This window comes from Gemmatimonadota bacterium, assembly GCA_040388625.1.
Taxonomy (GTDB): Bacteria; Gemmatimonadota; Gemmatimonadetes; order Gemmatimonadales; family Gemmatimonadaceae; genus Fen-1247.
Genome location: JAZKBK010000006.1, coordinates 172,702 through 230,372 on the forward strand (window position 1 = coordinate 172,702; position 57,671 = coordinate 230,372).

At 61.7% G+C, this 57,671-nt stretch carries 44 protein-coding genes (1 of these 44 running past the window's edge); 19 read left to right on the plus strand and 25 right to left on the minus strand.

What is annotated here, in order from left to right; translation table 11 throughout:
• Positions 1 to 103 precede the first annotated feature (103 nt).
• The 5 genes from V4529_14325 to sprA form a co-directional block, all read right to left on the minus strand.
• Positions 104 to 1,300: a type II secretion system F family protein gene (locus tag V4529_14325; GenBank protein MES2359506.1), complete on the minus strand. Its 1,197-nt coding sequence runs from the start codon at positions 1,298 to 1,300 to the stop codon at positions 104 to 106.
• Between the two features lie 3 nt (positions 1,301 to 1,303).
• Positions 1,304 to 2,575, minus strand: a complete 1,272-nt coding sequence (locus V4529_14330) for a type IV pilus twitching motility protein PilT (protein MES2359507.1) — start codon at positions 2,573 to 2,575, stop codon at positions 1,304 to 1,306.
• 79 nt (positions 2,576 to 2,654) lie between these two features.
• The gene (locus V4529_14335) at positions 2,655 to 4,499 is read right to left on the minus strand and encodes an ATPase, T2SS/T4P/T4SS family (GenBank protein MES2359508.1); all 1,845 of its coding nucleotides are present in this window, start codon (positions 4,497 to 4,499) and stop codon (positions 2,655 to 2,657) included.
• Positions 4,500 to 5,279: 780 nt separating this feature from the next.
• On the minus strand, positions 5,280 to 6,197 hold the full coding sequence (locus V4529_14340) for a M28 family peptidase (protein ID MES2359509.1): 918 nt from the start codon (positions 6,195 to 6,197) through the stop codon (positions 5,280 to 5,282).
• Between the two features lie 70 nt (positions 6,198 to 6,267).
• Complete coding sequence (gene sprA / locus V4529_14345) at positions 6,268 to 12,498, minus strand: cell surface protein SprA (protein MES2359510.1); 6,231 nt, start codon at positions 12,496 to 12,498, stop codon at positions 6,268 to 6,270.
• Between the two features lie 102 nt (positions 12,499 to 12,600).
• On the opposite strand from sprA, the gene V4529_14350 reads away from it, so the two are divergent.
• Genes V4529_14350 through V4529_14365 form a run of 4 tightly spaced genes read left to right on the plus strand, consistent with a single transcriptional unit; the run spans position 12,601 to position 16,998 of the window.
• Positions 12,601 to 14,247, plus strand: coding sequence for an LptF/LptG family permease (locus V4529_14350; GenBank protein MES2359511.1), 1,647 nt, complete (start codon positions 12,601 to 12,603; stop codon positions 14,245 to 14,247).
• Complete coding sequence (locus tag V4529_14355; GenBank protein ID MES2359512.1) at positions 14,244 to 15,332, plus strand: LptF/LptG family permease; 1,089 nt, start codon at positions 14,244 to 14,246, stop codon at positions 15,330 to 15,332. Before V4529_14350 ends, V4529_14355 begins: the two co-directional genes overlap by 4 nt.
• Complete coding sequence (locus V4529_14360) at positions 15,333 to 16,103, plus strand: ABC transporter permease (protein MES2359513.1); 771 nt, start codon at positions 15,333 to 15,335, stop codon at positions 16,101 to 16,103. It begins immediately after the preceding gene.
• Positions 16,104 to 16,116: 13 nt separating this feature from the next.
• Positions 16,117 to 16,998: an MlaD family protein gene (locus V4529_14365; GenBank protein ID MES2359514.1), complete on the plus strand. Its 882-nt coding sequence runs from the start codon at positions 16,117 to 16,119 to the stop codon at positions 16,996 to 16,998.
• 124 nt (positions 16,999 to 17,122) lie between these two features.
• Here the strand turns inward: V4529_14365 and V4529_14370 are convergent, their stop codons facing one another.
• Complete coding sequence (locus V4529_14370; GenBank protein MES2359515.1) at positions 17,123 to 20,398, minus strand: carboxypeptidase regulatory-like domain-containing protein; 3,276 nt, start codon at positions 20,396 to 20,398, stop codon at positions 17,123 to 17,125.
• A gap of 86 nt (positions 20,399 to 20,484) precedes the next feature.
• Entirely contained in the window at positions 20,485 to 21,819 is a 1,335-nt protein-coding gene (locus V4529_14375) for an amino acid permease (protein ID MES2359516.1), read from the minus strand.
• A gap of 52 nt (positions 21,820 to 21,871) precedes the next feature.
• On the opposite strand from V4529_14375, the gene V4529_14380 reads away from it, so the two are divergent.
• From V4529_14380 to V4529_14400, 5 genes are all read left to right on the plus strand, one after another.
• A complete protein-coding gene (locus tag V4529_14380; GenBank protein ID MES2359517.1) occupies positions 21,872 to 22,081 on the plus strand; it encodes a hypothetical protein in 210 nt (69 codons plus the stop codon).
• Entirely contained in the window at positions 22,078 to 23,199 is a 1,122-nt protein-coding gene (locus V4529_14385; GenBank protein ID MES2359518.1) for a COX15/CtaA family protein, read from the plus strand. The genes V4529_14380 and V4529_14385 overlap by 4 nt, the downstream gene beginning before the upstream one ends.
• Complete coding sequence (locus tag V4529_14390; GenBank protein MES2359519.1) at positions 23,196 to 24,125, plus strand: heme o synthase; 930 nt, start codon at positions 23,196 to 23,198, stop codon at positions 24,123 to 24,125. The genes V4529_14385 and V4529_14390 overlap by 4 nt, the downstream gene beginning before the upstream one ends.
• A complete protein-coding gene (locus tag V4529_14395) occupies positions 24,125 to 25,960 on the plus strand; it encodes an ABC transporter transmembrane domain-containing protein (GenBank protein ID MES2359520.1) in 1,836 nt (611 codons plus the stop codon). Before V4529_14390 ends, V4529_14395 begins: the two co-directional genes overlap by 1 nt.
• A 71-nt stretch (positions 25,961 to 26,031) precedes the next feature.
• Positions 26,032 to 28,020 carry a S9 family peptidase gene (locus tag V4529_14400; protein MES2359521.1) on the plus strand — a complete coding sequence of 663 codons (1,989 nt, stop codon included), beginning with the start codon at positions 26,032 to 26,034 and terminating at the stop codon, positions 28,018 to 28,020.
• Between the two features lie 9 nt (positions 28,021 to 28,029).
• Here V4529_14400 and V4529_14405 read toward each other — a convergent pair whose 3' ends face one another.
• Positions 28,030 to 28,830: a carboxypeptidase regulatory-like domain-containing protein gene (locus V4529_14405; protein ID MES2359522.1), complete on the minus strand. Its 801-nt coding sequence runs from the start codon at positions 28,828 to 28,830 to the stop codon at positions 28,030 to 28,032.
• Positions 28,831 to 28,879: 49 nt separating this feature from the next.
• On the opposite strand from V4529_14405, the gene V4529_14410 reads away from it, so the two are divergent.
• Positions 28,880 to 29,905, plus strand: coding sequence for a hypothetical protein (locus tag V4529_14410; protein ID MES2359523.1), 1,026 nt, complete (start codon positions 28,880 to 28,882; stop codon positions 29,903 to 29,905).
• A 39-nt stretch (positions 29,906 to 29,944) separates the two neighbouring features.
• On the opposite strand, the gene V4529_14415 is transcribed toward V4529_14410, so the two are convergent.
• Together V4529_14415 and V4529_14420 are read right to left on the minus strand one after the other, a co-directional pair.
• Positions 29,945 to 31,123: a Xaa-Pro peptidase family protein gene (locus V4529_14415; protein MES2359524.1), complete on the minus strand. Its 1,179-nt coding sequence runs from the start codon at positions 31,121 to 31,123 to the stop codon at positions 29,945 to 29,947.
• A 16-nt stretch (positions 31,124 to 31,139) separates the two neighbouring features.
• The gene (locus V4529_14420; GenBank protein ID MES2359525.1) at positions 31,140 to 31,655 is read right to left on the minus strand and encodes a hypothetical protein; all 516 of its coding nucleotides are present in this window, start codon (positions 31,653 to 31,655) and stop codon (positions 31,140 to 31,142) included.
• A 63-nt stretch (positions 31,656 to 31,718) separates the two neighbouring features.
• Here V4529_14420 and V4529_14425 point away from each other — a divergent pair, with 63 nt between their 5' ends.
• The 7 genes from V4529_14425 to V4529_14455 all read left to right on the plus strand — a co-directional run bounded on the left by V4529_14425 (position 31,719) and on the right by V4529_14455 (position 37,513).
• Positions 31,719 to 32,579 carry a DUF92 domain-containing protein gene (locus V4529_14425; GenBank protein ID MES2359526.1) on the plus strand — a complete coding sequence of 287 codons (861 nt, stop codon included), beginning with the start codon at positions 31,719 to 31,721 and terminating at the stop codon, positions 32,577 to 32,579.
• Between the two features lie 13 nt (positions 32,580 to 32,592).
• The gene (locus V4529_14430; GenBank protein ID MES2359527.1) at positions 32,593 to 33,819 is read left to right on the plus strand and encodes an NAD(P)/FAD-dependent oxidoreductase; all 1,227 of its coding nucleotides are present in this window, start codon (positions 32,593 to 32,595) and stop codon (positions 33,817 to 33,819) included.
• Complete coding sequence (locus V4529_14435) at positions 33,816 to 34,292, plus strand: flavin reductase family protein (GenBank protein ID MES2359528.1); 477 nt, start codon at positions 33,816 to 33,818, stop codon at positions 34,290 to 34,292. Before V4529_14430 ends, V4529_14435 begins: the two co-directional genes overlap by 4 nt.
• A 9-nt stretch (positions 34,293 to 34,301) precedes the next feature.
• Positions 34,302 to 35,015, plus strand: coding sequence for a methyltransferase domain-containing protein (locus V4529_14440; GenBank protein ID MES2359529.1), 714 nt, complete (start codon positions 34,302 to 34,304; stop codon positions 35,013 to 35,015).
• A complete protein-coding gene (locus tag V4529_14445; protein MES2359530.1) occupies positions 35,012 to 35,506 on the plus strand; it encodes an SRPBCC family protein in 495 nt (164 codons plus the stop codon). The genes V4529_14440 and V4529_14445 overlap by 4 nt, the downstream gene beginning before the upstream one ends.
• Positions 35,506 to 36,747 (plus strand): beta-ketoacyl-ACP synthase II, encoded by a 1,242-nt coding sequence (gene fabF / locus V4529_14450; protein MES2359531.1) that lies wholly within the window; start codon positions 35,506 to 35,508, stop codon positions 36,745 to 36,747. Before V4529_14445 ends, fabF begins: the two co-directional genes overlap by 1 nt.
• A 61-nt stretch (positions 36,748 to 36,808) precedes the next feature.
• A complete protein-coding gene (locus V4529_14455) occupies positions 36,809 to 37,513 on the plus strand; it encodes an aquaporin (protein MES2359532.1) in 705 nt (234 codons plus the stop codon).
• Between the two features lie 118 nt (positions 37,514 to 37,631).
• On the opposite strand, the gene V4529_14460 is transcribed toward V4529_14455, so the two are convergent.
• Positions 37,632 to 38,378, minus strand: a complete 747-nt coding sequence (locus V4529_14460; GenBank protein ID MES2359533.1) for a YIP1 family protein — start codon at positions 38,376 to 38,378, stop codon at positions 37,632 to 37,634.
• Positions 38,379 to 38,499: 121 nt separating this feature from the next.
• On the opposite strand from V4529_14460, the gene V4529_14465 reads away from it, so the two are divergent.
• Both V4529_14465 and V4529_14470 read left to right on the plus strand, forming a co-directional pair.
• The gene (locus V4529_14465; GenBank protein MES2359534.1) at positions 38,500 to 39,279 is read left to right on the plus strand and encodes a sigma-70 family RNA polymerase sigma factor; all 780 of its coding nucleotides are present in this window, start codon (positions 38,500 to 38,502) and stop codon (positions 39,277 to 39,279) included.
• Positions 39,279 to 41,396, plus strand: a complete 2,118-nt coding sequence (locus V4529_14470; GenBank protein MES2359535.1) for a DUF2723 domain-containing protein — start codon at positions 39,279 to 39,281, stop codon at positions 41,394 to 41,396. The genes V4529_14465 and V4529_14470 overlap by 1 nt, the downstream gene beginning before the upstream one ends.
• On the opposite strand, the gene V4529_14475 is transcribed toward V4529_14470, so the two are convergent.
• From V4529_14475 to V4529_14540, 14 genes are all read right to left on the minus strand, one after another.
• Positions 41,393 to 41,932: an inorganic diphosphatase gene (locus V4529_14475; protein ID MES2359536.1), complete on the minus strand. Its 540-nt coding sequence runs from the start codon at positions 41,930 to 41,932 to the stop codon at positions 41,393 to 41,395. The two genes, V4529_14470 and V4529_14475, sit on opposite strands and share 4 nt — an antisense overlap.
• Positions 41,933 to 42,119: 187 nt before the next feature.
• Complete coding sequence (locus tag V4529_14480) at positions 42,120 to 42,809, minus strand: hypothetical protein (GenBank protein ID MES2359537.1); 690 nt, start codon at positions 42,807 to 42,809, stop codon at positions 42,120 to 42,122.
• 1,317 nt (positions 42,810 to 44,126) lie between these two features.
• Positions 44,127 to 47,246, minus strand: coding sequence for an efflux RND transporter permease subunit (locus V4529_14485; GenBank protein MES2359538.1), 3,120 nt, complete (start codon positions 47,244 to 47,246; stop codon positions 44,127 to 44,129).
• A 6-nt stretch (positions 47,247 to 47,252) separates the two neighbouring features.
• The gene (locus V4529_14490; protein MES2359539.1) at positions 47,253 to 48,299 is read right to left on the minus strand and encodes an efflux RND transporter periplasmic adaptor subunit; all 1,047 of its coding nucleotides are present in this window, start codon (positions 48,297 to 48,299) and stop codon (positions 47,253 to 47,255) included.
• Positions 48,296 to 49,546, minus strand: coding sequence for a TolC family protein (locus V4529_14495; protein MES2359540.1), 1,251 nt, complete (start codon positions 49,544 to 49,546; stop codon positions 48,296 to 48,298). Before V4529_14495 ends, V4529_14490 begins: the two co-directional genes overlap by 4 nt.
• Before the next feature lie 61 nt (positions 49,547 to 49,607).
• Complete coding sequence (locus tag V4529_14500) at positions 49,608 to 52,070, minus strand: bifunctional YncE family protein/alkaline phosphatase family protein (GenBank protein MES2359541.1); 2,463 nt, start codon at positions 52,068 to 52,070, stop codon at positions 49,608 to 49,610.
• 86 nt (positions 52,071 to 52,156) lie between these two features.
• Positions 52,157 to 53,689: a uroporphyrinogen-III synthase gene (locus V4529_14505; protein ID MES2359542.1), complete on the minus strand. Its 1,533-nt coding sequence runs from the start codon at positions 53,687 to 53,689 to the stop codon at positions 52,157 to 52,159.
• 97 nt (positions 53,690 to 53,786) lie between these two features.
• Positions 53,787 to 54,449, minus strand: a complete 663-nt coding sequence (ccsA, locus tag V4529_14510) for a cytochrome c biogenesis protein CcsA (protein MES2359543.1) — start codon at positions 54,447 to 54,449, stop codon at positions 53,787 to 53,789.
• The gene (locus V4529_14515) at positions 54,446 to 55,165 is read right to left on the minus strand and encodes a heme exporter protein CcmB (GenBank protein ID MES2359544.1); all 720 of its coding nucleotides are present in this window, start codon (positions 55,163 to 55,165) and stop codon (positions 54,446 to 54,448) included. Before V4529_14515 ends, ccsA begins: the two co-directional genes overlap by 4 nt.
• Positions 55,155 to 55,868 (minus strand): heme ABC exporter ATP-binding protein CcmA, encoded by a 714-nt coding sequence (gene ccmA, locus V4529_14520; protein ID MES2359545.1) that lies wholly within the window; start codon positions 55,866 to 55,868, stop codon positions 55,155 to 55,157. Before ccmA ends, V4529_14515 begins: the two co-directional genes overlap by 11 nt.
• Positions 55,869 to 55,955: 87 nt before the next feature.
• The gene (locus V4529_14525; protein MES2359546.1) at positions 55,956 to 56,108 is read right to left on the minus strand and encodes a hypothetical protein; all 153 of its coding nucleotides are present in this window, start codon (positions 56,106 to 56,108) and stop codon (positions 55,956 to 55,958) included.
• Between the two features lie 5 nt (positions 56,109 to 56,113).
• Positions 56,114 to 56,593 carry a peptidylprolyl isomerase gene (locus tag V4529_14530; protein ID MES2359547.1) on the minus strand — a complete coding sequence of 160 codons (480 nt, stop codon included), beginning with the start codon at positions 56,591 to 56,593 and terminating at the stop codon, positions 56,114 to 56,116.
• Positions 56,590 to 57,231: an endonuclease III gene (nth, locus tag V4529_14535; GenBank protein ID MES2359548.1), complete on the minus strand. Its 642-nt coding sequence runs from the start codon at positions 57,229 to 57,231 to the stop codon at positions 56,590 to 56,592. Before nth ends, V4529_14530 begins: the two co-directional genes overlap by 4 nt.
• Positions 57,232 to 57,404: 173 nt before the next feature.
• A protein-coding gene (locus V4529_14540; GenBank protein MES2359549.1) for a hypothetical protein crosses the window boundary here: on the minus strand, positions 57,405 to 57,671 show its 3' portion. It continues 189 nt past the right edge of the window; only the last 267 of its 456 coding nucleotides appear in the window; the start codon falls outside the window, past its right edge — the gene reads right to left on this strand; the stop codon is at positions 57,405 to 57,407.

Below are 57,671 nucleotides of genomic sequence, written 5' to 3' on the forward strand. Positions count from 1 at the left end.
CAATCGCCACTGTCGCCATCACTGGCGCGAAACGGCAAGTGAGTTTTCCGGCAAATCAGTAAATCGGTTTTCAGGTGCAACAAAACCTCCGCATGTACAATCCCTACTGCACAGCGTTGATCATGTCGAAGATCGGCAAGTACATGGCGACGACCATGCCACCAACCACCACGCCGAGAAACACTATCATCAACGGCTCCAACGCCGCCAGCAATCCCGTCACCGCCGCATCCACTTCTTCATCATAGAAGTCGGCGATCTTGGACAGCATCTCGTCCAACCCGCCTGTCTGCTCACCGACCGAGATCATCGAGATGACCATCGGTGGGAATACCTTGCTCTTGGCGAGTGGCTGCGCGATCGTGTCACCGCCGGCGATGCTTGCGCGACTGGCCATGATGGCATCCTGAATCACGCGGTTGCCGGCGGTCTTCGCCGTTATCTCGAGGCCGTCGAGAATACTCACGCCTGAGCTGATCAGCGTACCGAGCGTGCGGGTGAAGCGAGAGACCGCGCTCTTTCGGAGCACGTCGCCCAGGATCGGAACTCTCAGCAGCATGCGATCGATCCGCAGCTTGCCGTCAGGCGTGCGGTAGTATCTGGCGAGAAACATCACGACGCCTGCGCCCACTCCGCCCATCAGCCACCAGTAGCTCTTGAGCAGGTTCGATGCCCCGATCACTATGCGCGTCGGCATCGGCAGTGCGAGACCCACAGATCCGAACATCTTCTGGAAGACAGGAATGACAAAGAGCAACAGCGTCGTCACCGCGATGAACGCGACGGACATAATGACGCCTGGATAGATCATCGCGCCCTTCACCTTGCGAATGAGGGCGTCGTTCTTCTCCATGAACGTCGCGAGACGCATGAGGATCGTATCGAGAATACCGCCGGCCTCACCCGCGGCGACCATGTTGACGTACAGCTCGGTGAACGCCTTGGGATGCTTGCGCAATGCGTCGGCAAGTGTGTGACCGCTCTCCACGTCGAACACCACCTCACGTGTCACCGAGGCCAGCGCCTTGTTGTCGGTCTGCTTGGACAGAATGTCGAGCGCCTGCACCAGCGGGAGGCCGGAGTTGATCATCGTCGAGAACTGGCGCGTGAATATGACGATATCACGCGTTTTTACTCGTCCGAGACGCTTGGACTTCTTCTTTGATTCATCCTCGATCTTGACGAGTGTCAAACGCTGACGCCGTAACTGAGCTATGACGTCATCCTTGGACGCTGCGTCGATGGTCGCTGACTTGAGCTCGCCGGCTGCTGAACGGGCGGTGTATGCGAAACTTGGCATCTGTTACCTCCTGCCTCCACTTGTGGAATACGGCGTCTGTGCCGTGCCCCTTACCGGTCCATCCTTGCTCGGCTCACCGTCGGCGTTCACACCGGTCATGCGCATGAATTCCGCAGGGTCACCACTGACGCGAAGACACTCCTCGGCGGATACTTCACGCGCCATGTAGAGTGCGTACAGCGAATCGTTGAGTGTCTGCATTCCGTACTTCTTTCCCGACTGCATGGTCGAGTATATCTGGTGGATCTTGTCGTCGCGGATGAGCGCACGGACGGCCTGGTTCATCACCAGAACCTCGGCGGCCATCGCGCGAGCCTTGCCACCTACTGTCTGCACAAGGGTCTGGCTGACGATTCCCTCGAGCACGAATGCGAGCTGCGCGCGCACCTGCGGCTGCTGGTGGCTCGGGAAGACGTCGATGATGCGGTTGATCGCTTCCGCGGCTGAATTCGTGTGCAGCGTTGCGAAGGCGAGGTGGCCCGTCTCGGCGATCGTGAGTGCGGCCTGAATCGTCTCCAGATCGCGCATCTCGCCGATGAGGATCACGTCGGGATCTTCGCGCAAGGCATACTTGAGAGCGGTGGCGAATGACTTCGTGTCGGTACCAACCTCACGCTGGTTGACGATGCAACCCTGGTGACGGTGGATGAACTCGATCGGATCTTCGACTGTTATGATGTGCCCGCGCCGCTCGCGATTGATCCGGTCGATCATGGCGGCGAGCGTCGTCGATTTTCCGGAGCCGGTGGGACCCGTGACGAGCACAAGGCCGCGCGGACGCTCGGCCATCTTGGATACCGCTGCGGGAAGCTTCAGCTCTTCGAACGTACGGACAGTGAACGGAATCTGCCGGAAGACAATTGATACCGAGCCGCGCTGCTTGAATACGTTCCCGCGGAATCGAGCCAGGTTCGCAAGACCGAACGAGAAGTCGAGCTCGTCCTCGACCTCGAAACGCTTCTTCTGTTGATCGGTAAGAACGGAGTACGCGAGCTGAAGCGTCTCCTTCGGCGTGAGAGCCAATGGAAAGCGCGAATCCGTGATGTCACCGTTGATGCGCAACTTGGGACGGGTGTTGCATACGACGTGCAGATCCGACGCGCCTCGCTCGATCATCTCCTCGAGCAGGCCGCGGAGGCTGAGCTCCGGCGCGCGCGGCGAATTGGGCTGCGGCGTACCCGGGCCTGCCAGAGGCTGCTCCATCGACCGCGCGGCGTGTGGACCGCCGGGCGGTTCGGAAGGTTGTGGTCTGAATGACGAGGCTGGTGCAGTCATGTGCTCTTGCGTTTGAGTGCGCGACCCCTGACGGAGCCGAAAATGTGCTTCGTAAACGACTGCAAAGACCGATGCGGGGTCACGCAGCGGTCTCGCGTATTACCTGATCAAGTGTCGTGATTCCCTTCAGGACCTTGAGCCATCCGTCCATTCTCAGGGTCAACATTCCCTGGCCGATAGCTGCGTCCTTGATGTCGTCGGCGTCGCCATTCTTCATGATGATCTTGCGCAGCTCCGAGGTCACAAACATGACTTCGTAGAGACCCTGCCGGCCTTTGAGTCCGGTGCCTCCGCACGCATCGCAGCCCTTACCCTTGAAGAAGGGCAGCTCGCCAATGGTGGTCGAGAGCGATAGACCGTTCAGGTGCGGCGCCGCTTCAGGCGTCGCGCGCGAGCGAGCATCGTTGAGCGACATCTCGGTGAATCGCAGCTCGCGAAGCGTGGTCGATGCCTTGACCTTGGCTCCGGTCAACTCGATGTCGTCGGGTACGTAGCGGGTCTTGCAGTTAGGACAGATGCGGCGCACGAGCCGCTGCGCAAGAATGAGATTGAGCGCACTCGCGACGTTGAACGGCTCCAGTCCCATATCCAGCAAACGCGTAACGGTTTCAGGCGCCGAGTTGGTGTGCAGGGTGCTCATGACGAGGTGACCCGTGAGAGCTGCCTTGATCGCGATGCCGCCCGTTTCGAGATCTCGAACCTCACCGACCATGATGATGTTCGGATCCTGGCGCAGGAAGGCTTTCAGCGCCGCGGCGAAGCTCATGCCGATCTCGGTGCGTACCTGGACCTGATTGATGCCGTAAAGGTTGTACTCGACGGGGTCCTCGGCGGTCATGATGTTGACATCGACCGTGTTCACCTTGGACAGCGCGGAATACAGTGTAGTCGTCTTACCGGAACCGGTTGGTCCCGTGACCAGCACCATGCCGTACGGATTCTGGACTGCTTCCATCAGCTCGCGCTCTGCACGCGGCTCGATGCCGAACGTCTCCAGGTCGAGGGTGAGATTTCCCTTGTCGAGAATACGCAGTACGACCTTCTCACCGAACAGAGTGGGAAGCGTGGAGACGCGGAAGTCGATGACCTTGCGGCCGATTTTGAGCTTGATACGTCCGTCCTGCGGCACGCGTCGCTCTGCGATGTTCAGGCCGGCCATGATCTTGAAGCGCGAAATGAGAGCCGCGCGCATCTTGAACGGCGGTTTCATTACTTCGCGAAGCACGCCGTCGACGCGATAGCGAACGCGCAGCTCCTTCTCGAAACACTCGAAGTGGACGTCCGACGCGCCCTTGTGCAGCGCGTCGGTGAGAATCGCATTGATGAGCTTGACGACTGGCGCTTCGTTGACTGCGACTGTCAACGCTGCGGCAGTCATCTCCTCCTGCTCTTCCTCGACCATCTCGACGTCTTCGTCACCGAGGTCGATGTCGTCGAGAAGGCGCTCCATTCCGACGTCAGTCATCGATTCTTCGGGATACACTCGCTCGATCATCGTGCGCAGAGTGTACTCGCCAGCGATCACGGGATATATGTCCGAGCGCGTGCGGAACTTCAGATCGTCGATGACGCGAATGTTCGTCGGGTCCGCCATCGCCACGTACAGCACACGACCTTCGCGCTTGAGCGGAAGCACGAGATGCTGAATCGCGATCTCGGCGGGAACGAGCCGAACCAGCGCGGGATCGATGTCCGACTTTGTAAGATCGACGGCGGGGATCTTGTACTGGCGCGCGAGCAGACGGGTGAGCGTCAGCTCCTCGACCATTCCCAGCTTGACGAGCGTGTAGCCTAGTCGCCCGCCGTTGCTGCGCTGCTCCTGCAATGCCTGCGCGAGCTGTTCACGGGAGATGAGGCCTTCGGAAACGAGGAGGGCGCCGATGCGCTCCGCGCTCTGCGCGACTGGCGCAACAGTGGCCGTCATGGGTTGGCCGCCGCTTTCCGCCGTCCGGATGTGCTCACCGGAAGTGGGCGGGGACGAATGACTGTATTCCGGGGTCGTGGAATGCGAGAGAATGTCACTCTGGGTGCCAGTTTTCTTAAGGTACTTGCTGAAAGGAACGGAACACGTTGCAACTCCCCTAACGAGCCAAACGGTCCGAACGAATCCCGGTCCGCTACAATAAGACGAGCCATACCCTTAGGGAGTACACCAATTGCATCGATCTCGGACATCGTGGCCCGATCAAGGTCGATTATTGAATTTGAGTCTCGGATGATCTGACTCGTTCTTGACCCGCCGGCTCCGGTTCGAGCGGTTTTACGCCTTGAACTGGACGACTTGCCCGGGCCGCCCGGTGCCGAACCAGTCGGTTCGGACACAAATGTGTCTGTGGAAGGGCGTGGCCCGGCCGGACTTCGTGCGCGCCAGACGCGGACGCCAGCGCCGAGGATCGCGACGATTCCGAAGAAGAGGAGTGCCTTTCGTTCAGCTGGGGTTGCCATGGAGGCAACATCGGAGCAAACGGCGCGGCGGGGGTGATCGAGGAGCGGCGGGTTGGATCGTTTCGGTGCGAGGGGGTGGCGGGGGTGGGGGCCTGCGTCAGAGCGGTGGGACAGTACCGTGCCACTCCGTAGCGGGAGCGGGAGCGCGAGGCGTCGTCAGCGGGGGGGCCGCAGTGGTGCTGCTGCAGCGGGTGCTGGGGCACTGGGCCTCGTCGGGGCAGGCACGGGGGCCTGCCCTTACTGGTACGCGGGGGTGGCGCTAGCGCGTGGTCACGAGGGCGGCGGCGACGTCACCTACGATGCCGAGAGATTTGGCGGAGATCTTGTCCATCGTGTCGGCGAGGGTGTGGTGATAGTTGTTGGTGGGGGATTCGTAGTCGATGTCGATGACGTCGATCACACGAAGGCCGGCCTGAAGCAGCGGGATGTGATCGTCGGTTACGGCGAGTCCCATCTGCGGCAGGAAGTACTGGGAGTAGCCGAGATCATCAGCGGTCTTCCACACACGTGACACAACCTCGGGTGCGCGTGCGACGGAGTTCTGCTCCTCGTAGATATTGAGCTCCTTGTCGCCGATCATGTCGAAGAGAACGCCGAAGATGGGCTGGTAGCCGGCAGACGGTAGATGCGACGCGAAGTACGTCGATCCTATCAGCACGTCGACGTCCTTGGGCGGACCGAAGCTGCCATAATCCTCGCCGTCGACGAAGAGCAGATCCACACCGACGTTCGGTGGTGTCTTCTTGAGGAGGTCGCCGAGTGCTACGAAGAGACCGACACCGGAGGCTCCGTCGTTGGCGCCGAGGATGGGCTTGGTCCGATTGGCCGGGTTGGGGTCGCTATCGGCGATTGGCCTGGTATCCCAGTGCGTGACGTAGAGCACTCGATCGGTCGCCTGCGGACGGAATCGCGCGAGGATATTACGCATGGGGATGCTGTCGCCGTTTGCGAGCGTGTGCATCCAGCGCTGCTCGATGACCGTGTCGGCGCGGGTGCGCATCTGGGCGACTATCCAGTCACCGGCCTTCTGCCAGCCTGGCGAGCCTGGAATACGTGGTCCGAATGACACCTGCGTGCCGGCGTAGCGGTACGCCGCTTCGCCATCGAATCCCGTTTTGGACTTCTGACAACCGGCGACAAGGGGGAGAATGGCAAGATAGAGGAGCAATCGATTCATACGTAGCGTGTAGGTGGACGGAGAAAAGATACTCCGCGCATCGGTCGTTGGCTGTCTGCGGCCGACGGGGTCAGTGCATCTCGCCCGAGTAGAACTGCAGATGGAGAATCGCGCTCAGGACGGTTTGCGTGAACGTTCTACTGAGGTTGGCGTCGAAGCTATTGACGCGGGAGATTACGAAGGTGGACGTCATCGTATCCGATACGTCGGTATCAGCGGAGAAGCTGGCCGAGCGACGACCGTTGTCGGTGAGGCGGCTGCGACCCACGATGTCGAGCGGATTGAGCACGTAGCTCTTGCCGTGACTGTTCTGGAACGAGAGCCGCGTACGCAGGTCGCCGTGCGGATGCCATTGCGCGGGAAGCGCGAACGCCCGGGCCACATCGGCATTTATGTCCATCGAAGTCCCGCGCCCACTGAGGCCCGGCTCGTTGTCCAGACGCTGAACGAGATTGACCCCGAGCGAAGTCGTGAGCGGACGCGATCCCGCCCATATGGCGCTCAGTGAAACGGGGTAGCTGCGAATGCGCGTTTCGCCGTTCTCGCCATCCGGCAGCGAGAACTCACCCGGGCTGGCGAGTCGCTGAGTCGTGCCGGCAACCCGCGCACTCGCGCTGAAGTTCCGGATCAACGCTGTGGAGTCGGCGACGCGCTTGGTCCAGCGCAACGCAACATCGGGAAAGACGAGTTGCGTCGCATCTCCCACATCCTGGCCGTTGTCCGATCGCAACGTCCAGCTTCGTTGCGTGAGTCTCTGCAGGTGGTTGGTGAGCGTGGCGCCGAACGGCAGGTTGATCGTCTGCGACAGGGTGAGCTGATCGTTTACACCCGCACTGGTCGCCGACTCCGATCCGATGTGTCTGAACTGGCTTACACTACCGAACCCAAGTTGAAACATGAGTGGCGCCGACGCCGCGGCGCCGTCGTACGCCGTAAGCACGTTTCGGTCCAGCGATACGTCCAGCGGTTGAAATGCACTGATCATCGCCTTCACACCCGGAATGAACGACGTAGCACCTGCGAGCGCGCGAAAGTCGATCGTGAAACCGATATTGGCGTTCTGGGTGTTGCCGATATTGCGCGGAATGCGGAACTCACCGAGGGAATCGGCTGCACGTATGAAGTCGAGTGTGTTGGGGTCGCGCAGCATGTTGTAGTTCGAGCTGCTGTTGAAGCGGGCACGCAGCCACGGCAGAGGCGTAACACTGTAGCTCAGCTGCGTCCCCACGGTACGCTGGCGCTCGAGGCCGGTGTCGAATCCAGCAAAACGATTGCGCTCCTGCGCATCGACCACCCCGAGGTTCGGGATTTCCGCGTAAGACCTCATGTCGCGCAGCGAGGACATGTTGAATCGAATGGTACTATTGCGGAGCGGATGAAACGCGATCGCGCCCCCATTGCTGATGGTATTCGTGAGGCCGTTGACGACCTGCGCTGTATCATCCAACGCCCCGGCGGGCTTGAGATAGGTCAATCGCCGGTCATTGCCGTTCTCGTACGTCGAGGTGAGATAAACCTCGGTCGGCAGCACGGTTGCGAGCGAGGGCGCGAGGGCACGAATGAGATTGTACTCCAGGCCGACACGGAGGTCATGGGCGTGACCGTCCTCATACTCGCTCTGAGCGTCGGCCGATGTGTACGTTCCCTGCATGCTCAGATTGTTCAACACGGGCGCAAGCGTTCCACCCGTGACCGGAGTCGCGCGCTTGACGCCGAATGTTACGGACGTAGCTCCGTTGTGGGGCGATCTGAGCCCGGGCACCGCGCTCGCGTCGATGTCTGATTGCGTCAGATAAGTTGGGACGCTGGACGCGCCACTGTAGTTGAATGTGACTGGAATTGCGTAACCCAGCGAGCGCGGCAGCAGCTTCTCCAAACGGAACGCCGCACTCACATCCACCGTATTGTCCGTGAGATACGTCGGTTGGTCCCCGAGCTGGCGGAAGTTGGGATCGCGGCGCGTCAGGTTGACGCGAACATCTGCGAAATCGCTCGCCGTGACGCCAAGTGCAACCTGACCGGCGAAACCTGTTGCGTCGACGACTCCGCCGAGCCGCAGGTCGTCGACCCACAACTCCAGGGTGTCGCTCGGCGATATCGGACGTGCGGCCGACGTGCCGGGCACGCGGATCATTCCAACCGAGAGCTCCTGGATCGCCGCCAGGTTGGGCGGGTTCACGCCCGGGTCGGTGGTGTACACCATGTAACCATCGGAGCAGGCTGCGTACACGGCACTTGTCGCTGTGGTTGGTTGAAACGGAGTATTCGCGATGAGAACCGAATCGGCACCGGTACACGTGTTGCGCCGCGAACCCCGGAGATACGCATTCTGAATTTGCGCACGGAGCGCGATGAGCTTGGAGAACTGGACGCGGACTTCAGGGAGCCATGCTGATGGGCCCGCGCCAGTACCCGGCAACGGCGTGTGATACATGTAGAAGTTGGAGGCATCGTGACCGAGCTTCACATAGAATTGAAGCTCGCCGTCAGCGCCCCATCCGTTACTTACGCCGCGCGCCCATACCCGCAGTTCCTTGTAGCTCATGAAGTTCTTCTGGCCTTCGGGGAACCGATAATACGCTTCAGCGCGATCGAACGTATTCAGGCCGCCGGCGATGACGCGGAGCGAATGCTCATTGATGGGAACGCGCGACGAGGTAACCGGAGTTGCCTTGAGATCGGGCAGATTGGTGACACCCGGTGGAGAATCGTAATTCACGCCTCCCGATACGCCGCGATCCTGCGTCCCGACGGTGCCGACAGTGACGAAACCGAGATCGGGCTGCTCGCCTGCCAGACCGCGAATCGCCGCCTCGCTCCGCTTGAGCCATGGTGCGCCCGTGAGACGAAGTTGATCCAGCGCCACCTGACTGAACGCCGTGTCCGCGACACCCGCGCCCGAGATCATTGTAATACGCAAGGCGCGCGCGCGACTCAGCAACGGTGAGTTCAGTGTATCGTCGGGTGCGCGGAAGGGCACGCGCACGAAGACCCAGCACACTGGTGTGCGCGGTACAGTCTCACCACGCGCAACCGGGCGCTCGATGCACTTTCCGACGCGATTGAACCTCCGTTCGTCGGAAAGATCCACCACGAATCGTCTTATCTGCTCCTGCTCGCGCTGGGTGCTGCTGAGATTGAGCACGTTGTCGCCGTCGAGATCTTCCTCGTCCAGGCGGCCGTTGCCAACGGTGCAATTCGTGCGCGTGTCGCCGACCTGATAGAGCGCGCCATACCGGTTTCTGCAGATCGGGAATTTCGGAACGATTCGCGGCGTGGGAAGCTGGCCTGGTATCGTGTCAGCGATGACGACCGCGCTATCCGCGACATCTCCGGGCAATCCCGTGTCGTTCGCGTTTGCGTTGAACGCACGCGAAAATGGATCGCGTTCGCTATTGAGCCTGTCGAATCCAGAAAGACGGCGCCCTGACATCACGGTATCGCGCAGCACGGCGTTCACGGCCTGGATGCGGATCGTATCGGGTTGAAATACCACCGAGTTTTCAGAGATCTCTCCCACGTCGAACACGAGAGTCGGGTTGCGCGACCGGCCGACCGCGGATGTATCCACGAGCGCCCAGAATTCGACGTTTTCAGTGCGCGACACGTCGGCACCGGATGGACTGAGCGATGTCCGGATGGAGCGCCATCGGCGACCCGTCTGCGTCACCCCGGTGCTCCAGTGCGCATTGCTGTTCTGGTCATCGCGCAACCCGCGTGACAGCGGATAAAGCGTGAGCCAGAGTATCTGCTCCGGCGCAGCGACGCCGACGCCGGAGAACGCAACCTCCGGATCGATCTTGTCGATCGTGAATTGAATCTGCTTGCCCAGTGAATCGCGTATGTTGGTCTGAAATGCCAGCTGAGTCGCGTGACTGATGTCGAGCAGATTGGGTCCGTACTTCGCGAGCACGTTGTGCGCGACGGCAGGCTGACTGCTGTAATACCAGTACTGGTCTCCCAGCAGAACATCGAGACCGCCGGCTTCCTCGAACGATTCGAGGTACGCCTGCTGGCCGGCGCTCGGCTGCGGCTTGCTTGCGGCAAATTCGCCGGCGAGCGAAACATGGGATGGCACGTCGGTGTGACCGTACGGAAGCTTGGACACCAGTCTGGTTAGCGGGTCGGCATCGAAGTTCATCGTAGCATTGATGCCACCGATGAGCATCGATTGCGGCTCCAAGCCGAGCGTGGGGCGCGTATAGGTACTCTTCTGCGATTGTGACAGCGCCAGGAGACTGATCTGCCCGTTTGACAGCGGTATCTCGAGCGACGATCCGAATATCGAAGTCGGAGTTTCCACGAACAGCGGATTCTCCTCGAACTGCACAGTCACCTGCCGCGGGCGCGGGAACAACGTATCCGGCCGCGCAAAGTTCACGCGGCCAAGATCGTAATCGACGGAATAATCGCTGCCGCGCGCGAGCAGGACGTTGTCAACGAGAATGCGCTCGGAATTCGGCCGTACCTGCACCGCGCCGAGTGATAGAGTTCCGTTGTTACCGTTACCCTGCGCCTGGTAGCGCAGCCGTATGTGGTAGACGGCGCCGGGGCGTTGCGACGATATGAGATAATCGGCGGGGGTCGTGTAGACTGTATCGTTGTGCGGATTCCCTACGCCGGCCATGCCGTTGCTTGCGAATGGACGCACCGACGGAAAGACCAGGAACTGATCGCGGATCGTGGGCGTGCCGAATGCACCGACACCGAGGGCAAAGTTGGGATCGGTCGGACGTGGCCAGAGACGATTCTCGACGTCGAAGGTCGAGCTGTTGGTCGGCTGTGCGAGTCCGAACAGTTGCAGATAGGTAGCTGCCTTCCCTGTCACTGGCTTTTCCTGATCGGTCGCATTTCCCGTAACGACCTTCACGCTCACGCTCTGACGCACGACGTCGCTGCCACCGAGTCGATACACCGAACGAATCTCATGCCGGAAGGCAGCGTCCGTCGGCTGAACGTTCGGATCCCACAGGAGATTCGCGAACTGGTCGTGTGCCGTGGAATATTCGAGGTCGGGAGTTCCGCCAGTGGTGACATGAGTGGTCAGGACGCCACCGACACGGACGCGATATGCAACGACGAGCCGCTCATTGTTGAGTGACAGTGGACGCACGAGCGCGATCCAGAGGCGGGACGGATCGGCGTAATAGTCCACTCCCTCGCGCAGCAGCTCGTACACCTGCCCTTTCTGCGAGCGAGGATCACCGATAATGCGGAACTGCGGACCATTCGGATTGGGCGGCTGACCGCCAATCAGAAGGCGGTATACGTATATCGCGGCAGGACGCAGCGTATCGGGAAGTGCGGCAGCCAGCTGCGTCATCTGCTGCCGGTTGAGGATGTCGATGTTGGGATATCCTGCGAACAACTTGGGATCGACAGTGAAGAAGAAGCGGCGTGGCTCGAACTGGTAGTCTTCGACCGTGCGATCGACCGCTTGCAGAACGTGATCACCGACTGTGAAGACGCGATCGCGAACCACGTTTCCCTTCTGCTGCGCGACGATGCTGCGGAGCTTGATTCCCTCACCGAGGTTGGCGACGGCCTGCACGCCATAATTGCCACTTGGGATCGCCGCCGTGATGAAGCGTGACGGCGGCGGCTGGAACGTGACGTTGCCGACCTCGAGTTTCTGGATGAACTCGTCGGGCTTGCCCTCGAATGCAATCGAAATGGTGTTGGACGCGTCGAACTCGCGCTGCGAGTCGTAGTCCACGTTCACGTGCACTCGCTCGGCGACTACACCGGCAGATCGGAGCGCATACTGGAAATCGAGAGTAGGCTCGAAGGCGGAGCGACAGGTGTTGGCCGCCAGGAAGTAGCTGACTCCCTGGCAGCGGTTGGTTTCATCCTTCTCGTTTCGGAACTCCAGTCTGGAGTCGACCTGAATGCCGAGATCGGCGTAGTCGCCAAACAGTTGTTCATTCTTGACCGGCTCGCGGGCCTTACGCTGCTGGGCGTCTTCGGCGGAAAGCGGCTGAGGCCGGCCTGTGGCAAAATTCTGGACGGCGACCTGCCCCCAGACCGATTCCAGTATCGAACGACTGTTCAACTGGAAGGCTGTGGCGCGGGCCGCCTGGATCTGGGCTTCGGCTTCGCGGTACAGTGCGGCGTCGGTGCGAGTCTGGACCGTGGGCAGCTGAAGGGGGAGAGTATCCTTCCCGATGCGTACGCGAAGCCGTGACGGCGCGTGCACAGTTGTGTCCTTTACTTGCGCGCTGAGCGGTGACGCCAGCGCGCTGGAGAGCACAATCGCAAGCACGATCGCGAACGCGATTGGGCCGGCGAAGGACGAGGCCAATGCGCGGGCCCGGCGCAGTCCCCGTGAGCCAGGGGACGCGTGCTCTCTCCGGCGCGCTCGCAAAGGGCGCCCGGGGGAGACCCACCCTGTAAATTTCACCCCGTGAAGATACTCTCCAGATACGTTCTCAAGGAGCACCTGGGACCCCTCACATTCGCACTTACCGCCCTCACGTCGCTCCTGCTGCTCAACTACATCGCCAAGCAGTTCGGGAACCTGGTCGGAAAGGGGATCCCCTGGTCGGCGGTCGCGGAGTTCTTTCTTCTCTCCATTCCATTCACGGTCGCGCTCACACTGCCCATGGCGGTGCTCGTGGCGACCCTGCACGCATTCAGTCGCCTTGCCGCGGAGAACGAGATAACCGCACTCAAGGCGAGCGGGGTGAGTCTCAAGAGCCTCATGACACCGGTGCTGATAGCCGCGGCCGGCGTCACGCTGTTCATGATCGTCTTCAACGATCAGATTCTGCCGAGGACCAATCATCAGCTGGCAGTGTTGCAGTCGGACATCGCGCAGAAGAAGCCGACGTTCGCGCTGCGCGAGCAGGTAATCAACGAGGTGAGTCCGGGGAAGCTGTTTCTGCGCGCGAACCATCTGGACGAAGCGTCGAATCTCATGCGGGACGTGACCATCTACGATCTGAGCGACGCGACGCGCCGCAGAACGATCTACGCCGACAGCGGCAACATGGCACTCGCGAAGAACCAGAGCGATCTGCTCCTGACGCTGTACCACGGCTCGATGCAGGACGTGCCGGTGTTGAATCCATCGCAGCTGCAACGGCTCTTCTTCAACGTGGACCTCGTGACCGTGAAGGGAGTCGCGAACCAGTTCCAGAAGTCCACCGACGCGCAGAACAAGGGCAATCGCGAGATGTCCGTGTGCGAGATGCAGCGAGAGGTGCGCCGTGGGCGCGCCGATTACATGGAAGCGCGCAAGGATTTTCTGAAAGGGATGAAGCAGGCGCGAGACAACCATGTCAAGCTCGGCGCCGACATGTACGCGACGGATACACACGTGCCGTCGAACATATCGCTGGGCGCGACGTATTGCTGGCTGCTGAAAGAACTGCGTATTCCGACGCTCTCAGCGCAAGGTGCACCGCCCGTGCCGATGGTGCCTCAGGCGGGCGGTGGGCCACAGGTGAGACCAGGAGCGCAGAAAGCTGGTCCGGTGCCAGTACCTCCGCCGAGTCAGTCCGGCTCCAAAGCACTCCCACAGAAGGCGCCCGCACCGACCGCTGCACCGATACCCGCGCGCATCTACACCACGCCGCCGCCGAGTGCGGGGCTCGAGGTGACGCCGAGTACGATCATGGTGGCGAAGGTACGACTTTCGGATGCCAAGACGTTGATTGACGGGTACGAGATCGAGATCCACAAGAAATTCGCGCTCGCCGTTGCCTGCTTCGTGTTCGTGATGCTGGGCGCACCCATCGCGCTGCGTTTTCCTCGCGGCGGAGTCGGACTCACGCTCGGCGTGAGCCTGTTCGTGTTCGCGCTGTATTACATAGGACTCACCGCCGGTGCCGCGGCGGCGTCGCAGGGGCTGTTACCGCCGGTGATCGCGATGTGGGCGGCCAACGTGATATTCGCCGCCGTTGCGGTCGCGCTGCTCTGGCGCATGGGCAAGGAAGGAGCCACTACGCGCGGAGGCGACATGCGGGAGATGCTCGGCAACGCGCGCGGATGGATGAAGCAACGGATGCGCGTGGTGCATCTGATCCGCGAGCGACGGACTGAGCCATGAAGCTGAGCCACATGATCAAGCCGCTGGACAGATACGTGTTCAGCGAATTCTGGCGTATTTTCGTCACGACTGCGCTGGGCTTTCCGGTTCTGGTGATCATCATCGACATCACTGACAACCTCAACACGTATCTCCAGCGCAACCTACCGAAGTCGCAGATTGCGCTGAGCTATTTGTACTGGCTGCCGGATTCGATGTTCATGATTCTACCGGCAGCGGTATTATTCGCGACCGTGTTCTCGATCGGATCGCTCACGCGATACTCGGAGATCACGGCGGCCAAGGCTTCGGGCGTTTCTTTCTACAGATTCATCGCGCCGATCTTCGTGGGCGCACTGTTCGCGGTTGCGCTCGGGCTCGTGCTGGGCGAGGTCGCGCCGCACACGAACAAGCGGCGGCTGGAACTTCTGGAGACGCAGAGGTTCTCGGCCAGCACCGATCGATATAACTTCGCCTATGCATCGACTGCTGGACGTGTTTACAAGATCAGCGCGCTGCATCTGGCCACCAAGAAGGCGGACGGTGTCGAGATCGAGCGAAAGGGTAGTGGATCGGACTATCCGTCGTACATTGCGACATCGACGGGCGCTACCTACACGCCGCGGGGCTGGGTACTGGGCCGCGGGACGATGCACATCATCACGAGCAACAGCAGCAACATCACCTTTTCCTACGATTCCTTGTACGACAAGCAGTTTACCGAGAAGCCCGAAGAGCTGACCGCATCGCCCAAGGCGCCTGCTGAGATGGACTACGCCGAGCTGGGGCGATTCATTCATGCGATGGAGCGATCGGGCACGGACGTCAACGAGCTGCGTGTGGAGCGAATGCTCAAGATCGCGATCCCGGTCACGAGTCTCGTGATCCTTCTTTTCGGCGCACCACTTGCAACAAGCACGCAGCGAGGGGGTGCCGCCTACGGCGTGGGCGTGAGCCTCGCCACGACAATCATATTCCTGATGTTGATTCAGTTGACGAAAGCCGTTGGTGGAAAGGGGCTTCTTCCGCCAGAGCTTGCGGCGTGGCTGCCCAGTATCTTGTTCGGTGTGATCGGGCTCACGCTCTTCATGCGCGTGCGTACCTGAGTGCGGTTCCTCGACAGGGCCAGCCGGCCATTCTCCCGGATTGGCGAGCGCGGATACTTCGCGGCGGATATCGTGCGCGCGTTGCCGGACTGGCGCACGTACGGCGTCGAAACCATCCGACAGATGCGCAACATCGGCGTCGACTCGGTACCGCTCACGATCATCGTCGCAGCGTTCATCGGTGCCGTCACCGCATTTCAGACGCGTTATCAACTTTTCGGCGGCGTGCAGCTGTCGGTGGTGGGGCTGATATCGAGACAGTCGGTGATTCTCGAATTGGGACCGTTGCTCACGGCGCTGGTGCTGACAGGCAGGGTCGGCGCGCGGATCACGGCGGAGCTGGGAACGATGCGTGTGACGGAGCAGATCGATGCTCTGGAGACGCTGGCGTACGATCCGATCGCATATCTGGTGGTGCCACGGGTGATCGCGGCGATAATCATGCTGCCGATCCTCACAGTGTTCGCCGACTCTGTGGGCGTCGGGATGGCGTTTCTTACCTCGGTCGTTGCGACTGACATCCTTCCATCCGATTTCATGGCAGGCCTGCAGCTCGCGTTCGCACCTTTCCAGATTGTCTATTCCCTGATCAAGGCGACCGTATTCGGCGCCGCCATATCGTTTTTCTGCTCTTATGAAGGCTACAACGCAAACGCGGGCGCCGAGGGTGTTGGACGAAGCACCGCTGCTGCAGTTGTCATAACGTCGGTTGCGATACTCGTACTCGATGCCGTTACTGCGCTGCTCCTGGCGCCATACCTTCAGGCCTGACCCGGCTGACAATATGAAAAAGACTCGTGACGACATTCTGGTAGGCGTAGTGATAGTGGTGGGGCTCGTGATCGCGGTCATCGGATCACTGTGGCTTGCGCGCGGTGGCCTGTCCAAGGGCTACCCGCTGTACGCGAGGTTCGCGTGGGGCGCGGGACTCAAGACCGGTGCACCCGTGTGGGTGAGTGGCGCGGCGGTCGGTTACGTCTCGGATGTGCAGTTTCGTCCTGACGGCAGTCTCCTGACTCAGTTGCGAATAACGAGCGACCAACCGATCCCAAAGCCGAGTCCGGCGACGGTGGTTCCGAATGGAATCTTCGGAGACGTTGCCGTGAACTTCACGCCGCGACCGTCGGGTACACGGTATGTCGAGGGCGATACGGTTGTGAGCGGTCCCGCTACGGCGGGCATTGCGCAGCTGACCGCGAAGGCCGACTCTATCACGACGTCAGTCGCTGCGCTTACGAGTGCGATGAACAAGGAACTCGTGGCGGGAGGCGGGCTCGCGGATCTGCGTCAGACACTCGCCGGCACCAACAAGCTCATGTCGCAGCTGAGCGCCATCGCGACCGTGCAGTCGGCTCAGCTTACCGCTACCATGACGTCACTTCGGCGTGCGACTTCGGCGGTGGATTCGGCCAAGATAGATTCGACGCTCTCGAACCTTCGGACCGCGAGCGGTAACATGAATTCGTTGACCATGTCGCTGGATTCGACTGGACGCGCGCTGAATCGGATCGTGGCCAAGGTCGATAGCGGCAACGGATCGGCGGCAAAATTGGTCAACGATCCGGCGCTCTACAACGACGTCCACTCGCTGCTTGGACGGATGGACAGTCTGGTCGCTGACATCAAGAAGAATCCCAAACGGTACATAAATGTGAAGGTGTTCTAGCGCGTCGCCGCCGATTCTGTCGATATGGGGTCACGAGGCGCGGATGCATCCGCGCCTCGTCTTATAAAAAAGCGCCGGCACGGTTTCGACCGTGCCGGCGCTTTGCATTTGGAACCTCAGGAACTTAGAAGTTGTAGCGGAGCGACAGCTGCATACGGTAGTTCGATGACGCGTTCTGCGCACTGTACGGCCGCAGAGTCGAGTCGAACGTGTACACGCCCTGGGTCGGGTTGACCCCATTGACCGCCGTTCCGATCTTGTTGCCGGTCTGGGTAAGAAGGACCGTTGCGCTGCAGATGCTGCCGCAGGTTGCGCCCTGATCCGAGAAGAACTGACGTCCCCACTTCGAGTTGATCAGGTTTCCGAAGTTGAGTATGTCCAACCGGAGCTGAACGTTCTGGGTGTGGAACGCCTGGAGCGACTGCGTGATGCTGACGTCGAACTCATTGGACCATGGGTTGCGACAGAGATTGCGGGACAGCATCTTGCCGCGATTCTCACGAAGGCACGGGACGCTGTTGATGAACTTGTCCAGAGCGGCCTGCTGCGCCGCAACGGAACCAGCCTTTGTCGCGTCGTTGTACCCTGTGAAAAGGATCTCGTTGGGATCACGAACGTCCTTGGGAACGTAAACGAGGTCGTTCTGCGAGTTTCCGTCACCGTTGAGGTCGCCGGAACCGCTTCCGCCACCTGCACCGTACACATAGTCGTACGGCGCGCCCGAGTTACCCTGGTAAACCACGGTAATGTCGGTAAGCGTCTTGGCGTGATAGGTGCCGACGGCAGTGATACGGTGCGGCATGTCGTTCTTGCTGCGCGTGAGGCTGAAGTCGTTGAGATTGCCAGTCACATCGCGAGCGTAGCGGTAGTTGGAGCCCGCCGTGCTACTGGTGATCGATGCGACATCGCGCGCCTGGCTGTACGTGTATGAAAGTGATCCATCAAACACGGCGGAGAATGTCTTCTGGAGAGTACCAGTTATGCTGTAGGTGTAGTTGCCCGACGAGTTCCCAAGGTCGAGGACCTGAGTACGCCCACCGGATGTCACCGGGGTCCAGCCGGTCGCGGTCGGCGTTCCGTAGAGCACGCGTCCATGCGAGTCCGTACCCTGTGGCCCGACCAGTGCGAGATTCGTGTAGAAGGCGTCGTTGATCGACTTGGTGTACAGGCCTTCGATCGTGCTGATCATACCGTTCGCGAAACGGTGATCGTACGCCGCCGAAATCTTCTGGTATTGCGGGAACTTGAAGTTCGGATCGATCGTGTTGATGCTGGAGCCAAACGCGAGCGTTCCGCCAGGCTTGGTTCCCGAGGCGACACATGCCGTCGGCGGGCTTGCAATGTTGGCGCTGTTGAATGCAGGTGGAACGAACGACGTAGTGGCCGACGTCGTGCCGTTGCAGTTGAGCGCTGGATAACCACTGAGCCCGGAGTTGCCGAATGCGTTCGACAGATAGACGAACGGAGGCGGTCCGGTGAAGTATCCAATGCCGCCGCGCAACTGATTACGCTGGTCTCCCGTCATGTTCCAGTTGAACGCGAAACGCGGCGAGAACTGGCCCTTGGACGGCACGGTGCTGGTGTTACGTCCGTAGCTGGTGAGCACGCTCGGGTTTGACGGAGGCGTCTGGTCGAAGTGCGGCTGATCCCACCGCACGCCCATCGTGAGCGCGAGGTTGTCAGTCGTCTGCCAGACGTCCTGCAGATAGTAGGCGTACATGTTCGCCTCGAACGTCGCGATGCCGGCAGCAGGATCGGACGGCGACGGCGCGCTCACGGCGTAGGCCGAAGCTTTTCCATTCTGGAAATCGGTGAGGCTGTTGAACGTCCACGAGCCCCTCGAGTTCTGGCCGAACAAGTTGTAGGGCCGATAGAACTGATCCTTGGTTCCGATGGTGAAGCGATGTGCGCCCACAGGCACCGTGAAGTTTTCAGTCAGCTCGAACGTGCGCTGATTGAGGACGTTGCCCTGAGACGATGCCTCCGTCCCCGCCACGAGCGACACTGTGCCCGTGCCACCGTCGGTGCGAGGGACGTTCCTGACCGTCACCTGCGGGAAGAGCGCTGGAACGGTCCGGAAGTCAGCCGTCTTGGTGTAGTTCAGAAGCAGCTCGTTGAAGATGCCGTTCGAGAAGTTGCTTAGAAACTCAGCTACCGAGCTGTTTGTCTTGCTCGTGAACTGATATGCATTCGAGGTGAGGCCGAAATTAGGCGCCGTGGAAGTAGCGGCGCCACGGCCGAAACTCGTGTTGTTCGCAAACGAGTAGTTATGGCGCAGTACCAAGCGGGTTGCGAACGGGAGATAAATGTCGATGCGGCCAAATACGTTGGTCGCAGGATTCTGCTTGGTAACCTGGCCACCCGAGCCGCCATTGGCGAAGCCGTAGCCGGTGGACAGGAGGCTGTTGAAGTTATCGATCGTCGCCTGGTTGACCGGCGCATCCGGAGAGCCGATGTAGGGACCCGCTGCGGGCTGGCTTGTCTTGCGCCACTCGGAGTTGAAGTAAAAGAAGGCGTGATTTTTCACGATTGGACCGCCCACGGCGAATCCGTAGTTCTTCTCGCTGTAATCAGGCAAATAGAACTGCTGCCGCGTCATGTTCTGACTGCGGTTGTAACCGTAGACCGATCCGTGAAATTCGTTCGTGCCGCTCTTCGTGACTGCGTTGATGAGGACACCACCGAAATTTCCCTGACGGACGTCGTAGGGGGCGAGCAGAACCTGATATTCCTTCACAGCATCGAGCGGTATCGCCTTGGCATTGGCCTGGCTTCCGGGCTGTCCCGTAGCTCCGAGACCGAACAGATCGCCGGCCGCAGCTCCGTCGATCTGGATCGCATTCTGGCGAATGTTGACGCCGCCACCCGATGAGTAGCCGGTTGTGTTGGAGACCTGTGGCACAATCCCGACGAAGTCCGTGAAATTGTGCGACAGCGTGGGGAGACTGGAAAGCTGAGCACCAGAGATGATAGTGCCGGTTCCTGTCTTGGTCGGGGAGATGACAGTCCCCAATGACCCTTCGACCTTGACGGCCGTAAGCACCGCAGCCTGACTCGTCAGCTGAAAGTCAACACGGGTCGACTGGCTGAGCGAGACGATGACACCGGTCCGCGTGATCGGCGTAAAGCCGATACGCCGAACGGAGACAGTGTACGGGCCGCCTACTTCCAGTCCCTGGACGGAATACCGTCCGCCATCACGTGCAGTGGCGTTGATCGAAACGCCTGTTTGGGTATTTGTGACTGTAATCTGTGCAGACGGGATCGGTGCACCGGACTGATCGGTCACCGTACCGCTGATAGAACCTGATGTAACGTTCTGTGCATTGGCGCTTCGTGTGCTTGTCAGCAAGCACATCGTCGCCAGTCCCAGTGCCGTAATCAAACGACCCTTGAGCATGCAACCTCTCTGATTAAGGAAGCATACATTTTACGGTCCGCCGCCCATTTGGGGCAGGGGGAATTTGCAACAGCCTTGCAACTCTTTTACTGGACAGCTGTTCGGTTGATAAACGGGTAGAAGATCAGTCCAGAGAAGATTACCCCGAAAATCGCAAGGGTTGGTATTCTCGCTACCGGATCGGCGAGTGCGCTGCCCAGCAGGTAGAGGATCGCAAGGACGAACACGACGGGCGCTACGGGGAACCAGCGGGCGCGAACTGCGGGCTTGTAGCCGGCCTTCCTCTTCCGGAGTGGAAAGATCGCCGCAACTCCAAGTGCGTAGAACGGAATAATCGCGGTCACAAATGTGTCCGCCAATTGCTCGAACGTTCTCAGCATCACAAATATGATACCGAGTGCCGTGGCCAGCAGTATCGCCGCGCCAGGCGTCTGGAAGCGGGGCTGAACCCTGCCAAGACGACGGAATAGAAGACCGTCGGTGGCCATCGCGAAGAGGATGCGCGGCCCGGTGAGCATCGAGCTGGCTAGTGTGCCCAGCGCGGACAGCATTACGACGATGCCGACGGCGGCGACACCGGGCTCGCCCATCAGCCGCTGGGCGACGTCGGCCGCGACCAGCTTGGAGTGACGCATCTCGTCGATCGAGAGGACCGACAGGTACGCTATGTTGGCGAGCAGGTACAGGACGATGACGGCGAGCGTGCCGTAGATCAGAACCTTGGGAAGATTGCGTTCCGGGTCCTTGACCTCGCCGCCTACGAAGCTGACATCGGCCCATCCGTCGTACACCCAGAGCACCGACGTGAGAGCGAGCGCGAACGGCACGAAGCCGAAGCTCCCCGTTGGCGCGACGGGGGTGAAGTGGCCGCCCGTATGCGGCAATGCGGCAAGCGCGACTATCTCGATGCCCAGCAGACCGGCGCACTTGAGAATCGTGAGCGTGTTCTGGACGAGTGTGCCCCATTTCACGCCGACGTAGTTGAGAATGCCCATTACTCCGATCGATATCGCGGCGACGTAGTGCACCCACTGACTGTACGGCGCAGTGAGCGGATCGTGGCCGGTCGAGCGGAGCATGTATTCCGCGAATGTGGTCGAGATGGCGCCAAGGGCGGCGGCGCGGATGATCACGAGCTCGGCCCATCCAAAGAGGAATGCGGGGATGCGTCCCCACCCTTCCCTGATATAGACGTAGACGCCGCCGGTCTCCGGATAGGCGCTCGCGATCTCGGCCAGCGTGAGCGCGCCACACAGGGCAATGAGGCCGCCAAAGACCCAGAGCGACAGCATGGGGAGCGACCCGGGCAGCCGATCAGCGATGCCCGCGGGTGAGCGAAAAATTCCGGATCCGACGGTGGATCCGACGAGAACTGCGACGGCGCTCCAGAGGCCGATTCGGCGCGGCAGGGCGGAAGGCATCAACAACGCTACTGCAACGAACGTGGGATGGCGAGTAGCTTTACACTCTCAAATGGAGCTACATCGAGCCCTGTTCTGGGCCTGCCTCGTCATTACCGTCATCGCCGAGCTGCTGATTCTGCGGTCGGCGTTTTTTCCGCCAACGGACGTGGTACCGGCTGACAACATGCCGCGATCACCTCGGGTCGTCGAGATGATCTGGGGCGTGTTGCCGGCGATCGCGCTGGCTGCGGTTTTCTGGATGGCGTGGAGGGCTCTGTGAGCGAGTCGGAGCGTCGGCTGAGTACGGGGCACGCGCGGGGGCCTGCCCCAGCGCACGGTGGCCTGCCCGGATCCGAGATCGGCGATGGGGTAGAGCATCGTCGGGGCAGGCACGGGGGCCTGCCCGGATCCGAGATCGGCGATGGAGCAGAGCATCGTCGGGGCAGGCACGGGGGCCTGCCCTTACTGCGCAGGCTGGCGTATCTGGCCACGGGGTTGGCGTTTGCCCAGATCGTCTTTGGCGCCATCGTGCGCATTACGGGATCCGGGATGGGATGCGGCGATCACTGGCCCACATGCCAGGGATATCTGTTTCCACCGCTCGAGCGCCCGGATCTGATCGTCGAGGTGACTCATCGCTACATCGCGGCGACGGTCACGATCGCGATCATTGCACTTCTCATCACCGCGTTCATGCGCCGCGCGCAACGCGGCGTCGGCGGCAGGGGCGGGGTGTTCCGGCCGGCGATGCTTGCGACAGGGCTTGTCCTCACCGCCGCGGTATTCGGCGGAATAACAGTCAAGCTGTCGCTCAATCCTTATGTAATCGTCACGCATCTCGCGATCGCGATGACACTGCTGGCGGTACTCTCGATCGCGGTGCTTCGCGCGGGCGGCTGGGGATTCGACAGGACAGAAGTCGCGTCACCGCGAACGTATCGCGCGGCACGAGCGGGAGTGATCCTCGCCTTCATCGTTCTGGTAATGGGAGCGCTCACCGCGAACGTGCTCGGCGCCAACGCTTCGTGCCAGGGGTTCCCGTGGTGCACGGGAATCGCCGTGACGGGAACACCGTTGTACATCCAGGTAACGCATCGAGTGCTCGCGTTCCTGTTGTTCTTCCACATGATCGGAGTGGCGGTCCTGGCATGGCGCCGGCATGAGCCGCGTCAGGTGCGCGTTGCGGCATGGGCGGCGCTCGGCGCGATAGTACTGCAGATAGTTGTCGCCGCAGGAATGGTGGAGATGCACCTCCCGCCGGTGTGGCGCTCGCTGCATCAGGCGATGGGAACGCTGGTGTGGCTGTCGATCTTCACGCTCGCAGCGCTGGCGAAGTATTCGCTCGCCGGACGCAGCGGCGAGGAAGCGACACTACGTGCCGCGGAGGCCGCAGCGTGAACGGCGGTCATGGAATGAATCGCGACGGAGCGGTTTCCGTGCCACGCGAGCGCGAACACTCGCTCGCATCGGATCTTCTCGCACTCACCAAGCCGCGGATCATTTCGCTGCTTCTCGTCACGACCGTCGCGGCGATGTATGTCGCCGGAACGCCGAGCGGGTGGCTCGTGCTCACGGTACTCGTCGGGGGATATCTGATGGCCGGCGGCGCGCACGCGGTGAACATGTATCTGGACCGCGACATCGACGCGCACATGCCGCGCACCAAGCTGCGGCCAATCCCGAGTGGACGGATGGCGCCACGTGCCGTGCTCGCGTTCGGAATCCTGCTCGCGACGACGGCCACCTTCCTGCTGGCTCGATACGCAAACTTGATTACCGCCGCACTGGCGTTGCTCGGCTTCTACGGCTACGTGTTCCTCTACACCCACTGGCTCAAGCGGAGAACGCCACAGAACATCGTGATCGGTGGTGCGGCTGGAGCCATCCCGCCGCTGGTAGGATACGCCGCGGTGACCGGTACGCTGGATCTCACCGCGTGGACGTTGTTCCTGATCGTGTTCTACTGGACGCCACCACACTTCTGGGCGCTGGCGTTGCTCAAGAAGCGCGATTACGGCGCGGCTGGAGTTCCCATGGCGCCGCTGATCTGGGGGGAGAAGCACACCAAGGATCAGATGCTGTGGTATCTCGGCATCATGGTCGCGTTGTCGGTGCTTCCCTTCTGCACCGGCGCATTCGGGTTGTTCTATCTCGTGTCGGCACTGGTGGTCGCTGCGCCGCTCGCGTACGGAATCATCAAGATCCGCTGGGGCAAGGGACGGGATGATTCAACAGCCACGGAGCGGTTCGTGTTCATGTATTCGCTTCTGTATCTCGCGCTGCTGTACGTAGCGATGGTTGTGGACCTGCACGTATTCAGATAGTGGCTGCAACCGCGGTTCAGACCGCCGAACCGAAGGGCGGTGCGAAGAAGGATCGCAAGCCGATATCGCCCACCGCACTGGCGCGGCTGTTTCCGCGCGTAAAGCCGTATATCGGCCAGCTCGCTGTCGCGCTCGTATGTCTGCTCGCGGCGAGTGCCGCCGGCCTCGCGTTTCCCGCGATCGTCGCGGTTCTGCTCGACACCGCGTTCCAGCACGGGAATGCAACGTTCCTCAACGAGATAGCGGTTGGCCTCCTGCTGTTGTTCGCGGTGCAGGCATCGCTCAACATGGTCCAGGTCTACCTGCTGACGGCGACGGCCGAGCGCGTGATAGCGACGCTGCGCACGGATCTTTTCGCGCACATGGTGCATCTATCGCCGGGATTCTTCACGGACCGGCGCACGGGCGAGCTTACGAGCCGGCTGTCATCCGACACGAGTGTGCTGCAGACAGTCCTGAGCACGAATCTGTCCGAGTTCACGCGGCAGTCGATCTTCCTGATCGGCGCGCTGGTGATGCTCACCGTCAAGCAGCCTGCTCTCACGGGAACCACGCTCGCGGTAGTGCCGCTGGTCGTTGGCGCGGCTTTCATATTCGGACGAATGTTGCGCCGTGCGAGTACCGGGGTGCAGGACAGGATCGCCGAAGCAACCGGCACGGCGGACGAGGCGTTCTCCCAGATACGGATGGTGCAGAGCTTCACCGCCGAGAGCGAAGAGATCCGAAAGTACGACAAGCATCTGTTCGACGTGGTGCGTGCAGCCGTGGATCGCGCGAAGATCCGCGGCGTATTCTTCGGCGCGCTGACGTTCTTCGGATTCAGCGGGGTCGTCGTCGTACTCTGGGAAGGCGGGCGACTCGTGCTCGCGGGTCAGCTTACGGCTGGCGCGCTCGTGTCGTTCCTCCTGTACGCGATGTATGTCGCGGGAGCGGTAGCATCGCTGGCTTCACTGTTCGGCGCGTATCAGGAAGCGGCCGGTGCGGCGCATCGCATCTTCGAGTTGATGGACATGACGCCGACTGTGATCGACCCGGTCGCGCCTGTTGCGTTGCCGCGGCCGCGACGAGGCGACGTCGCTCTCGAGCACGTTCACTTCAGGTATCAACCGGAGCTGCCGGAAGCACTGCACGACGTGTCGCTGCACATAGGACCCGGCGAGATCGTCGCGCTGGTAGGTCCAAGCGGCGCGGGAAAGACCACGGTCGCATCGCTCCTGCCGCGATTCTGGGACGTCACCGGCGGATGCATAATGTTCGACGGCATGGACATTCGTGACCTGTCGCTCCGCGATCTGCGCGAATCGATCGGCGTCGTTCCGCAGGAACCGACATTGTTCAGTGGAACCGTGCGGGACAACATCGCGTACGCTCTGGCCGGAGACTCCGTCGCGGTGCCGGACTCGGCGGTCGAATCCGCGGCTCACGCCGCCAACGCGCACGAGTTCATCGTCCGGCTGCCGCAGGGCTATGACACCGCGGTTGGCGAGCGCGGAGTGAAGTTGTCGGGCGGCCAGCGGCAACGTCTCGCGATCGCCCGCGTATTTCTCAAGGATCCGGCACTGGTCATTCTGGACGAGGCGACGTCGAGCCTCGACTCCGAGAGCGAGCGTCTGGTCGAGGCTGCGATGGAGGAGTTGCTGCGCGGCAGGTCGACTCTGATCATAGCGCACAGGCTATCGACAGTGCTGCGCGCCGATCGCGTCGTCGTGCTGGAGCATGGCCACGTCGTCGAGACCGGCAGTCATGCGGATCTACTCGACGCGGAAGGAATGTACGCAAAGCTTTACCGCGGTCAGTTCCGCCCCGGTGACCGCGTAGCGCTGGAGAGCATGTAGCGATCGCGCCGTGAGTTGACAGTCACTACCGCACGATCGAATCGTAGTTGTGTCCACTCATGGAGGTCTCGTTGTTCGGAAAGCGCTCGTCATCGAATCTGCAATTCCATCGCGTAGCGGCAGGCGTCGCACTTGTCTGCGCATTCACCGCCATCACTTCCGCACGAGCGCAGAATAGCGCTTCAGCACCGCGCCTCCGACAGTTCACCAGCGTAGCGATCGCGCCGGACGGGCAGCACCTGGCCTGGATCGGACCGGATTCGCCGCGGGGCGAAACCATAGCGGTCGAACTTGCAGCCAACGGCGGCAAGGGTGCCCCGGTAGCCGTAGCGCTGCCGGGTGCGGATCGCGGAAGCATGTCGGAGCTCGCATGGTCAGCCGATAGCAGGCAACTCCTGATACGAGCTACGACGAGCAGCGGGACGCCCGCGCTCTACGTTTCCGCTGCCACCGGTGGTCCGGCGCGCCGAGTCGCGACGGTGACGGGATCGGTACATGATGCGCGTTTCTCGCCGGATGCGTCGCGCATCGCGGTTCTGTATTCCTCACCATCCGAAGAAGCGAACGGGCCGACCCAGGCGACACCGCGTGATACGGGCGCGATGGACACGCACATTGACCGGCAGCATCTCGCAATCGTGGATGTCGCGACGGGCAAGCTCAAAGTCATTTCGAAACCCGACGTCTACGTGTACGAGTACGACTGGTCGCCGAACGGGAAGGAATTCGTCGTGAGCGCGGCCAACGGATCGGGCAACAACAACTGGTGGGTGGCGCGTCTCGATGGAATAGACGCAACGACGGGCGCTGAAAGAGAAATTGCGAAGCCCAAAGTGCAGATCGCGCAGCCGACCTGGTCGCCCGATGGAAAGCAGATCGCCTTCATCGGCGGTCTGATGAGCGATCAGGGGTCCACCGGCGGCGACATCTACACGGTTCCGGCGACTGGTGGCGTGGCACGCGACATCACGCCCAGCATAACCGTCTCGGCTGGCGCGTTCAGATGGCGGAGTCCGGAGTCGATTCTTGCGACGATGTGGTCACACGGCGGCTCCGAGATCGCAACCGTCGATGCACGCACGGGCGCCGTGGCTGCATTGTGGTCCGCCGATGAAGCAATCGCCGCCGGAAGGGTAAGAGGTCTTCCAGTCATTTCTGCGACTTCCAATGGATCGACCGTCGCACTCGTACGCGAGTCGTTGAGCACGCCGCCGGAGATCTGGGTCGGGCCGATCGGCCACTGGACGCAGATCACGCACGTCAATACCGGTGTAACCCCGTCCTGGGGCAAGTCCGCGAGCGTCCACTGGCGCAGCGACAGGTTCGACGTACAGGGACTCCTCATCTACCCACGCGATTTCGACGCGAGCAAGCACTACCCGATGATCGTGTACATCCACGGTGGACCGTCCTCGGCTTTTGCGCCGACATTCATCGATGCATCCGCCGAACAGGCTGTACTGTCGCGGGCGGGCTACTTCGTGTTCATGCCAAATCCGCGCGGAAGTTACGGCCAGGGCGAAGCGTTCACGAAGGCGAACGTGAAGGATTTTGGATACGGTGATCTCCGTGACGTGATGGCCGGCGTCGACACTGTGATCGCCCGTTATCCGGTAGATGCAAAGCGGCTTGGCGTTACCGGCTGGAGCTACGGTGGCTTCATGACCATGTGGACGGTGACGCAGACTACTCGCTTCAAGGCAGCCGTCGCAGGCGCGGGTATTTCGAACTGGCTGAGCTATACCGGCGAGAACCAGATCAGCGAGTGGATGGTCCCTTTCTTTGGCGCTACCGCGTACGAAGATCCGGCAGTATACGCAAAGAGCTCGCCGATCAATTTCATCTCGCACGCGAAGACTCCGACGTTGATCATCGTCGGCGAGCGCGATGCGGAGTGCCCTTCACCGCAATCGTTCGAGTTCTGGCGCGGACTGCAGCATGTCGGCGTGAAGACGCAGCTCGTTGTGTACCCCGACGAAGGACATCACTTCGCCAATCCGGTGCATCAACGTGACATGCTCAACCGATCGGTCGCCTGGTTCAACCAGTACCTGAAATAGCTCTGACCGTTACGGATGGAACTGCAGATTCACAGTTGCAGTTCCATCCGGGGTAACAGTAACCGTTCCGTCCGCGATGCCGAGCATCGGTTGCCATGCACGGATGTGGTGCACACCCGGCGGAACGCCATCGATGGTGAATGCGCCGGCGGCATCGGTGGTCGCGAAATACGGCTGATCGAGCACCACGACCCAGGCACGCGACATCGGCCTGCTCTCCACAGAAAACTCGATCACGCCCGGTGTGCGCAGCAGCTTGTCGTACGGAATCACCTGTCCGTCGTCGGTGAACGGCGCGAGAGCGACGGTATCGCCGGTCGCAACATTCGTCGCGAATACCGTCTCCGCGAGCGGATCGTAGTTCACTACGTTGAGTGCGCCACCCGTAACCACGGTCTGGACCTGTGGATCCCAAGCGCAGTCGTCATTCGTCAGCTGAAAGCGCCGCTGGCTTGGCAGGGACTTTCCCTGTCGGACATCCGTAAGCCAGACGACCGCATTCGCGACCTTGCCGTTGCTTCGCGCCAGCAGCTGGACGGTGAGCGGCTTGCCGCATCCATTCTGGTCCGCCGGGACGATGATGGCGGTGTCAGCGGGCGGCGTTCCGGTGAAGGAGACCACTCCGCTGATCTTGCCACTGCTGGCCACCGAGCCACCATCGTAGGAAATGGACGATCGAGTGACGATTGCCGCGCGGTGGGCAGCCCCGACGGTATCAGCGAGGGCCTGAGCGGAGCTCTTGTCGCGACCCGAACAGGCGGCGACAAGAGCCAGGAACAATACGAGAACTGGGTGTCTGGAAACGTGCATGCGACCAACTTCGAGTGCGAACAAGGATGAGTCTGCTAATTTACCAACGGTGACGACCAGATTCCTGGTACGAGCCCAAAACCAGTTTCGGCGGGGTGTACGCCTCGTCGCAGCCGCGAGTGTCGTATGCGGCATCGCCGCCTGCGCATCCGCGCGTGGCCGGCCCCCGGCGACAGGCGCCGAATTCTGGGGCTTCGTCGCGCCGTGGGATCCACGCAGCGAAGCCAGCACGGTGACGCACGATGCGCAGCTCGACGTGGTCATCTCCGGTTTCATAGTCCTGGATAGCGCAACGTTCCGGCCAACCGCACTCTATGCGGACTCGTCGGTGCGCAACAATCCCGGCAATCGTCGGCGCATGGCGCTCGTCACGTCCTACCACGGAACGCGCTTTCACCCGGAAACGATCCGAGCTCTCGGAAGCGATTCGACCGTGCTCGGACAGGCGGCCGGACGCACCGCCACTCTGCTAGGGAGCGCCGGCTATCGCGGCATGATTCTCGACTTCGAAGGGCTCACCCCTGACGACCTCGACGTTCTGATTCGCGTGAGCAACGCGTTCGCAGACTCCGCACGCGCACACGGCGTATCACCGACGGGGATGGCGATTCCCGCAACCGATACCGCCGCGTATCCTGGCCGGCCGCTACTCAGCGCGGTGGATTTTCTTGTGGTGATGCTGTACGACCAGCACTGGCTGACATCACCGCCGGGACCGATCGCGTCGCCGGACTGGGCGATGCGCGCACTTGGAATGCGTGCCGGCGATGTGGGGAGCTCGCGCGTGGTCGCCGCGTTCCCGACGTACGGATATCAGTGGCGCTCGGATAGCGCGACGGCGATCGTGTCCTTCGCGGACGCCGAGGCTCTGGCGCGAGGCGCGCACGTTCCGCTGCAGCGCGATCCGGCGTCGAACACACTCCACGCCGAGTCGGACGGATGGAGCGTGTGGGTGAGTGACGCAACGTTGCTCGAGTCGCTCGTTCGCGGCGCGCGCCGCACCGGAATCACCAAGTTCGCGCTGTGGAGGCTCGGTCTCGAAGACCCCCGGATATGGACCGACGTCGTGCGTTGATGGTGGAACGTCAAAGCACGACGTCGGCGCACGCCCGGGTTACACGATGAACAGATCTTCCTGAATGCGGCTCGGCGTGATGAGCAGAGATCCCTCCGAAACGTATCCATTGACCTCGGTCCGCATCCCCACCTGCCCCGGTATGTAGATGCCCGGCTCGATCGAGAAGGCAACGCCGGGAAGAAGTACGCGCACGTCGCGGCTCTCGAGATTGTCGATGTTCGGTCCGGAGCCGTGTATGTCGCGCGAGTCTATGGAATGGCCCGTGCGGTGTGTGAATTTTTCTCCGAAGCCGCGCTCCGTTATGTAATTGCGCGCGGCATCGTCGGCTTCGCCACCCGTGACCGGGACTCCATTCTCGATGCGGTCGCGAAGCACTGCGATCGCCGCGTCGCGCGCACCGCGAACCGTCTCCCAGATGGTGACGTTCGCCGCGCTGGCCGGTCCCAGCGACCCCATCCACGTCTGGTCGGCGTACACACCGTCGGGCTCGCGTGCCCAGAGATCGATCAACAGAATATCGCCGTCGTTGATCAGCTCAGACTGCTCCGCTGTCGGCTCGTAGTGTGGATTGGCCGCGCTCAGTCCGGTCGAAACGTTCGGGCCGTGGTCCGTGAACAGACCCGCTTCGTCGAATTCCTGGCGGATGAGCTGCTGCAGCTCGTACTCGCGCATCGGGCTGCCGGAGCGCGCCTTTTCGCCGGCGAGCGCCATCGCGTTGCGCGCGATCCGCGCCAGGTGCTCCGCAGCGCGTTTGTGTGACGCGAGCTGCTCTGGCGTCCATACTGCGTAGATGCGCGTGACGAGATCGGCCGACGTCACGACTTCAGCGCCTGCGTTGCGCACCATCTCGACTACGCCTGCAGGGATGCGATCGAGATACGGCACCGCGTCTCCTGCGGAATACTCCATCGCCACACGCTTGCCGGATACCGTCTTTGCAAGAAAAGCCTCCAGGTCGCGCCAGCTGCTGTAGACGTACTTTGTCCAGTTGGATGGCCACGTCTCCCAGGGGCCCTGCTCTATCGCGTGAGTTATCGCAACCGGATTTCCGTCCCGCGGTATGTAGCAGAAATAGCGACGCGTCACCATGCCGGAGATGCCGACGATGCTTGCGGCGATCGGGTTCGTTCCGCGGAAATCATACAACAGCCAGCCGTCCACGCCCGCGTCGGCGATGGCAGCGCGAATTTCATCGAGTTTCGAGACAAGCAGCATTTCTCAGGGCCTTCTGTCAGGTAAGAGTAAGAAGAGTCAACAGCTCATGGAGCGCAGCGTCGTAGTACTCGCGACCGGGCTCGTCGGCACCCGCCGACACCGGCGCGCGCGCAGGAACATCCATCCGAAGTACTGGTCCTGACCGATTGAGCTTGGCTCCGAAGTACCGGGCGAGCAGTTTCTGCGCCTGACGCCGCGCGATGGGCCGCGCGATGATGCGCGGGAGCAGATTCACGCTGCCGCGCTTGAGGGGAGAGAGTCGCCCGTAGGCGGCACGCGCAATAGTGACACCGGCGCTCCGGAACAATTCGATCGCGTCCGGCCGCCTGCCCATGAGCCGCGCGAGGGCGACAACTTCGGCTTCCGGTATCGGGTGGCCGCGCTTGACAGCCTCGTTGTAACGCCTGATCTGAGCGTAGATGGTGTCGGTCGTTCCCAATCGCTTGTTGAGGAACTCCGGAGCATATTCCGCCTCGCCATCGCCGTCCGGGCGGTCAGCTTCGCGCACGGCCTCGAGTAGAGAAAGCGGCACGAGCGGATCGACTGACGTGGAATAGGCTGGCGACATATTAGAGCGCCAAGTTAACTCCCACGGGTGACTGAGACAATTTTCGCGCAAATCGGAAGCTTGAGTTTGCCGGGCCGCGCCCTCACCGGGCTCGTCCTCGCGACCGCGGCAGCGCTACTGGCTCGGCGAGCACGCTCGCTGAGCGGGAGCGGAGCCGTCGCTGCAGCGGCGTGCGGGACGTTGTGCGTCATCGGCGGCTGGCGATGGGCCGGACTGCTGATTGCCTATTTCCTGGCCGCGGCGACCCTCTCATGGGCTGGCAAGGAAGACAAGGAAGCACGCAGCGCCGGCGTCATTTCCAAGGGCGGACGTCGTGACGCAAGGCAGGTTCTGGCGAATGGAGGCGTCTATTCGCTGGTTGCAGCCCTCAGCGCGGCGGTTCCTGCCACAGCCCTGGTCTGGGGGGCCGTCGGCGCGCTGGCAGCGGCCTCGGCGGACACATGGGCAACAGAATTGGGGGTCTGGCTGGGAGGCGAACCAAGATTGATCACTAGTGGAACGATCGTCCGTCCGGGTGCCTCCGGAGGGGTGACCGGTGCCGGACTCCTGGGCTCCGTCTCCGGGGCGGCATGGGTTGCGCTCTGCGCCATGCTGGCCGGCTTTCGAGGACATGGCGTCGTCCTCGCCGCGCTCATCGGCGGCTTTGGCGGATCGATCGTCGACTCGCTGCTGGGCGCGACCGTGCAGGAACGACGCTGGTGCGACGACTGCGCAGAACCTACGGAACGGACAGTTCACCTCTGCGGGGCTACCACCCGCCGAGTCGGAGGAATCATTCGACTCGACAACGACGTAGTCAACCTAGTTTCCACGCTAGCAGGGCTGTTGATCGGAGTCATCGTTTATTGCATCGCAAGAAACTTCGGAGACTGGGGATCGATTGGGTAACGGCAGTTCGTTGATGAGAAAGACGCAAGTGATAGTCGTCGGCGCGGGGCCCGGTGGATCATCCACGGCATGGCATCTCGCGAAGTTGGGAATCGACGTGGCGCTGCTGGATCGCGCGACGTTTCCGCGTGACAAGGTGTGCGCCGAGTATCTCAGCCCTCAAGCATCGCGCATCATCGCCGCGATGGGAGCGATGAAGCAACTCGAAGCATCCGGTCCGGCACAGCTGACAGGAATGCGCGTGCGCGCGCCGAACGGCTACGAGATACACGGCAGCTTCATCGCAGACCACGGATACCGCGCGTTCCACGATCGAGGAATCGCGGTGCGGAGATCGATACTCGATGCAATCCTCGTAGAGCAGGCACAGGCGGCCGGCGCGACACTTGTGCAACGTGCACGAGTTACCGACGTGATTCGCGACGGCAGTGGCCGCACCTGCGGGGTGACCATTCTGGATGCGGAGGGCTCCACGCGAGAGATGAGGGCACCACTGGTCATTGGCGCAGACGGCCTGCGCTCAGTCGTGGGCCGCAGACTCGGACTCACGCGCGTCTCGCGCATTCCGCGCCGCGTCGCGTTCGTAGCGCACTTCCGGAACTTGCCCGGGGTCACGGAAGTCGGCGAGATGCACGTGGAGAAGGACGGATACGTTGGCATCGCCGACGTCGGGAACGGCCTGACCACCGTCGCCCTGGTGGTGCCGGCGCGCGCCGCGCGCGATGCAGCTGTGGATCCGGACGCGATGCTGGACGAGTGGTTGATCGGTCATCCGCATCTCGCTGCGCGGTTCGCGGTCGCCGAGCGTGTCGAGCCTGTTCGTGCGACCGGACCGTTTGCGTCGTACACGAAGAGAGCGTGGGCGCGCGGCGCAGCCCTGGTGGGAGATGCTGCCGATTTCTTCGATCCGTTCACTGGCGAGGGCGTGTACAGCGCGTTGCGCGGCGGCGAGCTGCTGACGCCTTTCGCGGCCGAGGCAGCGACGAACGCAGCCGGCGCGGATCGGGCGCTCGCCGCGTACGACCGCGCGCGCCGCACGGAGTTCCACGGAAAGTGGCGGGTCGAGCGGCTGATTGCGGCGACCGTAGCAGTTCCCGCACTCATCAACCATGCGGCGCGCGCGCTGTCGAGGCGCAAGGAAATGGCAGATGTGCTCGTAGGGGTGGCCGGGGATTTCGTTCCGGCCAGCCAGGTGCTGAGGGTCGGCTATTTCGCGCGGCTGTTACTGTTCGGTGTATGAGCCTCGATCCAGATGCATTCAGAGCGGTAATGGGAAGGTTCGCAAGTGGTGTCACAGTCGTGACGGCGACTGACGACGCCGGATCCGCCTACGGCATGACGGTCAGCGCCTTTGCGTCGGTGTCGCTGCAACCACCTCTGGTGGTGATGTGCATCGATCACACCGCCTCGCTGCACGACACACTGGCGAACGCGCCGTACTTCGCAGTGAACATCCTGGCGTCCACGCAGGAGCCGATCGCACGGCGATTCGCCGAGACGGGCGCGCAACGATTCGAGGGAATCGGCTACCGGAATGGCGAGAATGGCGTGCCGATCCTCAACGACGTGCTCGCATTTGTCGAATGCAAACGCGTATCCTCGACCGAGGCAGGCGATCACACCGTCATCATCGGAGAAACCGTGGCGGCATCGATGCGTGATGCGCGGCCGTTACTCTACTACCGCGGTGGATTCGCCCAGTTGGAGCGTTAGGGGCCAACGATGCCAGGGTTGCTGACGCCGCCGCGGAGATACGGCAAGGAGCTGCTCGATTCCCGGCAGGAGGATGAGAGGCTTGTACTTCGAACCGTCGAGGACATCCGACGCTCGAACATCATCTTCAGCGGAACGCGCTCGGCGATCAGGGAGCTTGCGTTGCACTTCGCGCGCCTACCAAAAGCGGCGACGCTGTTGGACGTGGGCACGGGACGCGGTGACATTCCGCATGCGGCGGTCGTGGCCGCCGCCGCTCACGATATAGCTCTGACCACTTTGGGATTGGACGCCGAGCCTGCGATCGCGCGAGCGGCTTCCGGTTCGGTATCGTACGCGATATGCGGCAGCGGACTTGCACTGCCATTTGGTGATGGAAGCGTGGATGTCGTGATGTGCTCTCAGACGCTGCATCATTTTCGTGGCGACGAAGAGCGCGCACTGCTGCGCGAGATGAATCGCGTGGCTCGCCTGGCAGTCGTCGTGAGCGACCTGCAACGCAGCTGGATCGCGGCTGCCGGCTTCTGGGTGGCGTCGTTTCCGCTCCGGTTTCACAGGGTTACCCGACACGATGGTGTGCTGTCGGTAATGCGAGGTTACACACCGGCAGAATTATCTACGGCCGTATTCGACGCGGTTGGCGTGCAACCGCCGGTGCATCGGCGACTTGGCTTCAGGATCACGACCAGCTGGCTACCGACCGCGAGCGAGTGTGCAACGTGATCGACCTCGGGCCGATGCCAGCTGGCCGCCGCATGCACGTTCTGGACGAGCTCGAGGTGCGCGCACCGTTGCGCCGTATCTTCGCTCTCGCGCGAGACGTGACTCGCTGGCCGGAACATCTTCCGCACTATCGCTTCGTCCGCTTCAACAAACAGGAGACGGACGGCGGCGGAGTGGTCGAGATGTCGGCCAACAGACAGTTCGGACTGCTCGATTGGCCAACCTGGTGGCGATCCGACATGCAGGTGATCGACAGCGCGCCGGCAGTCCGCTTTCGGCACGTTGCGGGTATTACGCGTGGAATGGACGTCGAGTGGAGCTTCGAGCCCACGCCGGCGGGGACGCACGTTCGCGTCCTGCATGTGTGGAATGGACCCGGGTGGCCGCTTGTTGGAGAGATTGCGGCTACGACGGTGATTGGACCAGTGTTCGTGCACGGCATCGCGTCGCGCACTCTTGCAGGGTTGGCACGCGTGGCGGAGGCCGAATGATGGGCAGGCGAAGAGTAGTCATAACAGGGATCGGCGCGATAACACCAATAGGCTCCACGAAGGAGGGAATGTGGGATGGTGTGTTGCGTGAGCGATCGGCAGTACGCTCGCTCACGCGATTCGATCCGTCCATCTTTCGCAGTCACAACGCTGCCGAGGTTCCGGACTTCGATCCAAACGATTTTATCGAGAGCAAGCGCGCTCGACGACTGGACAGGTTCGGTCAGTTTTCCGTGGCCGCGGCGAAGCAGGCGATCGAGGACTCGGAGATCGATCTGGCGACCGAGGACAGAGACAGAGTCGGAGCCATGATGGGCACTGCGCTCGGCGGCGTCGGTTACGCGGAAGACCAGCTCAGCGTGTTTCTTCGTGAAGGATTGCGCGCGGTCGATGCAACACTCGCTCTCGCCGTGTTCGGCGGTGCGGCAAGCTGCAATATTGCGATCGAGCTGGGTGTGACGGGCCCGAACTCGACCAACGCGATGAGCTGCGCCTCCGGTGCGATGGCGATCGGCGAAGCGTTCCGCCAGATCCGCGACGGTTATGCCGACGTCATGATAGCAGGCGGAGCGGAGGCACCGCTGGCGCCGCTCTGCTTTGGCGCCTTCGCTCTCATACGTGCGATGTCCACCCGCAACGACGATCCCGAACACGCGTCGCGACCATTCGATCACGAACGTGATGGATTCGTGATGGGCGAGGGAACGGCGGTGTTGATACTGGAGGAACACGATCGCGCAGTATCACGCGGCGCGCGAATCTACGCGGAAATCTGTGGCTATGGCACGACCAACGACGCGCATCACATGACGGCACCTCTGCCGGACGGAACGCAGGCAGCGCGCGCGATGCGGATGGCGCTGAGCGACGCAGCGGTGTTGCCATCCGAGATCGGGTACATCAATGCGCATGGCAGCTCGACTCCGCTCAACGATCCAACCGAGACAGTCGCGATCAAGCAGGTCTTCGGCGATTCGGCCGCAACCGTGCAGGCTAGCGGAACGAAGGGATATTACGGCCATGCGTTGGGTGCGTCTGGAGCGATAGAGGCTGCGATCTGCGCCCTCGCCATCGACCGCGAATGGCTTCCGCCAACCGTGAACCTTACCGAGCGCGATCCGGCGTGCGATCTTAACTACATCACGGGGACAGGGCATTCCGACCGGGTGGAGCACGTGCTCAGCAACTCGTTTGGATTCGGCGGTATCAATGCCGCGCTGGTCTTCCGCCGGGTAGTGTAGCGACGCGCATCCGGGCGCCTCGCAAGGCGCCCGGTCAACCTTGTTTCGGACGGGGTAACGCATGCGTGATCCGCTACGCCATTTTGTTTCGGAGTTCATAGGTACGTTCGCACTGGTCTTCGTCGGCAGTGCCGCGATAATGGCTGCTGCGCAGGCGAACTCTCCGTATGCGTTGCTGCAGGTGGCGCTGGCGCACGGCCTGGTGTTGTCGATCTTCGTCACGGCGCTGATGCGGATCTCGGGCCACTTCAATCCAGCGATCACACTGGGATTCGTGGCGGCGCGCCGCATCGACCCGATGATGGCTGGCATCTACATCGTGGCACAGCTACTCGGCGCGGCCGCGGCCGCGTACATACTCAAAGGCACGTTCCCCGACGCAATCGTCGCGGCTACACGTGACGGCGGCCAGGCGATTTCACTGGATGTGACCGCGTCGCAGGCATGGATTCTTGAGGCGATCGCGACCTTCTTCCTGACATTTGCGGTATTCGCGACTGCGGTAGATCCGAAATCGCCGAAGGTTGGCGGATTCGCGATCGGACTGGTCGTGACGGTGGACATTCTGGCCATCGGACCGCTGACAGGCGCGTCGATGAATCCGGCGCGGTCGTTCGGGCCGGCGCTCGCTTCAGGGATTTACGAAGGTCAGTTCATCTACTGGACGGCACCGATCGTCGGATCGATAATCGCGGCGCTTCTGTACGACACGCTGTTCATCAGGCGCGAGCGGGAACCGGTCGAGCACGGAGCTATCGAGACCTGATGGCGGGGCCTGCGGACAGATTTGTGATGTCCGAAAGTGGCGACTCTCATCGCCGCCGTGATCCCTCGTCACCCCCGCGCTTGCGGGGGGTGACGAGGGATACGGCACTGATGACAGACTACGAGGCCCTGAGCGCCTGGAGCAGCGCCGGAAGCGCGCCAATGACCCAGACGATGATCGCGGCAATTGCCGCCTTCTGACGCGGAATTCGCGCCACGACGGACAGACCGATCGCGAGCAGCACGGTCACCCAGATCGTGAACAGGTCGATCCGGCTGAGAAGTCCGACCAACACGGGCGACGCCGCGTCAGGATCCAGGAAACGCGCGGCACTCAGGCTCACGCGGTACTGGCCGTTGAGAGAAGCCGGGTCCATGACGAACGCCTGCACCACTCTGAGCAGTGAATCGAGGATGCGCGGGATGAACGCGTAGCAAGCGATCATGCATGCAGCACCTACGCTTTCCTTGGCATCCACGAACTTGCCCACGATCCACAGGATGACGCCCACGAGCAGTGGCATGATGATGGCGCCGACGCCAACCAGAACGGGAGTCAGCTTCTCCGCGAAGGCGCGCGAAGTCTGGATCTGAGCATCTGTCAGCTGCGGGTTCTTTTTGGCCGCGGCCGCCATCCCGCGCGTGAACTCGGAGTCGAATATCGGTTGCAGGGCGGAGTGGCCAGCAACCACTATGGCGACGGACAGGACTACGAAGACCGCCAAGGGGGCGAAAAAACCCGAGTCGCGCCGTCGCGCGAACACTTCGCTCGGCGACACGAAGATATCGATGAAGTCTTCCCACAGGCTCGCCGGCTTTGCGGACGTTGGCGGCGCGGACGTGCTGAGTTCGTCTGGGGCAGTCATGATCCATGGGGTTGAGGTCCGCACTACAGTGCACTAATGGCGGCGGGCACGCCAGGGGTGGACTTTTTGGCGGGCCACCTGCAAGATGTGACCGTGAGCCGCTCCAGTGGGTTAACCTAGCATGGTGATTTCCGACGCTGCGGTCGTCAGCCGCATTCGCGATGGGGAGAGCGATGCCTTCGCGCTTCTCTTCGAGCGGTACCATGAACGTTGCGCCCGACTGGCGATGCGGCTGCTAGGCGACCCGGACGATGCCGCCGACGCGGTGCAGGACGCGTTCATCCGCGCCTATCTGTCACTTGACAGCTATCAGGAGCGTGACCGCTTCAGCTCGTGGCTGCTCTGCATCGTCGCTAACAGATGCCGGTCGGCGAGCGATGCTGCGCGGCGTCGCGCAAACGTCGCAAGCGAATGGATGCGGGCTCATTCCGACGGTGGCCACGCGGCGGTGCTCCCACGCGAAGAAGACCATGCTCTGGCGCAACGATTGAGCGAGGCGCTGGAATCCCTGCCCGACGCCACGCGCTCCGTCGTGCTCAGCAAGTACGGCGAAGATCGAAGCTACGAAGAAATCTCCGCCGACACAGGCGTTGCGGTTTCGGCGCTCAAGATGCGCGTCGCACGTGGCTCGGCGCAGCTCCGGCGCACACTGGTCGGCGCGGGAATCACGCTCGCGACCGTTGCACTGATCTTCGTGACTCATACGCGAGACAACAGAAAGCCGAGGACCGCGACGGTCGTTGCGTGTGACACTCTGCGCGCGATAATGCACGACACGCTCGGTGCTTCGACGCGTGATTCGATACTGCCGCCGGGACGTTGCGGCGAGGATACACGTGCGCCGGCTCAGGAGCAGCGACTCCGCGACGTTCACGACCCACACCCAGGAACGGACTTCTGATGACGCGAGATGTCAGAACGGGGGAGGCCCAGACTCCCCCGTACGCCTGGGGCGCGCTCGCCTCACTGTGTGTATTCGGGTTGTACCTCATCACGCTGTCACCGACGACGGCGATGTGGGACACGAGCGAGTACATAGCGGCCGCAAAGGTACTCGGACTGCCCCACCCACCCGGCAATCCGTTGTTCGTGATGATCGCGCACGCATTTGGACTGATACCGATACCGGTGTCCTACGCGGCGAGGATCAACATCCTCGCCGCTCTCTGCAGCGCGATCGCGGCCGGCTCCTGGTTCGTTCTCATCGACTCGGTGCTGGCGCGTGGTGGAGTCGCGGTACTGCGCCGTCGAATCTGCGCTGCAGCTGGCGTGGTCGTTGGCGCGAGCGCGTTTACCGTCTGGAATCAATCGGTCGTGAACGAGAAAGTGTACACGATCTCGCTCGCGCTGTTCGCGATCATCACACTGTTGATGCTCAGCTGGCTCGATGGAGACGGAAGGGCCAGGAACGATGCCAAGCTGGTTGCGATATCGTTTCTACTGGGTGCGGGCTACGCTGTGCATCCGGCCGGATTGCTCCCCGGACTCGCGGTGATAGTGACGGTCGCAAGCCAGCGATGGAGGAAATTCCTGCAGCCGCGTCTCGTGCTTGCAGTGTTCGGCGCGTTTGCGTTGGGACTGACGCCGTTCATCTTCGAGCCAATTCGCGCTGCGCAGGCGCCCGCGATGAACGAAGGCGCACCGACCGGTTGCACGACGAGACTCGAATGGTCCTGCACGTTCAGCGCGAAGACGTACACCAGGCTTTCCGACAACATCAATCGCACTCAATACGGCAAGCCGTCGGTGACGGATCGCCAGATCTCGTTCGGCTCGCAGCTGGGAATGTGGTGGCTGTACTTCAAGTGGCAGTGGCTGAGAGATCCGCACGGATCTGCACCGCTCACGCAGATGCTCCTGGCGCTCCTCATGTTCGGGCTCGGCATCTATGGAGCCACCGTGCACTGGCGATGGGATCGCGCCTCGTGCATCTACTGGGCGACCTTCATGTTCACACTGACGGTTCTGCTCGTCTATTACATGAACTTCAAGTACGGATACTCCCAGGCGCCGGGACTGGGTGATAGCGTGCCGCGCGAAGTACGCGATCGCGATTACTTCTACCTCTGGAGCTTCAGTGCGTGGGGCGTCTGGGTGGCGGTAGGGATTGCCGCGATCTGGCAGCGAGCGCGCACTGGCGGAGCATTGTTGGCGCTGGCGGCAATCCCGCTGATCGGAAACTGGAGCGCGGCATCGCGCCGGAACGATACGGTAGCGCGCGATTGGGCCGTCGACATTCTCAACTCGGTCGAGCCGTACGGTGTGATCGTGACTGGCGGCGACAACGACACGTTTCCGCTCTGGTATGCACAGTACGTCGAAGGTGTGCGGCCAGACGTCACGGTAATCATCGACCAGTACCTCCAGATGGATTGGTTCGTCGAGCAATTACTGCGCGCGCCAATTCACAAGTACGATGCCGCCGCTGGCCCGGCGATGTATCGAACCGGCCACTGGCCAGTTCCAACCCATGCTGTATTTCGCATGACGGCGGCGCAGGCTGATTCCGTTCCCGACATCATGGAGCTGCGCGAGCCTCAGTTGCTGAAGAGTGGAGCAATCGAGGGACGCATTGCAGCGGGCTACCTGGAGCGCAAGGACGTCTTCATCCTGCGTCTAATTACGGACGCACTCCCCGAGCGGCCGGTGTATTTCACGATGGGCTCGCCATACCCGAAGCAGTTTGGTCTGCAGCGCTACATAATCGGCGAGGGACTCGTTCAGAAGTTGATGCCAACTCCGGTGTCGGATTCTGCCGGACCAACACTGGACACGCGCGGGACCGATGCACTATGGCGCATCTATCGTGGACCTGCGGCAATAGTGCGTCGCGGCGACTGGATAGACAGACCGTCGTTGCCAACGCCTGTCGATTATACGCTTGTCGGGCTCAATCTCAGCGATGCGCTGGAGCACCAGGGCGATAGCGCGCGTGCACGCGCGGTGCGCAATGATGCGATCGCGGTGATAAAAGCGGCGCGGATGGAAGACATCTTCGGGATGACGAAGATGCCCTAGGGTCCGACGTGCATGTACTTTGCGTCATACCGCGCGATGGAATCGACGATCACCTGCTTTGCCGACTCGCTTCCCTCCCATCCCTTGATCTCGACGCGACGGCCTTCGAGATCCTTGTAGATGAGAAAGAAATGCTCGATCTCCTTCAGATACGCCTGAGGGAAGCGCGCGATGTCGTAGTACTCCTCGTAACGGGGGTCATGCCACGGCACGGCAAATATCTTGTCATCCGGCTCGCCGCGATCCAGCATCTTCAGAACGCCGATTGGCCGGACATCGATGAGGCATCCCGTAAAGGTCGGCTGATCGACCTGAACGAGAACGTCCAGCGGATCGCCATCCTCGTGAAGCGTTCGCGGGATCAGACCGTATTCACCGGGATAGGAAACCGCCGAGTACAGGACGCGATCGAGACGGAAGAGTCCGGTGTCCTTGTCGAGCTCGTACTTGTTGCGGCTGCCAGTGGGGATTTCTACGACCGCGGTGACCTGCACGGGAGGATTGCTTCCGGGCGGGAGATCGTGCCATGAATGAATCATGGTCCAAAGATAACATGCAGCTGGCAGCCTTCGGCCGCATGCGCTGGACAAAAGCCCAACTCGGCGACCAATTCTCATCTCGCTGCTACTTCAGTTCGTGTACGACGCTGACGTCTAAGCTTATGAACTTCTTCTTCCAGCGGCGGAATTCCGCCACATGAAGGCGAGAGTTACTCGGCAACGACTACTGAATTTCGATGTCTACGGACGCGTAACCTAAGAACACGCCGTTTGATAATACATCCCCCCGAATCGTGTGAGGCCCGGGATATTGCGCAGTCATGTGCCAGGCGGTACTCGTGGTTGTCCCAAGTGACTGGCCATCCTCGAAGAATTCGTACTGTGTACCAAGGGCGCCGCCCATCACCTTGAATGTCATTGGGTCGCCCTCACTGTAGACGTCCTGACTCCCCATCGCGTACTGTTGCACTTGGAATGGCAGTGCGACATGGGCTGTTCCCTGCAAGCCATCGCCAGCAGTGACCAAATTGTACCCGTCGTCGTGGTTACTCGGATCGTTTTGGAATGTCACGCCCGTTGATCCAGCAATATATCCACCGGAGACGTACGCTATGGCTTGATTGCCATCGGGTCCAAACTCCCCCAACGCTTCAGAGAGGAAATCGCCGTTCTTATTGTAAAAGTCCACCGGAAACTCCGCTTCTACATCTATCGGAGCATTCACCGTTGCTTGGTAAGGCGTCCACTGACCGCCTGACGAAGGGACGCCGACCGGACAGGTCCTCGGCACGGAGACCCGGATGCCGAAGCCCTCACCCTGCCAAATCGCATCGCTATCAACCTGACATTCGGATGTAGTGTCGACTCCTTCGGTGCACAGCATGGCTGACAGAACGACGACGGTCAGGGACATTGTCAGCGCGATTCTTATCGGTTGTAGGCGCATGTTAGTGACCCGTTGATGATGATAGTATCCCCACCACGGATTCGAACACTACGGGGGTTCCTGGAGTGACTGTTGCGTTCGCAGAGTAGGTCGTGCGCGGAGGCGCCTTTGGCCCACGCCACCGCATCGGCGGTGGGGATAGCCACGCAACTTTAACGGACGTCGGCTGATTTGGCGCGGCATGGGCAAGTACGGTATCGCCAGCAAGACGCCTCGCAGCGTACACGTCGATCGCGCTTACAATTCCGCGTCCTGTACGAACGGACGCGGCAGAATCGAGACGTAGATGCCATCGCGCGAGTTGCGGACTTGAACGGCCTGAAATTACAAGCTCTGGAGTAGCAGCAACTCGTCTCCCCGTCTGCGTGAACTCTGCCGCAACGGCGTCTTCCGGCGGCAACGGAAGACCAGCGGAGCCTGCCGGGATCCCAACCCACTTGAACTCCTCGCCACTGAATTGAGGGAAATGCAGAGTGCCTCCAGCCAGGCTTATGTCTGTAGCATACGCCGAGACAGCGAGCGATATAGCGGGGCCTGAGCCGTCACATAGAGTCACTAACCAATACGGCCCAAATGAGCGCTGCACCGCATCTGGAATTGAGGTCGGTAGCGGTTGAAACGGCGATCGCGCAAAGAACGTCCTCCCGCACACTAATAACGCTGGAAAGTTTATGCGTGTGCCATGCTGTCGTTCCAAGCTTGGACGCGCCATCGCGGCAAATACCCGCGCCCAGACCTGAGCTAGACTGTCAGCCCGGCTTGCATTGATCTGGGTTTGTTGCGTTGGGATCGGGCCAGCTACTTCGATCTCACCCGTCGAACTAACACGTGCACTTCCCGTAACCATGGCTCCAAGTTGGCTCACCGCCGTGGGCGCCACAGTCGCAGCCGGTGGAACTTGCTGATCGCTACATCCCGATAGGCCGCCTGCAACGCAAGCAATTAGTCCAACTGTGGCCACAAAATCTCGCGATTTGGCCGGCCTGAGCAGGGGTCCCGGCGAACGCTCGAACGTCATACGACTCCTCCTTTTCACCAAGTAAAGGATGGCCGCACCGCGTGCACGTTGGTCGACGGATAGCGCATTTGCCGCTGTTCTGCTTCCAAATACCGCCGGGCCGCCGGGGACAGGCGGCTAACGCGACGGGAACGTATGTCATCGACGTTTTCGTTGGAAGATGCTTTATGGATCTTAATGTCTTTTTTCGCGTCCACCGTCGTGCTGATATACGGTCGAATACCGTGGACCCGACACTTTTGAGCTACTGTGGGCGCCTCTGCGATTTAAGGTGCGGTCGCCCTAGGAGCTGCCAGACTGGTGTCGGCTTCCGGACGAGCGATACGATACTCGCGGCCGCGGATCAGCACGAGCAAACTCGGCACCATGTAAAGCGTGATTGGCGTGGAGAGCGCCAGCCCTCCGATTACCGCGAGCGCCAGCGGACGCTGCAGCTCGCTTCCCGCCCCGAGCCCCAACGCAAGCGGAAGCAACCCGAACAGAGTGCAGAGCGTGGTCATGAGAATGGGGCGCAGACGTGTACGCGCGGCATCGCGCAATCCGATCTCGAGCGGAACGTCGTCATGCACCATCCGATAGCGCGTGAAGTCGAGGAGTATGATTCCATTCTTCACGATCAGTCCCACCAGCAGAATGAGACCCATGAACGAGGATACGTTCAGTTGCGTGCCGGTGATCAATAGCAGGACCACAGCGCCGACGAATGAGATCGGCGCCACCACGAGGACTACGAGCGGCTCGACAAACGACTGGAACTGCACCACCATGACAGCCGTGACGCTGAGCGCGGCGAGCAGCAGTACGAGGAGCAATGCGTGAAAGGCCTCCTGCTGACCTGCGTACTGCCCGCCCAGCTCAACGCGGATACCCGCTGGCGGTGGATGTGCCGCGAGAACACGCTTGACATCTGTCATCACGCCACTCAACGCGCGACCGCTGACGTCGCTCGTGATCGCGATCATCTGCTGCTGATTCTCCCGATCCAGCTCCGCGCGCGTCTCAGTCGGCGTGAGTGTAGCAACGGCGGACAACGGAACGGCGCTACGTGTAGCCGTAGATACGAGTGGGAGATCTCCAAGCTTGTTTGCATCGAACCGGACTGCGTCTGGCGCACGCACACGAACGCCAATCGCGCGGTCAGCGGCACGTACCTCGCCGGCGGGAACGCCCATCAGCGCCCCCTGCACGACGTCACCGACACCGGTGGGCGTGAGTCCCGCGCGCGCCGACTCCGCCGAACCGACATGCAGCAATATCTCCGCGCTGGGTTCGCTCACACCGTTGAACAGATCCTCGACTCCGGCGACCTTGCCGAGCGGATCGCTGATCGAGCGCGCGTAGGTCTCCAGCTGGTTCAGGTCGTCCCCGAACAGCTTGATCTCGACCGGGCGCGCGGCACCGGCGAGATCGTTGATGACATCCGACAGAATCTGAACGAACTCGATATGCAACCGGGGTACGGCAGTGGAGATCTTGCCGCGAACGTCATCCATCACCTCGAAGATGCTCCGCGACCGCTTGGATTCGGGAACGAGGCGCGCCACCAGATCGCCCACGTTCTGCTGCGTCGCGAAGAGGCCGAGCTCGGCGCCGGTTCGGCGAGAGGTGCCTGATATCTCGGATGTCTGCGCGAGAATCTTCTCTGCGATGTGAACCTCGCGATCCGTTTCCGACAGCGCCGTTCCGCCGGGCGTGAAATAGTCGAGTACGAAAGCGCCCTCGTCCATCTCCGGCAGGAATCCAGTTCCGGTGAAGCGTGCCGCGACCACACCGAGAATCACGAGCAGGACCGCGCCTCCGATCATTATCCAGACATGACGCAGAACGCTGACGAGCGACCGTTCATAAATGTCCGCGAGCGAATCGAGTCCACGGCCGATGTGGTGAAGTATGCCGCTCCTTTTCACACCAGGCTGCTCAACCGAGGCGTCGCTCGCACGCACGAACTGCTCGCTGAGCAAGGGTATGAGCGTGATGGCGAGAAACAGCGATACGATCACGGCTATCGTGAGCGTAATCGAAAGCGCCTTGAAGAACTGGCCAACGACTCCCGTGAGCAGGCCGAGGGGTAGAAATACAACCACAGTGGTGATCGTGGAAGTCGTGACCGGCAGGATCAGTTCCTGGAGCGCATCACGGATGGCGAGGTGCCTGTCCGGGGTGAATGACAGGTGTCGCGCTATGTTCTCGGTGATTACCACCGCATCATCGATGACGAGACCTACAGCGATCGCCATCGCTCCCAGCGTCATCAAATTGAACGTCTGCCCGATCATGGACATGACGAAGACCGTGATCGCCATCGTAAGCGGGATGGCGGTCGCACTCACGGCAGTAATGCGTCCATGTCGCAGGAATGCGAAGAGCACTATTATCGCGAGCACGGCACCGATGATCATCGCGTCGCGTACGGATGTCACAGCCTCGCGAACGAGTGCGGCCTGATCGTACACAGGCTTGAGAATGACGCCAGGTGGAAGGGTCTTCCGGATCGTCGCGGCAATCGAAGCAACACTATCCGCTATGTCGACCGTGTTCCCACCGGGTTGTCGCGTGATGTTCAGCAATGCGGCTGGCCTGCCATCGCCCCGCACGAGCATCACCTGATCCTCCGCACCCATCTGTACAGTTGCGACGTCGCGAACGTGCAAGCCGTTTGGTAGAACAACGGCTCCGACGTCGGCGACGGAGTGGGCTTCCTGATCCGTTACGATCAGATACTGCTTGTAGTCGCGTGCAGCGCGTCCTACCGCCGCCGGCGAGATTGCATTCTGAATTGCCGTCGCAAGATCGTTGTACGTGAGGCCCTGCGCGGCAAGTGTCGATGGGTCGGCTACGACTTCGATCTCCCGGATGCTGCTTCCCTGCACATCCACCCGCCCCACACCCGGAACGCGGGATATGATCGGCCGGATCTGGTAACGCGCGATGTCGTACAGTGTCGACGGATCGGTCCCCTCCAGATTGTACGATAGAATCGGAAAGAGCGACGGGGTGAGCCGCGCGACTTCGACGTTCACCTCGCTGGGGAGCGTATTACGTATCTGGCTCACGCGCGTCTGTGCCAGCTGCAGTGCAGACTGCATGTCTGTCGCCGGCGTGAACGTCACGGATATCTCAGCGGCGCCACGAATGGATTTGGATGTCACGCGAGTGACACCTGGCACCGTGCTCACCGCCTCCTCCAACGGACGCGTGACCGAGAACTCCACCTGCCGGGCGCCAAGGGATGAGCCCTCGGCAACGATCGTGATACGCGGAAAGAGCAATTCGGGATAGATCGCCGATGGTAGCGAGCGAGCCAACCACACACCGCCTACACTGAGCAGTACGACAACCAGATATATGACGCGTCGCTGCGCTGCGAGGATGTCAAAAAGACGCACTGGTCGCTATCGCCTGGGGACAGTGACTTTACTGCTGTCTTCGAGGCCGTACGCGCCGGTAGTCACGACCGTCTGACCCACGACGAGTCCCTTGGTGATCTGCACGAGCGAGTCGCCGCGCGTGCCGATTTCGACCGGCGTCGCATATGCGATCCCCTGTTTCACTACGTAAACCTTGAACCCGGTGCTATCAGGAACAAGTGCGTCGGACGGAATCGACAGCGCGCTCGTGGAACCGGTGACTGCGATCTTTCCGGAAAGCGTTTCACCGAGCCTGAGCGGGCGTGTCGATGATGCAACGTGTACTCTGACCGGCACGGCGCGCGTGGCTGAGTCGATCGCCGCGCCCACCGCGATCACGGAACCGCGGGCCACCGGTGTGGCCGAAGGGATGTCGCTATCCGCGAAGCTGACAGCGGCGCCTCGGCGTACCGATCCCGCATCCACAGGCGAGAGTTGCAGGAGAACCTGCAGCGCGCTGGGATCTGCGATTGCCACTAGTACCTGGGCCGGATCCGCGGACGCACCGGTGACCGCATTCATCTTCGTGACCACGCCGGAGATCGGCGACCGCAGCGTGGATAGCGCATACGTGCGATGCGCACCGACCGCGGCAGCTTTCGCCTGAGCGAGGTCGGCGCTAGCCTGATCAACCGTCTTGCGTGGCACGATTCCCTGTTGCGCAAGCTGCGAAGCGCGATCATAAGCGCTCTGCGCCGCGGCCAGCGCTGCGTCAGCGCCGGCGGAGGCCGCCCGTAACGTGGCAGCATCGAGTTCGATCAGTGCTTCACCGGACTTCACATTCTGTCCGGCCGTCACCAGTACGCGCGCAATGCGCGATGGAGCCGGCGCACTCAGCTCGGCGTATCCAGTCGGGCTGGATACGACTGTGCCAACGGCCCGAACCATCGGAGTGAACGCAGCCGTCGTTACCTGCGCCGTCTCGACAGTGACAACCGGAGTCACATCGGCTTCACCGGCGTTATCAGACTTGCCGCATGCGGAAAGCGCCCACAGCGCTCCGAGTGCGAGCAGCAGTCGACGATCCATCATTGCGTGACTCCGTTTGCGGTGAGTACGCGAACCAGCGCCGAGGCGACGTTTGCAGCCACGAGGTCCGTGACGTACTGTGCCTGTGCGTCGTGCTGAGCTCGCCTGGTCTCGAGAATGTTGCCGATCGCCATCTCTCCCGCGGTATATGCGCGTTCCGCCATCGATACGTTCCGGGTAGCTGCATCCATGATCGTGCGATCGCGCCCGATGCGCGACTCCGCGACCGACTGCGTACGATACGCCCGAGCGAGCTCCGTGGCTGCGTTCAGTCGTGCGATCGCCAGTTCCGCCTGGGCCCGTGTAACATCGGCGTGCGCCGCTTCGATCGCGCCGCCGTTGCGGTTGAAGAACGGAATCGGAAGAGCAACGCCGACCGTTGGCAGCAGTCCCTTCTCTGCACCGGTGGGATCCTTCGCATCCGCTCCAAATTGGATCGACGGCACGCCGAACACGCTGCGACGCTGAAAGATGAGAGTCTGCTGCGCAGACGTCACCGCGGCGCTTGCCGCGGCGACAGTAGGCGTCTCAGTCGCGTCCGACGCGGCTGGCGCGATCCGGATCGACGGGGCCGCAAGGGAATCGCGCAAGGCAACGACGACCGTATCGCCACGAAGCCCCATTGCCGCCTGCAATTCGAGTCGGGTATCTATGGCTTCGAGCGAGTCGGCATTAGCGGCGTTCGCCGCCTCCGCTGCTGATACTTCCGCGAGGTTCACGTCCAGGTCGCTCGCATCACCAGCATCTCTACGCGCCTTCGTGTCGCTCAACAGCTTTGCCGCGTCAACGGCAGTCGCGTGCGACAGCGCCGCGCGAAGCTCCGCACCCTGGGCCGTCGTGTACATCGTATCGACGTTCAGCTCTATTGCGGCGCGTGCGGCAAGAAAGCCGAATCGTGCGCTGGCGCGAGCCGCTTCAGCCGCTCGGACGCGTGCGCCGCGAATTCCCGGCAGGTCCAGCGGAACGTCGAAGGAAAAGTGGTTCTGCGGTGCGTCCTTCGAGTAGGACATCGTCAGCGAAGGATTGGGATACTCGCGCGCCGATCTGAGCCGTGCGGCCGCCGCGAGCGTGTCCGCGCTTATCGCCGTCACCAGCACGGACTTGCCGAGCGCCGCCCGAATCGCCTCTGAACGGCTCAGCGGCTGTTGGGCGTGAAGGACGGGAACGACGCTCAGGATCGCGAGCGCGCCCGCACACCAGAGCGTGCGGGCGCTCTGCATTGACCTGACGGCACATGTGATGGTCGTCACGCGGTCAAGCTAGTCGATTTCACCTGTCACGGACATTACACCCACGAGCGCCACCGGACGACTATCGGGCCCGCCGCCATTCCAGTCCGGAGACGCGCACAGTTCCGGGATAGGGAGCGGTTTCCCCCTTGATCGCCTTCCAGAGGATGTGATTGAAGCTGTTTTCGTCGGCTCTGTCTTCCTCGGAGAGATCGAGCCGCGCGGACGCGGCCGCTCCGACCGTTGTTTTTGTATTCTTCTCGTTCAGATCGATGCCTGGTACGATCGCGACGTATGGCGTGAGATCGGGCTTCGACGTCCATATATCACGCAGTGGCCGACCGTAGAAATCGAACTGCGACAGCGATCCGGTGTGGAGGATCTCGCTCATCGTCGCGATCACATCGGTAGTGTTGGTCCAGCGATGAATTACACCGCCTCGATTGTATGCAGATATTACGAAGGCGGGCGCGCGATGCGAGTCCACGTGATCCGGACCATTCTGCGCGTCATCCTCGACGACAAAGACGACGGTGTTCTTCCAGAACGGAGAGCGCGACAACGCATCGATCATGCGGCCCAGCGCAAGATCGTTGTCGGCCATGAAGGCGCGCGGAGTTCGGGAGCCGGCCCGGGTCGCGGCGGTATGGTCGTCGGGCAACCGGACGATCTCCAGCTGCGGCATCTCACCACTCTTCACGTATCCCGCAAATTCTCTGAGCCAGACATCCATACGGGCCTGATCCATGAGATCCAGATCGAAGCCTGGATAGTCCGGATTGGTGTGCGTGGCGAGCAACGGCTTGTCGCCCACGTACACAGAGCGACCGTTGACGGTGCGGTGCACGACGAACTCGCCGTAGTTGCGCAGCGTGATGTTGGCGCGCTGCGCGAGGTCCCAGAGGTAGCCGTGCGCTGGCTCGCTCGCGTCATCTTCATCAGGGTCCGTCCCCGAGCCATTGCGATTCGTCCCTTCGTAATCATAGCTACGGCCGCGGCCCGAATAATTGCTCGCGACTGTCTTTTCCAGGTAATCCGTGGCGTACGCGGCAGTCGACCAGTTGTGGCCGTCGGCGCTCACCTCCGCGTTCGTGAAGAATCGATCGAAATCACCAAATCGCTCGGCCAGCGCGTGATGGTTGGGCGTCACCTTCCGCGGGAAGAACACGAGTGAGGTGTCTCCATCGCCGATCGGCAGATCACCCAGCACCTGATCGTAAGTGCGATTCTCCTTGATCACGTAAATCACGTGCTCGAAGGGCGGATACATCGTGGAGGTGCCTGTGTGCGACCTCGCATCCCAACCCTGCGCACGTGCAACCCGCGCCGAAAGCGGTGCCAGCGTTGCCGAATCGGCGCGAGCCAGCGTCAGTGTCATCAGTGATCCAGACGTCTGCCCAAGCGTATATGCATGTGACCCCTTTGGCGCCGGATGATGCGGATTTGGGCCGTCCGGATTGGGCGCCGTGCCATGACCCTTCCCACTCAACACAATGAGCGTGTCGTGCGCGGCATAGACCGCGGTGGGATACCAGTCGACAGGAATGCGCCCAACCAGCCGATCGGCACCGTGCGCCGCCTCGACACCAGCCACCTCTGCACTGAGGTCGAATACTGCAACCGCGTTGTCATCCGCCTCAGCCGCGAACAGTCGCGTCCCGTCGGTCGAAAGCGCAAGCGCATTCGGTGTGCTCCCCTCCGCGGGCCCGGTCGGCGGCGGATCGAGCAGACGCTTTATCACCTTGCGGCTCTTCGTGTCGAGTACCGAGATGCGATCCATGCTCCCGGACGCAACGAACAGTCGCGAGCCATCGCCATTCAACTGCAGCGCCGACGGATGGCGATCGACCACGATGCGTCCGGCGTCCTCGAGCGACGTCGGGCCATTCGGCTGAAACACGGACACCGTATTCCCACCCCAGGCCGACACGTACACGGTGCCGTTAGTGGCGACGACAACGCCGTAGGGATAGCGTTCGGTCGCGAGCCGCTGCACCACGTGCCCGCTCGCGAGGTCGATCACAGCCAACGAGTCCGCCAGGTTCTCCGCTACATACAACAATCGCCCGTCGCGTGACGGCGCGAGTCCGGCAGGATACCGCGTGCCGCCTCTCCGCGGCGACTTGAGCGCGAGGACCAGGCTGTCAGTCAACGACGCAGTGCCATCGTGCCACGCGTAGCGATACACCACGTCCTGATTCCCGCCCGATACATACAGCGTCTTCCCGTCAGGTGAAAACGCAACGCCTATGAACGCCGCCGCTTGCGACACGGTCTGCACGACCCTGCCGGAAGCCCGATCGACAATCTGAAATCCCTGCTCTCGCCATCCGTTGAGCAGCACGACAACTCTGTCGCCCCCTGGCGATAATGTCATTGCCAGGGGCATGGAGCCGAGTGATACGGACGCGGCTGCGGGATCGAGCCGAACCCCCGTGGGAAGAACTGTCTGTCCCTCCGGTACACCGGCGTTACCCGACGACGGCGGAGAGCTCGCGTTCGGCGAGCGACATGACGTGAGCGCCAACGCAAACGCGCTGGCCATGACCACAGCCCCCAACCCGATCTGTCTGCGACTGCCGACTGCGTTGAACGCGAAGGTGTGGTGCAAGTTCTCGCCCGCGTGAGGGTTCAACTCAAGATGTCTTGTCTGGCGGTACCGAATTTCGAGCGTATTGCCTCGATCAGCAAGTCGGCATTCGGCTTGGCCGGCGTGATCGCGACGTCGATTCCAGCATCCCGCAGGACCTGAGCGGTCGCATCGTCGTACGCTGCCGCGGGAACCGAACTTATGACATGCTCCCCAGCAGCGCGAACATACTCCTCGGCAGCCGCTGGTGACATCGCGACCACGAGGCTCGAGTGATGCTCCCCGAGCACTCTGCGCAACCGCGCATACGTCTTCTCGTTTGGCACTTCGCGATACACCGCCAGCGATGTGACGGTGGCGCCGGCTTGCTCGAGGTCCCGCGCGAACGGCTCGGCCGTAGCATCATCCGCGACATACAGCATTGACGCGCCCGGAATATCGGATCGTTCCGACAGCGCGTCCGTCAGCGCGACGGGATCGAAGCGATCCTGGACAACGTCGACAGTGATGCCGCGATCCAGCAACGCGGCCGCCGTGGCAGGCTCGACACACGCTACCTTAGCGTGCGATAGAGATCGCGTGTCCTTGCCGCCGAGAATGAGATGCTCCCAGAATATGGTCACAGCGTCCGGACTGGCGAACACGAGCCATTCGTAATCGGCGATTCGATCGATCTCCTCACGCAGCTGAGTCAGGTCGAGCCGTGTGATGCGCGGCAGAGGGATCTCGATTACCGCAGCACCAAGCTCGTTGAGACGATCCGCAACTGCGCGTGAACCGTAACGTGATCTCGCGAAGGCGACTCTCACGCCAAACAGCGGACGATTGTCGAACCACGCGAGCTCGTCACGCAACAGCACCGTCCATCCGATCACGACGGTCACCGAGCGCAGCAATCCAGCGCGCGCGATCTCATCCGAGATCGTGCCCAGCGTCGCGATGATGACGCGCTGTGAAGCGCGGCCAGCGTGAACTATTGCGGCTGCCGGAATCTCGCCAGGAACGCCAGCTACTGCGAAACCAGTGATTATCGCCGGGAGAACCGCGGTTACATCGCTTACGACTACCGTCGCACCGATTTTCGCAATTGCGGCCCAATCGGTATCGGCACCGCCACGTGCGGCGGTTCGACCGCTCGCGTAGATGGTCGCCGACGTCATCGTCGGCGACAACAGTGGAATTCCGGAATACGTTGCGACAGCGTTTCCGACCGGCACGCCAGGAATGATCTCGAATGCGACGCTCGCATCGTGAAGGGCCGTGACGAGCTCGCTACCGCTGCCGAGCGCGAGCGGGTCGCCGTGCACGAGATACACAACGCGCATTTCCTGACGCGCGAGGGTGACGAGCAGTTGTGCCACGTCAGCGGACGACGGGCGACCGCCCTTCGCGCGCGATCCCACGTAATAGCGCTCCGGACCGCCAGCGACACCACCAGGAATGAGCTTGCGCTGCACGCGACGGTCATATACCACAGCGTCCGCCGTGGCGAGCAATTCCCTGCCTCGCACGGTGAGCAAGCCAGGAAGATCGGGGCCTGCTCCAACAACGAATACTATTCCTTGCGCCGCCACTTACGCCTCCTCCACTGCAAGCTCACCGCATAGCACGTGTACACGATCCCAGCCACACTGTACGCGAGATGATACCAGAACGCATCCTGTGGCGGCATCAGGACCGTCCCTCCAGTGCTGCGTCGCGCTCGGTTGCGAGCAGGTACCGTTCATGCAACAGCCACGCATACAGCAGCGTCAACGCTCCGAACGCCGACACAAGCGTGATCACCATGTCCGATGGCATCGACGGCGCGCTCGGCTTGAGCAACACCGGCATGGGGTGCATCGTTCGGAAGAAGTACACGCTCAGATGTATGAACGGAACAAGCAGGGCGCCGAGAATCCCCAGCACAGCCGAAAATCGCGCGCGCATTTCGAAGTCATCGATCGCGCCGCGTAGAATTATGTAGCCTGCGTAGATGAACCAGAGAAACAGCGTCAGGGTCAGGCGCGCGTCCCACGTCCAGTATGCGCCCCATATCGGTTTCGCCCAGAGCGGACCGGTGATGAGCACCACCGACGTAAAGACGAATCCCACCTCGGCGGAACTCGACGCTACGCGATCGAGCTTTGGATCCTTGAGCCAGAGGTACAGCACGCTCGTGATGAACACGAGTCCGAACGCCAGATACAGTCCAACCCACGCCGACGGCGCGTGAACGTAGAGGATCTTCTGCGCCGGACCCTGCAACGCGTCGAATGGCGTGAAGTAGATCGCCCGGATGTACACGCCGATCACCGCGAGGACCGCCACAACTCCAAGTTTTGAGAACTTCATTGTTCCAACGTATATGGATATAGCAGTGTACAGACAACCAGAAACACGACGTCGAATGCAGCCAGGATCGACAGGTAACCCGACACTTCCGACACCGCGCGCCCGTTCATGAGCCGCGCGGTGGCCTGCGCGGCGGGAAGAATCACAGGAACGAAAAACGGAAGCGCCAGCAGTGGCAGGAGCAGCTCGGCGAGCCGGGTACTGACCGCCATGGAGGAAAACAGCGTCCCCACCGCCACCAGACCCACGGATGCCAACAGCACCACTCCGATCAGCGGCCACACGTAGCCGCCGATCGGCACATTATATAGTAGCGCAACCGCAGGCAGCGAAATGGCCTGAACCACAATGACAAACGCGAGATTCGCGATCAGCTTCCCCAGGTAGATCGCTTCGCGATCCACCGGCGCCGCCAACAAGGCGTCCATCGCCCGGGTCGGCTGCTCCACGCCGAATGAACGGTGCAGCCCCAGCAGCCCGGAAAAGGTGAAGATCACCCAGAGCACGCCTGGCGCAAGATCGATCGACGCGACAGCCGTGGGATCCCAGGCGAAAAAGAATATCGTGATCGCGAGAACCGCAAATGCCAGCGCGGAGAGAATCACGCTGCGCGATCGCAGCTCGATGAGAGTGTCCTTGCGCGCGATGGCCAGGGTCGATCCAACAAACCCCGGTGCGCGACGATGGACCGGCGCCACGCTCGTACTAGGCGGCATCGACCGAGAGCTCACGGTAGAGCGCAGTGTATTCCTCGCGTGCAGGAATCGGCGCACGATCGAGGCGCACGAATCTCCCTTCGCGCATTATCGCCGCGGCGGTGCAGAGTGCGAGCGCTTCGTCCAGGTTGTGGGTGACGATGATTATCGTCGCGCCTGAATCGCGTAACCCGGCCAACATGCCGGTGAGCGCCGAGGCGCCGGCTGCATCAAGGCCTGTGAACGGCTCGTCCGCAAGGAGGACCGACGGACTGTGCACTATCGCGCGAGCGACCGACACTCGCTGCTGCATACCACGACTCAACGATCGCACGCGGACATCCGCGAACGACGCGGCGCCCAGTCGCGCCAGCACTTGGTCAGCCGCCGCTCGCGCGTCCTGCACGCCGTACATGCGTGCCGAGAATTCCACGTTCTCGCGCGCTGTCAGAGCATCGTAGAGCATGGTCTGGTGCGATACCAGACCAACGCGGGCGCGCACGTCGGCACTTCCGGGTAGTGGAATTCCCTCGATCGCTGCGCTCCCTGAAGTCGGACGCAACAAACCACCAAGCATCCGTAGAAGCGTCGTCTTGCCGGCGCCATTCGGGCCGAACAGCGCAAGACAATCACCCGCCACGAGGGTGAGCGACACACCGTTCACGGCGCGACGTGTGCCGAAGTTGCGGACGAGGTCCGTCGCCTGGAGAGACAGCTCAGTCATCGCGCGCAACACTGGCAGCGCACATGCGCGCCGCGGCGTAGGCCCGCACGGGATTGATACCCCGATCCCATGCGGGCAATGCGATGGCTACTTGGTCGCCGCGGCTGCGGGCTTCTCGCTCGCGTAGTGATTGTTCGTCAGAACAACGATGCCGAAGAGAATAGCGAACACAAAGCATCCGCCGACGATCAGCCCGGTGAGCGCCGCGGGGAAGTCCGTACCATGCTGCTTCGTTTCCATCGTATCTACTCCGTGGCTGTGGCTGTGTCGGTAACGCGCACCTTGTTCATCACATCGTTCTGCCGGATCTGGCGCACAACGTCGTCGCCCTTGACCACCTTGCCGAACACTGTGTGCACGCCGTTCAGGTGCTTGGTGTTCTTCTCGTCCAGGACGATGAAGAACTGGCTGCCGCCGGTATCCTTCCCCGCATGCGCCATGGACAGCGCGCCAAACTCGTGCGTGCGCGGATTGCCTTTGGTCTCGCACTTGATGGTGTAGCCGGGACCGCCGGTGCCGATGCGCGGGCTGCCGGCCGGAAGATCGCGCGACAGCGGGTCTCCACCCTGCACCACGAACTCCGGAATCACGCGGTGAAACTTCACCCCGTCGTAAAAGCCTTCATTCGCGAGCTTCTCGAAGTTCTCGACCGTCTTGGGGGCGTCACCGGAATACAACTCGGCGACCATCGTTCCCTTGTTCGTCTCAAATGTTGCTTGCTTCACACTTCACTCGATGGACATAGGTCATTCAGCACGCACTCTGCGCACCTCGGGCGTCGGGCCAGACAGACGCGGCGTCCGTGAAATATCAGCAGATGAGACAGCAGAGTCCAATTTTTTTGCGGGAATAGCTTCATCAGCACCCGCTCGACCTTCACCGGATCCGAGAGACGAGTGAGGCCAAGCCGTCGGCTGACCCGCCCCACGTGTGTGTCGACGACGACACCAGCCGGTTTTTCGAACGCGGTGCCGAGGATCACGTTCGCAGTCTTCCGACCCACCCCCGGAAGCGTGACGAGGTCGTCCATCCGGTCGGGAACGACGCCCCCGAACCGATCGAGCAGCCCGCCAGCCATTCCGAGCAAGCTCTTGGTCTTGTTGCGAAAAAATCCGGTCGGTTTTATCAGCTCCTCGACATCGCGCGGATCGGCCATCGCCAGCGCTTCGGCGTCCGGATACCGCTCGAATAGCGCGGGCGTCACCAGATTCACCCGTTTATCGGTGCACTGGGCGCTCAGGATCGTCGCCACCAGGAGCTGGTACGCGTTGGTATGGTCCAACTCGCAATGCGCGTCGGGGTATGCTCGCGCGAGCCGCTTGAAGATGATCGGCGCGCGCACGGAAGCGGGTTGTAGGGGCATCGTTACCGGAAACTAAGGGTGCCGCGCTCAATCAGTCGTCAGTCCCGCGAAAGCGGGAATCCATGTTATCGATCTTGGTGTGACGACAGCGCAAGGCTGGTCGGCAGTAGATGGATCCCAGCGTGCGCGGGGATGACGAGTCCGTCGCTCTTTCCCGGACACGGCGACGACCCCTAGTGAGTTTCCTCGACCCCGGCCATCGCAGGCATCGTATCCACAAGCTCGTGCAGCTGCTTCACGATCAGGTCCAGCTCCTGACGGGCGCCGTCCGCATCCAGCATTCCGCCCTTCATCGAGAGCGCGATGCGATTCATGTACTTCACCTTGTCCAACATCTGCTCCGTCGCACGCCTCAGCTGCAGATATTTGCGCTTCTCGGCGCGGGCTCGATAAAAACGGCGCAGGAGATCGTCGGTGGTGAATCGCTCTGAGAGCTGGAT

Bases quoted from the DNA above. Each gene is read 5' to 3' on its own strand.
- V4529_14440 (MES2359529.1), top strand. From the start codon at position 34,302: ATGCCAGGGTTGCTGACGCCGCCGCGGAGATACGGCAAGGAGCTGCTC.
- ccmA (MES2359545.1), bottom strand. From the start codon at position 55,868: ATGACTGAGCTGTCTCTCCAGGCGACGGACCTCGTCCGCAACTTCGGC.
- V4529_14370 (MES2359515.1), bottom strand. From the start codon at position 20,398: ATGCTCAAGGGTCGTTTGATTACGGCACTGGGACTGGCGACGATGTGC.
- V4529_14375 (MES2359516.1), bottom strand. From the start codon at position 21,819: ATGCCTTCCGCCCTGCCGCGCCGAATCGGCCTCTGGAGCGCCGTCGCA.
- V4529_14335 (MES2359508.1), bottom strand. From the start codon at position 4,499: ATGACGGCCACTGTTGCGCCAGTCGCGCAGAGCGCGGAGCGCATCGGC.
- V4529_14330 (MES2359507.1), bottom strand. From the start codon at position 2,575: ATGACTGCACCAGCCTCGTCATTCAGACCACAACCTTCCGAACCGCCC.
- V4529_14365 (MES2359514.1), top strand. From the start codon at position 16,117: ATGAAAAAGACTCGTGACGACATTCTGGTAGGCGTAGTGATAGTGGTG.
- V4529_14465 (MES2359534.1), top strand. From the start codon at position 38,500: ATGGTGATTTCCGACGCTGCGGTCGTCAGCCGCATTCGCGATGGGGAG.
- V4529_14435 (MES2359528.1), top strand. From the start codon at position 33,816: ATGAGCCTCGATCCAGATGCATTCAGAGCGGTAATGGGAAGGTTCGCA.
- V4529_14515 (MES2359544.1), bottom strand. From the start codon at position 55,165: ATGCCGCCTAGTACGAGCGTGGCGCCGGTCCATCGTCGCGCACCGGGG.
- V4529_14380 (MES2359517.1), top strand. From the start codon at position 21,872: ATGGAGCTACATCGAGCCCTGTTCTGGGCCTGCCTCGTCATTACCGTC.
- V4529_14525 (MES2359546.1), bottom strand. From the start codon at position 56,108: ATGGAAACGAAGCAGCATGGTACGGACTTCCCCGCGGCGCTCACCGGG.
- V4529_14340 (MES2359509.1), bottom strand. From the start codon at position 6,197: ATGAATCGATTGCTCCTCTATCTTGCCATTCTCCCCCTTGTCGCCGGT.
- fabF (MES2359531.1), top strand. From the start codon at position 35,506: ATGGGCAGGCGAAGAGTAGTCATAACAGGGATCGGCGCGATAACACCA.
- V4529_14415 (MES2359524.1), bottom strand. From the start codon at position 31,123: ATGCTGCTTGTCTCGAAACTCGATGAAATTCGCGCTGCCATCGCCGAC.
- V4529_14460 (MES2359533.1), bottom strand. From the start codon at position 38,378: ATGACTGCCCCAGACGAACTCAGCACGTCCGCGCCGCCAACGTCCGCA.
- V4529_14405 (MES2359522.1), bottom strand. From the start codon at position 28,830: ATGCACGTTTCCAGACACCCAGTTCTCGTATTGTTCCTGGCTCTTGTC.
- V4529_14470 (MES2359535.1), top strand. From the start codon at position 39,279: ATGACGCGAGATGTCAGAACGGGGGAGGCCCAGACTCCCCCGTACGCC.
- nth (MES2359548.1), bottom strand. From the start codon at position 57,231: ATGCCCCTACAACCCGCTTCCGTGCGCGCGCCGATCATCTTCAAGCGG.
- V4529_14490 (MES2359539.1), bottom strand. From the start codon at position 48,299: ATGATGGATCGTCGACTGCTGCTCGCACTCGGAGCGCTGTGGGCGCTT.
- V4529_14500 (MES2359541.1), bottom strand. From the start codon at position 52,070: ATGGCCAGCGCGTTTGCGTTGGCGCTCACGTCATGTCGCTCGCCGAAC.
- ccsA (MES2359543.1), bottom strand. From the start codon at position 54,449: ATGAAGTTCTCAAAACTTGGAGTTGTGGCGGTCCTCGCGGTGATCGGC.
- V4529_14430 (MES2359527.1), top strand. From the start codon at position 32,593: ATGAGAAAGACGCAAGTGATAGTCGTCGGCGCGGGGCCCGGTGGATCA.
- V4529_14325 (MES2359506.1), bottom strand. From the start codon at position 1,300: ATGCCAAGTTTCGCATACACCGCCCGTTCAGCAGCCGGCGAGCTCAAG.
- V4529_14355 (MES2359512.1), top strand. From the start codon at position 14,244: ATGAAGCTGAGCCACATGATCAAGCCGCTGGACAGATACGTGTTCAGC.
- V4529_14480 (MES2359537.1), bottom strand. From the start codon at position 42,809: ATGTCCCTGACCGTCGTCGTTCTGTCAGCCATGCTGTGCACCGAAGGA.
- V4529_14455 (MES2359532.1), top strand. From the start codon at position 36,809: ATGCGTGATCCGCTACGCCATTTTGTTTCGGAGTTCATAGGTACGTTC.